At 60.5% G+C, this 55520-nt stretch carries 57 protein-coding genes and 5 pseudogenes (2 of these 62 running past the window's edge); 18 read left to right on the forward strand and 44 right to left on the reverse strand.

What is annotated here, in order from left to right:
* Both BSY18_RS20080 and BSY18_RS20085 read right to left on the reverse strand, forming a co-directional pair.
* On the reverse strand, positions 1–274 hold the 5' portion of the coding sequence (locus BSY18_RS20080; protein WP_069052158.1) for a hotdog fold thioesterase. Its footprint begins 140 nt before the window's first position; 274 of the gene's 414 nt are visible here — the first part of the coding sequence; it begins with the start codon at positions 272–274; its stop codon lies beyond the left edge, outside the window.
* Positions 271–1155, reverse strand: coding sequence for an alpha/beta fold hydrolase (locus tag BSY18_RS20085; protein WP_069052159.1), 885 nt, complete (start codon positions 1153–1155; stop codon positions 271–273). The genes BSY18_RS20080 and BSY18_RS20085 overlap by 4 nt, the downstream gene beginning before the upstream one ends.
* A 16-nt stretch (positions 1156–1171) precedes the next feature.
* On the opposite strand from BSY18_RS20085, the gene BSY18_RS20090 reads away from it, so the two are divergent.
* Positions 1172–1678, forward strand: coding sequence for a MarR family winged helix-turn-helix transcriptional regulator (locus BSY18_RS20090; protein ID WP_236823529.1), 507 nt, complete (start codon positions 1172–1174; stop codon positions 1676–1678).
* A 147-nt stretch (positions 1679–1825) separates the two neighbouring features.
* On the opposite strand, the pseudogene BSY18_RS20095 reads toward BSY18_RS20090, so the two are convergent.
* Positions 1826–2011: pseudogene (locus BSY18_RS20095) on the reverse strand (IS630 family transposase); the annotation flags it as partial.
* Between the two features lie 80 nt (positions 2012–2091).
* Between BSY18_RS20095 and BSY18_RS20100 the strand changes: the two are divergent.
* Positions 2092–3108 carry an IS110 family transposase gene (locus BSY18_RS20100; RefSeq protein WP_069052160.1) on the forward strand — a complete coding sequence of 339 codons (1017 nt, stop codon included), beginning with the start codon at positions 2092–2094 and terminating at the stop codon, positions 3106–3108.
* Positions 3109–3366: 258 nt separating this feature from the next.
* Here BSY18_RS20100 and BSY18_RS20105 read toward each other — a convergent pair.
* Positions 3367–4024, reverse strand: a pseudogene (locus BSY18_RS20105) (transposase); the annotation flags it as partial.
* A 122-nt stretch (positions 4025–4146) separates the two neighbouring features.
* Here BSY18_RS20105 and BSY18_RS20110 point away from each other — a divergent pair.
* The gene (locus BSY18_RS20110) at positions 4147–4362 is read left to right on the forward strand and encodes a MerR family DNA-binding protein (protein ID WP_236823531.1); all 216 of its coding nucleotides are present in this window, start codon (positions 4147–4149) and stop codon (positions 4360–4362) included.
* 8 nt (positions 4363–4370) lie between these two features.
* On the opposite strand, the gene BSY18_RS20115 is transcribed toward BSY18_RS20110, so the two are convergent.
* The gene (locus BSY18_RS20115; RefSeq protein ID WP_054136179.1) at positions 4371–4694 is read right to left on the reverse strand and encodes a YnfA family protein; all 324 of its coding nucleotides are present in this window, start codon (positions 4692–4694) and stop codon (positions 4371–4373) included.
* A 123-nt stretch (positions 4695–4817) separates the two neighbouring features.
* Entirely contained in the window at positions 4818–5936 is a 1119-nt protein-coding gene (locus BSY18_RS20120; protein WP_236823532.1) for an EamA/RhaT family transporter, read from the reverse strand.
* 104 nt (positions 5937–6040) lie between these two features.
* Here BSY18_RS20120 and BSY18_RS20125 point away from each other — a divergent pair.
* The 4 genes and pseudogenes from BSY18_RS20125 to BSY18_RS20145 form a co-directional block, all read left to right on the forward strand.
* Positions 6041–7279, forward strand: a pseudogene (locus BSY18_RS20125) (IS1182 family transposase); the annotation flags it as partial.
* A gap of 47 nt (positions 7280–7326) precedes the next feature.
* Positions 7327–8093 (forward strand): IS5 family transposase gene (locus BSY18_RS20820; RefSeq protein WP_150126418.1). Its coding sequence is split into 2 segments (ribosomal slippage): positions 7327–7651 and positions 7651–8093, totalling 768 coding nucleotides; the frame shifts between segments, so codons are not numbered across the junction.
* Positions 8090–8302: pseudogene (locus tag BSY18_RS20140) on the forward strand (transposase); the annotation flags it as partial. The gene BSY18_RS20820 and the pseudogene BSY18_RS20140, both read left to right, overlap by 4 nt.
* Before the next feature lie 190 nt (positions 8303–8492).
* Positions 8493–9658: pseudogene (locus BSY18_RS20145) on the forward strand (transposase).
* Positions 9659–9891: 233 nt separating this feature from the next.
* On the opposite strand, the gene BSY18_RS20150 reads toward BSY18_RS20145, so the two are convergent.
* Complete coding sequence (locus tag BSY18_RS20150; RefSeq protein WP_069052166.1) at positions 9892–11214, reverse strand: hypothetical protein; 1323 nt, start codon at positions 11212–11214, stop codon at positions 9892–9894.
* 668 nt (positions 11215–11882) lie between these two features.
* A complete protein-coding gene (locus BSY18_RS20155; protein ID WP_069052167.1) occupies positions 11883–12746 on the reverse strand; it encodes a helix-turn-helix domain-containing protein in 864 nt (287 codons plus the stop codon).
* 478 nt (positions 12747–13224) lie between these two features.
* Here BSY18_RS20155 and BSY18_RS20160 point away from each other — a divergent pair, with 478 nt between their 5' ends.
* The 4 genes from BSY18_RS20160 to BSY18_RS20175 are packed head-to-tail and all read left to right on the forward strand — an operon-like array spanning position 13225 to position 19405.
* Entirely contained in the window at positions 13225–14829 is a 1605-nt protein-coding gene (locus BSY18_RS20160) for a class I adenylate-forming enzyme family protein (protein WP_236823533.1), read from the forward strand.
* 29 nt (positions 14830–14858) lie between these two features.
* On the forward strand, positions 14859–15818 hold the full coding sequence (locus BSY18_RS20165; protein ID WP_069052168.1) for a cyclase family protein: 960 nt from the start codon (positions 14859–14861) through the stop codon (positions 15816–15818).
* Between the two features lie 44 nt (positions 15819–15862).
* Complete coding sequence (locus BSY18_RS20170; protein ID WP_069052169.1) at positions 15863–18274, forward strand: TonB-dependent receptor; 2412 nt, start codon at positions 15863–15865, stop codon at positions 18272–18274.
* Between the two features lie 39 nt (positions 18275–18313).
* A complete protein-coding gene (locus BSY18_RS20175) occupies positions 18314–19405 on the forward strand; it encodes an SDR family oxidoreductase (RefSeq protein WP_069052170.1) in 1092 nt (363 codons plus the stop codon).
* On the opposite strand, the gene BSY18_RS21315 is transcribed toward BSY18_RS20175, so the two are convergent.
* Positions 19350–19742, reverse strand: coding sequence for a hypothetical protein (locus BSY18_RS21315; protein WP_171900310.1), 393 nt, complete (start codon positions 19740–19742; stop codon positions 19350–19352). The genes BSY18_RS20175 and BSY18_RS21315 overlap by 56 nt on opposite strands.
* Between BSY18_RS21315 and BSY18_RS20180 the strand changes: the two genes are divergently transcribed.
* Complete coding sequence (locus BSY18_RS20180) at positions 19638–20813, forward strand: acyl-CoA dehydrogenase family protein (protein WP_069052171.1); 1176 nt, start codon at positions 19638–19640, stop codon at positions 20811–20813. The genes BSY18_RS21315 and BSY18_RS20180 overlap by 105 nt on opposite strands.
* A gap of 11 nt (positions 20814–20824) precedes the next feature.
* Positions 20825–21898 (forward strand): phosphotransferase, encoded by a 1074-nt coding sequence (locus BSY18_RS20185; protein WP_069052225.1) that lies wholly within the window; start codon positions 20825–20827, stop codon positions 21896–21898.
* 217 nt (positions 21899–22115) lie between these two features.
* Here BSY18_RS20185 and BSY18_RS20825 read toward each other — a convergent pair whose 3' ends face one another.
* The 5 genes from BSY18_RS20825 to BSY18_RS20205 form a co-directional block, all read right to left on the reverse strand.
* The gene (locus tag BSY18_RS20825; protein ID WP_197275854.1) at positions 22116–22394 is read right to left on the reverse strand and encodes a hypothetical protein; all 279 of its coding nucleotides are present in this window, start codon (positions 22392–22394) and stop codon (positions 22116–22118) included.
* A 42-nt stretch (positions 22395–22436) separates the two neighbouring features.
* A complete protein-coding gene (locus BSY18_RS20190) occupies positions 22437–23351 on the reverse strand; it encodes a hypothetical protein (RefSeq protein ID WP_054136353.1) in 915 nt (304 codons plus the stop codon).
* Entirely contained in the window at positions 23351–24436 is a 1086-nt protein-coding gene (locus BSY18_RS20195) for a hypothetical protein (RefSeq protein ID WP_054136352.1), read from the reverse strand. The genes BSY18_RS20190 and BSY18_RS20195 overlap by 1 nt, the downstream gene beginning before the upstream one ends.
* 97 nt (positions 24437–24533) lie before the next feature.
* Complete coding sequence (locus BSY18_RS20200) at positions 24534–25151, reverse strand: hypothetical protein (protein WP_171900313.1); 618 nt, start codon at positions 25149–25151, stop codon at positions 24534–24536.
* Between the two features lie 395 nt (positions 25152–25546).
* Positions 25547–26200, reverse strand: coding sequence for an AAA family ATPase (locus BSY18_RS20205; protein WP_236823534.1), 654 nt, complete (start codon positions 26198–26200; stop codon positions 25547–25549).
* Between the two features lie 167 nt (positions 26201–26367).
* On the opposite strand from BSY18_RS20205, the gene BSY18_RS21320 reads away from it, so the two are divergent.
* Both BSY18_RS21320 and BSY18_RS20215 read left to right on the forward strand, forming a co-directional pair.
* Positions 26368–26685, forward strand: a complete 318-nt coding sequence (locus BSY18_RS21320; protein ID WP_069052173.1) for a hypothetical protein — start codon at positions 26368–26370, stop codon at positions 26683–26685.
* A 217-nt stretch (positions 26686–26902) separates the two neighbouring features.
* A complete protein-coding gene (locus tag BSY18_RS20215) occupies positions 26903–27553 on the forward strand; it encodes a hypothetical protein (RefSeq protein ID WP_069052174.1) in 651 nt (216 codons plus the stop codon).
* Between the two features lie 321 nt (positions 27554–27874).
* Here the strand turns inward: BSY18_RS20215 and BSY18_RS20220 are convergent, their stop codons facing one another.
* The 4 genes from BSY18_RS20220 to BSY18_RS20235 all read right to left on the reverse strand — a co-directional run bounded on the left by BSY18_RS20220 (position 27875) and on the right by BSY18_RS20235 (position 34120).
* Entirely contained in the window at positions 27875–28306 is a 432-nt protein-coding gene (locus BSY18_RS20220; RefSeq protein WP_150126419.1) for a hypothetical protein, read from the reverse strand.
* Complete coding sequence (gene mobF / locus BSY18_RS20225) at positions 28303–31344, reverse strand: MobF family relaxase (RefSeq protein WP_069052176.1); 3042 nt, start codon at positions 31342–31344, stop codon at positions 28303–28305. Before mobF ends, BSY18_RS20220 begins: the two co-directional genes overlap by 4 nt.
* Before the next feature lie 93 nt (positions 31345–31437).
* Positions 31438–33834 carry a type IV secretion system DNA-binding domain-containing protein gene (locus BSY18_RS20230; RefSeq protein WP_069052177.1) on the reverse strand — a complete coding sequence of 799 codons (2397 nt, stop codon included), beginning with the start codon at positions 33832–33834 and terminating at the stop codon, positions 31438–31440.
* Positions 33827–34120 (reverse strand): ribbon-helix-helix domain-containing protein, encoded by a 294-nt coding sequence (locus BSY18_RS20235; protein ID WP_058818294.1) that lies wholly within the window; start codon positions 34118–34120, stop codon positions 33827–33829. Before BSY18_RS20235 ends, BSY18_RS20230 begins: the two co-directional genes overlap by 8 nt.
* A gap of 442 nt (positions 34121–34562) precedes the next feature.
* Between BSY18_RS20235 and BSY18_RS21160 the strand changes: the two genes are divergently transcribed.
* Complete coding sequence (locus BSY18_RS21160) at positions 34563–34895, forward strand: hypothetical protein (RefSeq protein ID WP_150126421.1); 333 nt, start codon at positions 34563–34565, stop codon at positions 34893–34895.
* 48 nt (positions 34896–34943) lie between these two features.
* On the opposite strand, the gene BSY18_RS20245 is transcribed toward BSY18_RS21160, so the two are convergent.
* The 3 genes from BSY18_RS20245 to BSY18_RS20255 form a co-directional block, all read right to left on the reverse strand.
* Entirely contained in the window at positions 34944–35195 is a 252-nt protein-coding gene (locus tag BSY18_RS20245) for a hypothetical protein (protein WP_231732291.1), read from the reverse strand.
* Between the two features lie 433 nt (positions 35196–35628).
* A complete protein-coding gene (locus BSY18_RS20250) occupies positions 35629–36192 on the reverse strand; it encodes a hypothetical protein (protein ID WP_069052179.1) in 564 nt (187 codons plus the stop codon).
* Between the two features lie 337 nt (positions 36193–36529).
* Complete coding sequence (locus BSY18_RS20255) at positions 36530–37522, reverse strand: DUF2493 domain-containing protein (RefSeq protein ID WP_069052180.1); 993 nt, start codon at positions 37520–37522, stop codon at positions 36530–36532.
* A 474-nt stretch (positions 37523–37996) separates the two neighbouring features.
* Between BSY18_RS20255 and BSY18_RS20260 the strand changes: the two genes are divergently transcribed.
* Positions 37997–38476, forward strand: a complete 480-nt coding sequence (locus tag BSY18_RS20260) for a hypothetical protein (protein WP_150126422.1) — start codon at positions 37997–37999, stop codon at positions 38474–38476.
* Between the two features lie 102 nt (positions 38477–38578).
* Here BSY18_RS20260 and BSY18_RS20265 read toward each other — a convergent pair whose 3' ends face one another.
* The 15 genes from BSY18_RS20265 to BSY18_RS20335 all read right to left on the reverse strand — a co-directional run bounded on the left by BSY18_RS20265 (position 38579) and on the right by BSY18_RS20335 (position 50276).
* Positions 38579–39298: a superoxide dismutase gene (locus BSY18_RS20265; RefSeq protein ID WP_069052182.1), complete on the reverse strand. Its 720-nt coding sequence runs from the start codon at positions 39296–39298 to the stop codon at positions 38579–38581.
* A gap of 10 nt (positions 39299–39308) precedes the next feature.
* Complete coding sequence (chrA, locus tag BSY18_RS20270) at positions 39309–40619, reverse strand: chromate efflux transporter (protein ID WP_069052183.1); 1311 nt, start codon at positions 40617–40619, stop codon at positions 39309–39311.
* A 768-nt stretch (positions 40620–41387) separates the two neighbouring features.
* Entirely contained in the window at positions 41388–41723 is a 336-nt protein-coding gene (locus tag BSY18_RS20275) for a single-stranded DNA-binding protein (protein ID WP_069052184.1), read from the reverse strand.
* A 471-nt stretch (positions 41724–42194) separates the two neighbouring features.
* Positions 42195–42599, reverse strand: a complete 405-nt coding sequence (locus BSY18_RS20280; protein ID WP_069052185.1) for a hypothetical protein — start codon at positions 42597–42599, stop codon at positions 42195–42197.
* Positions 42580–42882, reverse strand: a complete 303-nt coding sequence (locus tag BSY18_RS20285; protein ID WP_069052186.1) for a hypothetical protein — start codon at positions 42880–42882, stop codon at positions 42580–42582. The genes BSY18_RS20280 and BSY18_RS20285 overlap by 20 nt, the downstream gene beginning before the upstream one ends.
* A gap of 75 nt (positions 42883–42957) precedes the next feature.
* Positions 42958–43329, reverse strand: a complete 372-nt coding sequence (locus tag BSY18_RS20290; RefSeq protein ID WP_069052187.1) for a hypothetical protein — start codon at positions 43327–43329, stop codon at positions 42958–42960.
* Complete coding sequence (locus BSY18_RS20295; protein ID WP_069052188.1) at positions 43323–43838, reverse strand: hypothetical protein; 516 nt, start codon at positions 43836–43838, stop codon at positions 43323–43325. The genes BSY18_RS20290 and BSY18_RS20295 overlap by 7 nt, the downstream gene beginning before the upstream one ends.
* 185 nt (positions 43839–44023) lie before the next feature.
* Positions 44024–44524 carry a DUF736 domain-containing protein gene (locus tag BSY18_RS21325; RefSeq protein ID WP_069052189.1) on the reverse strand — a complete coding sequence of 167 codons (501 nt, stop codon included), beginning with the start codon at positions 44522–44524 and terminating at the stop codon, positions 44024–44026.
* A 202-nt stretch (positions 44525–44726) separates the two neighbouring features.
* Positions 44727–45077 carry a hypothetical protein gene (locus tag BSY18_RS20305; protein WP_069052190.1) on the reverse strand — a complete coding sequence of 117 codons (351 nt, stop codon included), beginning with the start codon at positions 45075–45077 and terminating at the stop codon, positions 44727–44729.
* A 72-nt stretch (positions 45078–45149) separates the two neighbouring features.
* Positions 45150–45521: a DUF3768 domain-containing protein gene (locus BSY18_RS20310; protein ID WP_069052191.1), complete on the reverse strand. Its 372-nt coding sequence runs from the start codon at positions 45519–45521 to the stop codon at positions 45150–45152.
* A 59-nt stretch (positions 45522–45580) separates the two neighbouring features.
* Positions 45581–47254 carry an ATP-binding protein gene (locus BSY18_RS20315; RefSeq protein WP_069052192.1) on the reverse strand — a complete coding sequence of 558 codons (1674 nt, stop codon included), beginning with the start codon at positions 47252–47254 and terminating at the stop codon, positions 45581–45583.
* 230 nt (positions 47255–47484) lie between these two features.
* On the reverse strand, positions 47485–47937 hold the full coding sequence (locus BSY18_RS20320; RefSeq protein ID WP_069052193.1) for a type II toxin-antitoxin system VapC family toxin: 453 nt from the start codon (positions 47935–47937) through the stop codon (positions 47485–47487).
* Positions 47937–48206: a type II toxin-antitoxin system Phd/YefM family antitoxin gene (locus BSY18_RS20325; RefSeq protein WP_069052194.1), complete on the reverse strand. Its 270-nt coding sequence runs from the start codon at positions 48204–48206 to the stop codon at positions 47937–47939. Before BSY18_RS20325 ends, BSY18_RS20320 begins: the two co-directional genes overlap by 1 nt.
* A gap of 100 nt (positions 48207–48306) precedes the next feature.
* Positions 48307–48942 carry a DUF7007 domain-containing protein gene (locus tag BSY18_RS20330; protein WP_442856584.1) on the reverse strand — a complete coding sequence of 212 codons (636 nt, stop codon included), beginning with the start codon at positions 48940–48942 and terminating at the stop codon, positions 48307–48309.
* A gap of 47 nt (positions 48943–48989) precedes the next feature.
* Positions 48990–50276, reverse strand: coding sequence for a hypothetical protein (locus tag BSY18_RS20335; RefSeq protein ID WP_069052196.1), 1287 nt, complete (start codon positions 50274–50276; stop codon positions 48990–48992).
* Between the two features lie 67 nt (positions 50277–50343).
* Between BSY18_RS20335 and BSY18_RS20340 the strand changes: the two genes are divergently transcribed.
* Positions 50344–50841, forward strand: a complete 498-nt coding sequence (locus tag BSY18_RS20340) for a hypothetical protein (RefSeq protein ID WP_069052197.1) — start codon at positions 50344–50346, stop codon at positions 50839–50841.
* A 7-nt stretch (positions 50842–50848) separates the two neighbouring features.
* Here the strand turns inward: BSY18_RS20340 and BSY18_RS20345 are convergent, their stop codons facing one another.
* The 8 genes from BSY18_RS20345 to BSY18_RS20380 all read right to left on the reverse strand — a co-directional run.
* On the reverse strand, positions 50849–51343 hold the full coding sequence (locus tag BSY18_RS20345; RefSeq protein ID WP_069052198.1) for an RES family NAD+ phosphorylase: 495 nt from the start codon (positions 51341–51343) through the stop codon (positions 50849–50851).
* A gap of 4 nt (positions 51344–51347) precedes the next feature.
* Positions 51348–51698: an antitoxin Xre/MbcA/ParS toxin-binding domain-containing protein gene (locus tag BSY18_RS20350; protein WP_054735742.1), complete on the reverse strand. Its 351-nt coding sequence runs from the start codon at positions 51696–51698 to the stop codon at positions 51348–51350.
* Between the two features lie 111 nt (positions 51699–51809).
* Entirely contained in the window at positions 51810–52010 is a 201-nt protein-coding gene (locus tag BSY18_RS20355; protein WP_069052199.1) for a hypothetical protein, read from the reverse strand.
* Between the two features lie 16 nt (positions 52011–52026).
* Entirely contained in the window at positions 52027–52650 is a 624-nt protein-coding gene (locus BSY18_RS20360; RefSeq protein ID WP_069052200.1) for a DUF6927 domain-containing protein, read from the reverse strand.
* A 12-nt stretch (positions 52651–52662) separates the two neighbouring features.
* The gene (locus tag BSY18_RS20365) at positions 52663–53304 is read right to left on the reverse strand and encodes a hypothetical protein (protein WP_069052201.1); all 642 of its coding nucleotides are present in this window, start codon (positions 53302–53304) and stop codon (positions 52663–52665) included.
* Positions 53305–53351: 47 nt separating this feature from the next.
* Positions 53352–53744 (reverse strand): hypothetical protein, encoded by a 393-nt coding sequence (locus BSY18_RS20370; RefSeq protein ID WP_150126424.1) that lies wholly within the window; start codon positions 53742–53744, stop codon positions 53352–53354.
* A complete protein-coding gene (locus BSY18_RS20375; protein WP_058456856.1) occupies positions 53713–54663 on the reverse strand; it encodes an ArdC family protein in 951 nt (316 codons plus the stop codon). The genes BSY18_RS20370 and BSY18_RS20375 overlap by 32 nt, the downstream gene beginning before the upstream one ends.
* 83 nt (positions 54664–54746) lie before the next feature.
* Positions 54747–55520: the 3' portion of a ParB/RepB/Spo0J family partition protein gene (locus tag BSY18_RS20380; protein WP_083231702.1), read on the reverse strand. It continues 1332 nt past the right edge of the window; only the last 774 of its 2106 coding nucleotides appear in the window; the start codon falls outside the window, past its right edge; its stop codon occupies positions 54747–54749.

A 55520-nucleotide genomic window follows, 5' to 3' on the forward strand; every position in this document is an offset into this window, starting at 1 on the left:
GGAAATCGACCCGCATGTCGGCGGTTGCGCGCGCCGATCCGCCAAGCGCGTTGATGGTGTAAAGCCCGGTTAGGTCGATCAGTGACGACAGGATGCCGCCATGCGCTGATCCGATCATGGGATTGGAGACGATTTCATCCCGCCACGGCATTTCGAGGATCAGGGCGTCCTCGGTCAGTGCCGTGATCTCAAGACCCAGCCATTTGTGGAAAGGCGCAATCAGCAACATTGCGCGGAGCTGCTCGATGTCCATTTGCGCTGCCTGCTCGCTCATGCTGCATCCCCTTTCCCATGCGTGCGCATCAGAAATTCAACTATCGCATCGCCAAAGGCATCGTTCTGGTCGCCGACCACCATATGTGTTGCGTCGGCGATGTCGCTATATTCGGCGTGTGGCACCAACTCAAGGAAGTGCGCGACCGCTTCGGGCGAAACGAGATCGCTCGATCCTCCGCGGATCAGATGGACCGGGAGCGCAAGCCGTGATGCCGCTTCGTCCAATTCGGTGCGCCCAAAATCGCTGCTGTCACTACGCTCGGCGTGGCGGCGCATTACTCCGTCGATAAAAGCCGGGTCCCAATGCCAGTAATAACGACCATCGGGCTTTTGCCGCAAATAATAGGCGAGGCCAGACGAGGCCTTGCGGCTTGGACGATGAGGGAGATATTCGGAGATCACCTTCGCCGCTTCCTCCGGCGAAGCAAAGCCTTCGCGGGCGTGCGCTTCCATGAAGCCTACGACCCGTGTCACACCACCCGCTTCCATTTGCGGGGCAATGTCCACCAAAGTCAGCGAGGCGAAGGTGCCGGGGGCGACTTCGCCCTCGGCCATGAGCCCGGCAAGACCGCCGAGCGACGCGCCGATTAGTACGGGCCTGCGCTCGAAGCCACCGGCGATCGCAACCAGATCGCCTGCAAAATCGACAATATCATATGCACCGTCAATGGCCCAGTCGCTGTCTCCGTGACCGCGCAAATCGAGCGCGAAAGACAGAAAGCCATGTTCTGCCAGCATCGCCGAGACGCGCTTCCATGCGCGCTTGGTCTGCCCGCCGCCATGGGCGAGTAAAACGGGCAGGCCGCTCTCTGGCCCCTCGATGAGGGCAGCAATGGAGTGGCCGGAATACCCGACGAGCAAGACCTGAGAACTGGACATGATGACATCATAATGTATGATGTCTTACGGTAAAGCGCTTTTCTTTGTTTTGAACGGGGCTGGGGTACTAATTATGATTCAAGACCCTCAACCACAACGCTACCTGACCGATGCGGACGAGCTTGTTTTCCTGGTCGAAGAAGTGCCGCGCAAACTGCGCCGCCTGTTTGACTCATCGACCGCAAGGTTCGGGTTAACCCGAACCCAATGGCGCGCGCTTGCCTACATGTTCCGCACGCCTGGCCTTACCCAGACCGAGCTAGCCAAATGCCTTGAACTCGAACGCGCCAGTGTGGGCCGTGTCATCGATCAACTGGAAGAAGCCGACTACGTCGTGCGACGCGCGGTCAAGGGCAACCGCCGTGTCTGGACGTTACACCTGCTGCCCAAGGCGATCCGTATTTTGCCCGCACTCCGGAGCGAAGCTGATACCGTTTATGCGCGATTGTTGGCCGGAATTCCAGCAGCCGATTTGATAACAGTGAAGAATTTGCTGGCGGCAATGTCGGCGAATTTGGAGTAATCGACGGACTGGTCCCTTTTTGCGGTGAAAAACTGTTTCATGTTTGCGGTAGATTTTGACATCATACCGCGGTCAGCTTCGTCTCTCCGACGCCACGATGGCGCCGGAACGAAAGACAAGCCGATCCATCCTTAGAGCGGTTTTCGATCATTCCGGGTCATACCCGCAGGAGCGGAAGTAGTTTGCGCATTCTGCGGGGTGGAAGATGTCGACGAGCCTCCCGATGAGATCCCACAGGCCGCCGACTGTTCGCTCACCGATCTGGCGGAGCATGGCCTTGAGGCGGGAGAAGGCCTTTTCGATAGGATTGAAGTCGGGGCTGTAGGGCGTGAGGTGATGTCGTGGACGACCTCCGCACCAGCGTAGCTGTGTAATGATGTGGTCGTTGTAGGTCCACGTCTAAGAGTCGTTCCATGGAGCAGAAGATTGTCACCGTCGGATTGGATCTGGCGAAGAATGTGTTTCAGGTTCACGCCATCGCTGCCGATGGCGCAGTGCTGATCCGGCGCAAGTTGCGCAGGACAGAAGTCATCCGCTTCTTCACTGAGTTACCGCCTTGCCTGGTCGGCATGGAAGCGTGTGCGTCGGCGCATCACTGGGCGCGCGAGTTGATGGCGATCGGCCATGAGGTGCGCCTCATGCCGCCGGCCTATGTTAAGCCGTATGTGAAGCGTGGGAAGACCGATGCAGCGGATGCCGAAGCGATCTGCGAAGCGGTCACCCGGCCGACGATGCGCTTCGTCGCTGTGAAGTCGGTCGAGCAGCAGGCGGTGCTGATGCTCCACAAAAGTCGCGACCTGATGGTCACACAGCGCACCATGTTGATCAACGCGCTCCGCGGCCACCTAGCTGAATACGGGATCGTGACGGGTCTGGGCGCCGGCGGCGTAGTGGCTTCCCTGAAGGCGCTGCACGAAGAGCAGGACAGGTTTCCCGCACACGCGCGTTCGGCCCTTCATGGTATTGCCGCTCAGCTGAGGGCACTAACCAGCGAGATCGATAGGCTTGAGGCGCAAATCCTCGATTGGCACCGCAACGACGAGACGAGCCGCAGGTTGGCTACGATCCCGGGGATTGGCCCGATCACAGCTTCAGCTATCGCGGCAGCGGTGCCCGACGCCTCTCTGTTCCGATCAGGTCGTCAGTTCGCCGCCTGGCTTGGACTCACACCTCGGGCGAACAGCTCGGGCGGCAAAGAGCGGCTCGGCGGAATAACCAAGCAGGGCGATGGCTATCTTCGCCGGCTTCTGGTCGTCGGTTCGACTGCTGTTATGCGAATGACGCGCAAGAATCCGGCTCGCCAACCTTGGATGGCGGGCCTGCTCGAGCGCAAGCCTGCGAAGATCGCGACAGTGGCGCTCGCCAACAAGACAGCACGGATTGCCTGGGCCGTGATGACGCGAAAGGAGGTCTACGCCGCCGCCGCATAACGAGATCTCCGTCACTCGATAATCGCGTGATGGGATGCGTTGGAGCAGCTTAGTAGTGATGACGAACCGGTCAGACCGGGGGTTGGTGAAACCCAGGGGGTCACAGCGCTTCGAGCGCGATGACGTGATTAGGGAGCCAGCCTGCGGACTTCATCAGGGCCAGCAGCCATTTGGTGCTGCGCGAACAGGCCGAACACATGGATGCACCCGACCGAGGTCATCAATGCCGAAAAGCTCTTGCGCCGCGGAGGTCGTCCACACATGGGACTTGTAGCCGAAAACGGGCGTGGCAATCTGCGGCAGCGGCGTGCCGTCGGGACGATAGCGGACTTTGCCACCGGTCTTCAATCCAGCGCGCATCAACATCCTTCTGGTGCGCCTGGTTCGGCTTGCCGCGCCATATTTTCCGGGCTGACTTGCCCGCCTTGATCGCGGCCTTCTCGTCCTCGGTGTTGCGCTGCTTGGCCGCGGGCACCAGCGTGGCATCGACGATCTGACCGCCCATAGCCAGATATCCTGCCTCACGCAGTTGCTGTTCGAATGCCTGCATCAGCGCCTCGAGCGTGCCACTCTCGGTCAGCCGGTTGCAATAGTGACGGATGGTGTCCTTATCGGGCATCGCGCCGCCAAGGTCGAAGCCGAAGAAGCGCATCCAGCTCAAGCGATCTCTGATCATGAACTCCATGCGCGCATCCGATAGATTATGCTGCGCCTGAACCGCCAGCACCTTGAACATCGCCACCGGGACAAAGGGAGGCTGGCCGCCCTTAGCGCCGTCGCTATAACCGAGCCCGCGGGTCAAAAGTGGCCGGAAACGCTCGAACTCCACCGTGCCAGCCAAAACTTCCAGCGGATCTCCGTCCTTGCTCAGCCGCTCCAGGTGCTCCGCCAGCGAAAACAGGCTGCGTGGGTGCATCGAAACTCTCCGTCCAGTGCCCGGAGTGAATCACGGGAGATGCCTCAAAGCGAGGGGTTTTTGCGGGTGTCCAGCTGGCTACGCTCACCTTCATCCGCCGAGCGCGCGATCTCGGCTTCGGCATGGCACAGGTGCGGCAGTTGCTCGCGCTGTCCGATCAGGCGGATAAGCCCTGCGAGAATATCGATCTTCTCGTCCAGCAACAGATCGGCGAGGTTGATCGCAAGATCGCCGACATCGCCCGGCTTCGCGAGGAACTGGCGCAGATGCTGCGCTCCTGCGAAGGAGAGAGCATAAACGAATGTGGTATTGTCGAGAGTCTCGGCCGCAGGGGCTGAGATCGGTCTCAGGCCGTTCTTGGCGCGTAGAGGATGATCGCCGAACCGATGAGGCAGATGACGACACCAATCTGATCCCATCGATCTGGCCGCGTGCCTTCGATCAGCCACATCCAGCCCATCGCGGACAGGATGTAGATCCCGCCATAGGCTGCATAGGTGCGTCCGGCCTGTTCGGTTTCGATAAGGGTCAGCAACCACGCGAAGATGCAAAGCGAGGCAACGCCTGGAACAAGCCAAAGCGGCGACCGGTCCAGCCGCAGCCAGGCCCAGAAGGCAAAACAGCCGCCAATCTTGGCAACAGCAGGGGCGAGATATATTAGATAGGTCATTGTCGCTGAGGCTTTGCACGGTCAAAGGCGGACGGCAACCCGGTGGATATGCTCCTCCTTCAACAGCGCATCGTCGCGCTCGCCTCGCATCTTACGATGCCGTCGAAGTCGGCATCCACCCCATCATTTCATTGTGGCTCCGAGCAAAAGCATCAGGAAGCCCATTGCCACCAATATTAGGCCCGCCAGCTCATGCCCAAGCATCTTCTTCCCGGCCAGCTTTCCGGAAAGAAGTGCGGCCATTGGCATTTCAATAAGTGCGAGCGTGCGGACATTTGCAGCTGGCGTTAGTGACAAAGCGCAAAACAAGCATGCTGACGCAAGAGCACCGAGAAATCCCGCTCCAATACTTCTACGCCATTCCACAAGAGAACCGCTAAACGCAGTTCTTTCGCGCCAGGCGAGCCAGATCCCGAGTAAAAAGGTCTGAATAAACAACGTGATCGTCAGCATAAGGATTGATCTTACGATGAACCCGCCTTGCGAGACATTATCAATCGCCGCACGGAAGGCTACGGCCGATAAACCGAAAAGTCCCCCAGAAACTACGCCTGCTGCAATCATTGCTCGCTCATGCAACAGTTTATCGAAGTCGCGCGGGGGGATCGAGGTGACCAGAACACCCATCGCAACCACGAGAACCGCAGCCCAGCCTAAGGCAGACAGCTGATCCCCGAAAAAAAGAGAGCCCATGATGGCGACAACCACTGGTTCGGTCTTAATATAAGCATATGCGACCCCGAAAGCGCGGCGATGCATTACCACTAGCATGAGAGCAGTCGCCGAAATCTGGCTGACCGCTCCAACGAAAGCCCATGAGATCGAAGCTGCGGTAATCTCCGGTATACTTTCATCGAAAATATATAGAGACATGATTAAAAACAGCACTGCGAAGGGAAGCCCGAATATAAACCGAACTTGCGTGGCCCCTAACGTGCCAATCTTACTCGTTAAAGATGCCTGTGAGCCGTTGCGCAGGACTTGTGCCAATGAGGCAAGCAAGGTGATCGGTATCCAAAGCATCGAAATGCGGCTACACCTGCGAATCTGCGTTGACAAGATATACTGCGGCAAGATCCCTATCGCGCCGCTTGCAGTCATAACAGGAAAATCACAGGTCACGCGAACGCCGACCTTCGGCTTTGGTCCATTCCCTGGCAGCGCCTGCCATTCGGCAAACGGCCCCATTCCAGCAGACATACTGTGCCGGTCCGGCGCCCCTGGAGTGTCGGCTTCTGACAAGACCGGCCGTTAGAGATGTCATTTTGGAACGGCAGCATTGTCCCGAGGCTGTGTAAAAACGTCGGAATATGCTATGGTTCTCTCGTATTTCGGGAGGTTTGGGCATGAGCCGTTTCGTCCAAGGGGAAGACCGTCGGCAGGACTATCTGCTGCCAGCATCGCTCGATGATTACGTGTCGGAAGACAACCCGGTCCGGGCAGTCGAGGCCTTCATTGATGCACTGGATCTGATGGCGCTGGATTTCGCGGGAATGACTCCGGCTGAGACAGGCCGTCCCGCCTATCATCCAGCGACGATGCTCAAGATCTACGTCTACGGCTATCTGAACCGGGTCCAGTCGAGCCGACGGCTCGAGCGTGAAGCCCAGCGGAACATTGAGTTGATGTGGCTGACGGGGCGATTGGCGCCCGACTTCAAGACGATCGCCAACTTCCGCCGGGCGAACGGCGCTGCGATCCGGTCTGTGTGCAGCCAGTTCATCGTTTTGTGCCGGCAGTTGGGTCTGTTCACGCGCGCGGTCGTGGCGATAGACGGCAGCAAGATGAAGGCGGTCAATAACCGCGACAAGAACTACACCGCCGCGAAGGTCGCCTCGCGGATGAAGCAGGTGCAGGACAATATCGACCGATATCTCGACGCGCTTGATCGTGCCGATCGTGAAGAAAGCGACATTGCCGAGCCGAAGGCGAAGCGACTGACGGAGAAGATCGCCCGGTTGCGTGCACAGCTGCGGGACCTGGCGGCGCGTGAAGAGGAAGTTCGGAATGCACCGGACCAGCAGGTGTCGCTGACCGATCCGGACGCCCGTGCCATGGCGAGCGCGGGTCGCGGCACGAGCATCGTCGGCTACAATCTGCAGGCGGCCGTTGATGCCGAGCATCACTTCATTGTCGCCCACGAGCTTTTGAACACCGGGTATGATCGCGGACAGCTCTCACCCATGGCGGCGAAAGCCAAGGATGCGATGGGCGTGGATGCTTTGGATGCCATTGCTGACAAAGGGTACTTCAAGGGCGAAGATATCCGGACCTGCGATGGCATGGGCGTCACGGCCTTTGTGCCCAGACCGCTGACCTCAGGAGCAAAGGCGCAAGGCCGCTTTGGCAAACCGGACTTCGTCTACCTGGAACAAGAGAACGTCTATCGATGCCCCGCTGGCGAAAATCTGATCTATCGCTACACGTCGGTCGAGGACGGGTTGAGGATGCATAGTTACTGGAGCTCGAACTGCCAGACATGCGCGCTCCATGACCAATGCACGACCGGCAAGGAACGACGGGTCAGACGATGGGAGCATGAGACAGTGGTCGAGGCAATGGAGCGCCGTCTAGGCCGTGAACCCATAAACAGGGTTCTCAAAGCCGCGTAGTTCTGATTCAGGCTATCGGCATGAGCCGTTATGATCTGACTGACTTCGAGTGGCGCGTAATCGCGCCGTTGCTTCCGAACAAGCCGAGGGGCGTGCCGCGTGTCGATGATCGCCGTGTGCTGAACGGCATCTTCTGGGTGTTACGCTCGGGCGCTCCGTGGCGGGACCTACCCGAGCGCTATGGCCCGCGCCCCACGTGTTACAACCGCTTCGTGCGCTGGCGGCGAGCAGGGGTATGGGACCGGCTGATGGACGCGATCACTGCGGCTTATGACGGTGACATCCAGATGATCGACAGCACTTCTATCCGGGCGCACCAGCAGGCTGCGACGGCAAAAAGGGGGGTCGAGATCATTGTCTCGGTCGCTCCCGGGGTGGCCTCACGACCAAGATCCACGCGCTCGTCGACCGGCAAGGCCTCCCGCTCCGGCTCAGCCTGAGTGCTGGCCAGGCGCATGATGCACCCGCTGCGCTGACGCTGCTCGACCGACTCGATCCACGCACCATCGTGCTCGCCGACAAGGCGTATGACGGCAACGCCATCCGCGACCTGATCGAAGCACAAGGCGCGGTGCCGAACATCCCGGCCAAGTCCAACCGCAAGTGGAAGCCCTGCTTCAGCAAAAGCCTTTATCGCGAACGTAACCAAGTCGAACGATTCTTCAGCAAACTCAAACACTTTCGCCGGATCGCCACCCGCTACGACAAGCTGGCCGACAACTTCCTCGCCATGGTCAAACTCGCCTCATGCCGCGTATGGTTGCGCGCTTATGAGTCTACGGCCTAGATCATAGGCCAGAGGCGATGCGAATCCGCCGACAGACGGTCGAGCATCCGTTCGGCACGCTGAAATCCTGGATGGGCTCAACCCACTTCCAAATGAAGACGCTGAAACACGTCAGAACGGAAGCGAGCCTCCACATTCTGGCATATAACTTCAAAAGGCTGGTCGCTATCCTCGGCGTCCCGGGGATGATCGCCGCCATCCAGACCTGAGGGTCGACGACCCCCTTCCACGCCAATCCGAAATCAGCGCCGCTCGTCTGCCAACGCGTTTTTACACGGCCTGTCCCATGATGCGGCATTTGACTTCGGCGGTACACGACCCGATTCTGTTGAAAAACTCGCGCTTGCAATGGCGCTAGCGTATCGATTCTATGTCTTCGCGAGCAAGCGGAGACGGCCGATGATGGGCGAACGGACGGTGGCGCAGGAAGCGCTGTTTTACAGCTTCAACCTGGAGCGACATGTGCCGCCGGATCATCTGCTCCGCTCGATAGACCGGTTCGTTGACCTGTCGAGCATTCTCGAGCATTTGCGGCCTTTCTACAGCTCGACCGGACGGCCCTCGGTTGATCCCGAGCTGATGATCCGGATGCTGATCATTGGCTATTGCATGGGCATCCGGTCCGAGCGGCGGCTGTGCGAGGAGGTGCATGTCAACCTCGCCTATCGCTGGTTTTGCCGCCTTGGGCTGGAAGGCGATGTGCCCGATCATTCCACTTTCTCCAAGAACCGGCATGGTCGCTTCCGCGACAGCGACGTCCTGCGCCAGCTGTTCGAGGCGACGGTGGCGCGCTGCATTGCCGAGGGGCTGGTTGGCGGCGAAGGGTTCGCAGTCGATGGCAGCCTCGTGCGCGCCGATGTGAGCCGCCAGCATGCAGTCGATAGCGCGGACGCCTTGCCTGACGCAGCCACCAGCCATGCCGTTCGCGAGTATAGCGCCGCATGATCGATCGGACGCAAGAGCGCTTCGGTCTGTGGCCCAAGCGGCTCGCGGGCGATGCAGGATACGGCGATGCAAAGAACCTGTCCTGGCTGGTCGAGGAGCGCGGCATCGAGCCGCACATCCCTGTGGTCGATCATTCTGGCCGTCGCGACGATACCTTCGAGCGTTCTGCCTTCACCTTCGACCACGAAGACGACAGCTATATCTGCCCTGCCGGTAAGCGGCTGCGCCAGAGGCAGAAGATCTATCGCGAGGAGCGGCCGTTCGTCGATGAGAACGGCTTGCTGCGCTACCGCGCCAGCAAGCTCGACTGTGATGCCTGCGCTCTCAAGCCACGCTGTTGCCCGGCCCAACCGGCGCGCATGATCCTGCGCTCAGTCCACGAGGGCGCCCGCGATCTGGCGCGCGACATCGCCACGACCAACGCTTATCTGGTCTCCCGTCGGCAGCGAAAGAAGGTGGAAATGCTGTTCGCGCACCTCAAACGCATCCTGAGGATGGACCGCCTGCGCCTGCGAGGTCCAAACGGCGCAAGAGATGAGTTCCTCCTCGCTGCCACCGCCCAAAACCTCCGCAAGATGGCCAAGATGATCCCGATGTCGGCCACTCCGGTCCCCGCATAACCGGGAGCGAGGCCTCCAAACCGAGCCTCAGCTGGCCCTAGGCTCGATCTCGGCGGCCGGTTTTTCAACACAATCGACCCAGACCCCGTCGTTCGCGACAGGCTGATTGAACGTCTGGTTCCGCCAGAAGCCGCCATGAGGATTTCGGATTGTGCGTGAGCCTCACCACGGAAAATTGTGAGGAGCTACCAATCTCGAAGCCAGAAATGGAACGTCCACCGCAGCGTCCGTCATCAGAGCCGGGTGCAAGTCGGCAGAGTGTTTCGCAGCACGGCAGCAGAATTGTCGAGTGAGGCCTCGCCTTCCAAGCGGCCGTTGAGACGGAGCATCACTGTCCCACTTTGCTGCATCAAAAGCGGAACGAGCTCTGTGCCAGATAATCCGCCAATCCACTGCGTCCCGCCCGAATTGGCGCGCTGGACGGGAATGTTGACCAGGCGGCCGGAAAAATTCCAGGTCATTGTCATTGTGGCTGCAGGAGCGGGCTTGTTGAGCAGCATCGCCATGAACGGCTTGCCGCCTTCGCAATAGAGGCTGAGCGCCTCGATGTTGGGCGAGGCGGCAGCGCTGACATAGGCAATGGGAGCGCGCCCCGGCACAGGCACGACTTCCCACGGGGTGCCAGGCAAGGGGACCGTGGTTTCGGGTGGACTATCGGCCAACATCTTCTTGATCTCCGGTGCCACGGGCAACCGTGTCCCGCTGGCCGGAGGATAGACGGTCAGCTTGCCTCGCTCCCAAAGCCCCACCTGCACTTCCCGGCGGGTGGGATCCATCATGAGATAGGCTTGCTCGACGCCCCCCTGATGCGGGGCGTTGCCGGTGAGATAGAAATAGCGTCCCGCGCGCTGAAGTGGCGAGACAGCCGACAGGTTTGTCCGAAATGCAGCCATTTTTGGCCCGAGCAGTGTCTTCAGGGCGGCCGCCACGGCGCCTTTGTCGAAGATGTCTATGTTATCCTTCGAATACTCTCCCGGGTATTTCCCAACGAGTCCGGCGAGGTTGTTCCATTCTGCCGGAATGCCTTGAACCGCGACTGACGCGTCTGGCCGCGGTAGTGGGGGCGTGCCGGCGAGGGCGCTGCCCTTGCACAGGGTGAAAAGGCCGCCGTTGGTGAAAGCGGCATGGAACGGATCGGGGCGTCCGCCCGGCGGAAGATCGGCATCGAAGCGGATGACGCCAGGCTTCTCGTCATCGTTCACAAACATGATCACCCGCCCATAGTCGTTGTTGCTGACCGGGAAGGGGAACAAGACAACCGTCATGCCGTCGTAGCTCGCGCCCAGAAAGGTGAGCGCATACTCTACCCTCTGCGGCCTCACCTCGCGGCCGTTGGCGCGAAACAGCATGCCATTCTGGTCGATGACGACCCGTGGTTCCTTCGAGCAGTCTCCGCCTGGCGCATAGCTGCCGAAGATGTGATCGACTCCTTGGCCCTTGAAATCGGACAAAGGGAGCGCATGGCCGTTCGCCGAAGCGAATACCGAAAGGCCGGCGCCTGCCAATGCCAAAGCAAATCGGCGAGCTTGTGTCACCTGAAGGTATTGCCTTCGCATAACCACTCCCTCTGAGCCGGTAGATACGCGCTCAATCGCTGGTCGACTTCGAAGCAAATCGATTTGCGGCAGCACAAGTTAACCTGCATCTGCCTCAAAGGCAAAAGCTCTAAGCCTGTATGTCGTAAGCCGCGCGTGTCCCGCTCTAGGTATGACCTGTAGGCAAAGAACATCAGCGAGGATAGAGATCGTTTTTGGTTCCGCTTCAGCCGCCTGCATGCGGGCACAAGGGAACGCATGCGAAATAGCTGCCATCCACCCCAAGCAGTCCATGTCGGCTCCCGACCCATGGTCAGTCATTCCGGTGTGGCCGCAAGAGTGTCGGCTTGCGCCGAAAGCGGTCAAACGCGGTAGGTAAACCGGGCAATCGACGAGGCACCATGTTCAGCTTGAGCTGTACAATCAATGGCGACTGGGACCTGACTTTAGAGCGAGCGGGTGGTCGTGAGGCAAAATTTGAAACCCGCTTCTCCCAGCGATGAAGTTTGTGCGGTCCCTGATGACGGTCCATTTGTACAGCCAACATGATTTGGCGTTTGCGTGTACAGCGCCCGGCAAAACCCATGGCGTTTCAAATGGCATCGTCGCGTGAAAGGCGCTCGCGTTAACACGTAAGCGCAAAGGCATTGTTGATGCGAGTTGCGACCTTGCTGGCTATCTCGCGCCCATCAATGGCGCCGAAAGGCTACGGGGGAGATACCAAGGCGTTTTCTAAACTGTGCGCCAAAATGGCTAGCGCTGCTGAACCCCGTTGCTTGGGCTATTTCGGTGATGCTCATACTGCTCTGACGCAGCATTGCGGTCGCGCGCGCTATTCGCTTTTCGATGATGAACTGATGTGGAGAAACGCCGTAGCTTGAACGGAAGGCTCGCGTGAAATGGCCGGTCGACAATCCGATCAGATTCGCCAGATGATCCACTGCAATATCACTGCTCAGATGATCCTGGATGTATCCCTCAACCTTGCGTTGCGCGAACCCGACCAATCCCCCGCAATGGCTGAAATCAGGTGTTCGATCTTGCGTGAAATACCGGTCGATTAAACATTGCTGCATGGTTTCCAACAGGGGCGCGACATAGCGGTTTTCCCCGTCGGTATCGCGCAACGCCATCGCTGCGGCTTGGCCAAGCTGGGTCAGCACCGGATCCCGAAACGGGCGGTCGAGAATCGCAGACCCGGAACCGTCCGGGATGCGGCTGGAATCCAGATAAACATGTAGCATTTCAAACGAACCATCGAGCAGCCAATCGGAGTATTCGGCAGAGCGCAAGAGCACGATCGAACCCGGCGCGGCCCCGCGCCATACCGAGCGACCGTTTGCGATCTGTTCAAGATGTGCATCCCCTCGCAGCGACAAGGCAAGAATGTGACATTCGTGGCCTTCAAACCGCCGGGTTTTCGGCGAATGCTGCCATAGTGCCGCCGATAGCGTGCCGCCAACGATGTCCTTGCTGCAGTGCATTGGCGATCCATCGACAAAGCGCGCCACTGCGTCGATTGTTGCCATGATGGCGTCATCTGGCGTTTTCATGTGCCTGACCCTTTCTCCATCCTCTACCACGGGCAAATTTTCTCTGCCTCATAGGCCTTCAGGCTATCTTAGAATCAGGGCGCGAGCAAATGGGCCACGCGAGGGCCTGATAGAATCCTGACAATCATATCAAATTCCGCGCGTGGCCTCGCCGCCTGGTCCAATCGCCAGGCACAGGCGCGCACGGTTGGGTCCTCAAAGGCCGACCAGATGGCACTCAAATCTGAAGGGCGTTTGCCAGTCTATCGGGTGCGGCGCAGCCTGCCATATCATGTGCAGGGCGATTGATTCGGGTCGTCGATGGCGATGAAACGCCCGCCGGATCCAGCAATCCAAACACTTGTATCATAATCCGAACATGGCGGACCGCCGGAACGCTCAGCGGCATTGATCTCCTTTGATTGGCCATGTCAGCATCCATGCCAACAAGTCGATGACCGTCCGATTGCGGATGAGATCAAAGATTCAGGACGGATGGATGATGGCTAAGCCTTGCACGTGGCACGATGAGATAGATGCGCCCAAAATCCGGCGCGAGGCCGTTGCCGCAACCAGGGTCGTGTCCTGCTTCGCGGATCGGCCCAAAAGCCTGTTCGATGTTTTCACCAGAGGCTTTGCCGCAAACCCGGCTGGCACGGCCATCGTTTTCGAAGGCCAGCGCATCACCTATGCCGCGCTTGAAGAGAAGGTTCGGCGCACTGCGGATGGGCTGACATCGCTGGGCGTCGTTTCGGGTGCACGTGTGGCAATCTTGCTGGCCAACTGCCCCGAATATGTCGTGCTGACCTTCGCGCTCGCGCGGTTGAATGCCATCATGGTGCCCATGAACATCAGGGAGGCCACCCCTGAGTTGGCCTACATCATCAACGACAGCCAGGCCGAACTGGTCATTGCACATGCGCACCTGCAGGCGGTGCTGCCCGATGGCGCTGCGATTCCGGCGGTGCGTTCGGTTGTCCGGTTGGAGGCAGATGGATCGTCGATCCTTGACGATCTTTCCCAAAGCGCTGCGCCTGGCGAAGCCGCATCAGCCGATGAACATGACGTCGCGGTCATCCTGTACACTTCGGGGACCACCGGCAGGCCCAAGGGCGCGATGCTGTCGCATTTCAACGTAATCCACTCATTCCTCCACTACCAGACCGCGATGGAGGTCACGGCAGAGGATCGATCGATCATTGCGGTTCCGATGAGCCATGTCACCGGATTGATTGCGCTGGTCACCGTCATGATCGGATCGGGAGCAACGCTGATCATCATGGACAGCTTCAGCGCCCGTGATTTCATCGGCCTGGCTGCGAGGGAGCGGATGACCCATACGCTCATTGTTCCAGCGATGTTCAACTTGTGCCTGCTGCAGCCTGATTTTGCGACGGCTGATCTCTCGCACTGGCGGATCTCCGGCTATGGCGGCGCGATCATGCCCCAGGTGACCATCGGCCGCCTGGCCGAGCAGCTGCCACAGCTCAAGCTGATGAACTGCTATGGCGCCACCGAAACAACGTCTCCGGCGGTCATGATGCCGACCCGTTTTGCGACACAAAGGGCACATCAGGTCGGCCTGCCGGTGCTGTGCGCCGACATCATGGTGATGGATGCCAAAGGTTGTGAAGTCATCAGCGGAGCGCCTGGAGAAATCTGGATTTCCGGCCCGATGGTCGTCAGCGGCTACTGGAATAATCCTGAGGCGACATCACGAGAATTTGTCGGCGGATACTGGCGATCTGGCGACATCGGTAGCATCGATGATCAGGGTTTTGTGCAGGTGATCGACCGGCTGAAGGACGTGATCAACCGCGGCGGATACAAGATCTATGCATCCGAGGTTGAAAACATATTGCTCGACTATGCCGGGGTAAGCGAAGCCGCTGTTATCGGCATTGCCTGCCCCGTGCTGGGGGAGCGCGCGCACGCGTACATCGTGACCGATGCGCCCATAGCCTCGGACGCGCTCAAGGCACACTGCGGCCAACACTTGGCCGACTACAAAGTACCCGAAAGATTTCATCACGTTGAAGCGCTGCCGCGCAACGCCAACGGGAAGGTCCTCAAGCGGACCCTGCGCGAGCTCGCCGCCGAATAACCTCATTGCCTTTGCCTGAAAGGATCATCATGTCCGATACTGTTCCCGATCTGTCAGAACTGCTCGCCAACTCCCCGAAAAACTGGGGAAAATGGGGGCCTGATGATGAGGTGGGCTCGCTCAACTACCTGACATCGGTTGAGGTGATGCGTGGCATGGCTGCGGTCAGGCAGGGCAAGGTTTTCACGCTTCAGGTGCAGATGGGCAATCCGCAGGGCGACCCGCTGTGGCCTGGACGCCGTCCGGCGCAGCGCGTCAACGTACTTGATCACGGGCATTTCATGTGTGGCAAGGGGCCGAAATTCCCAGGAAACATGGAATATTGCGATGACATGATGGTCATGTACCTGCAGGGATCGACCCAGTACGACGCGCTTGGTCATGTCTGGTATGACGACCAGATCTACAACGGCTATGATGCTATGACGACCATTGGCGGCACGGCCAAGGCCGGGGTTCTGCCGATAGCCGAGCGCGGCATTGTCGGCCGTGCCGTACTCATCGACATGGCGCGTTTCCGGGGCAAGGACTGCCTCGATAAAGGCGAAACATTCGATCACAATGATCTGTGCGCAGCCGCCGAGGCGCAAGGCGTCACCATTGAAAAGCGCGACATCCTGATAATTCGCACCGGCTGGATCGGGTCATTCTACAAACGTGGTGCAGACGATTTCTACAAGGACTTCATCGAGCCGGGCCTCACTTACTCGCCCGAACTGGTGCGCTGGTTCTATGAGATGGAAATCCCCAATCTGGTCACAGACACGATTGCCAATGAAGTGACGATCGATCCGGTATCGGGCGTCGCTCTGCCTTTGCACAGCGCATTGATGCGCAACCTTGGCGTGGCGTTCACCGAAATCATTCTTCCCGACGCACTGGCAGACGACTGCGCTGCCGATGGCCAATGGTCGTTCCTGTACGTCGCAGCGCCGCTCAAGGTCGTCGATGGATCGGGCGCTCCGGTCAACCCGGTGGTCATCAAGTAACTTTCAAGAAAACCAACAAGAACATCAGAAACGGGGAGGTCATCATGAACATTTCAAACAAGGCGCAATTTGCCTGCGCAGCGAGCCTTGCAGCGCTGATCAGCTTCCAGTCCACGAGTGCCGGAGCACAAGAGGCCAGTGAAACCGAACAAGCTGGCGATGTGGCTCAAGGCAACCGACTGGACGAAATTGTGGTTACAGCGCAGAAGCGGTCTGAAAACATCAATGACGTTGCCATTTCGGTGCAGGCTGCCAGCGGCGAGCAACTGATAAACCTCGGCATCACCGAAACGTCTCAACTGCAAAAGATCGTTCCGGGTTTTTCTGCCACGAAGTCCCCCTACGGAACCCCGGTGTTCACCATTCGCGGCGTGGGTTTTCAGGATACCGCCTTAGGCGCCAGCCCGACGGTCAGCACCTATGTCGATGAAGTTCCACTTCCGTTTTCGATCGAAACTGTGGGCGCGACGCTCGATTTGCAGCGGGTCGAAGTTTTGAAGGGGCCGCAGGGCACACTGTTTGGTAACAACGCAACAGGCGGCGCGATCAATTACATCGCCAACAAGCCAGGTGATGCATTTGAGGCAGGCTTTGATGCGAGCTTCGGCCGGTTTGATACGATCGATGTCCAAGGATTCGTGAGCGTTCCGCTCAGCGATACCCTTGGGATCAGGATCGCAGGCAGGGTGGTAGACAGCGGACCATGGCAAAAGAGTACGACGCGCAATGACGAACTTGGGCGACAGGACCTGCTCAACGGTCGTGTGACGCTGGCATGGGAACCGACCTCCAGCTTTCGCGCCCATCTGACCGGTTCGGGATTCATGGACAAATCCGAAACGCAGGCCCCGCAGCTGTTCAGGATTGTCCCGGCGAATGCGCAAACACCGCTCGCCCCTGGCTTTGTAAACTTTCCGCTGGCACCGTTCAACAATCGCGCCGCCGATTGGAGCACATGCATCAACAATTCGCCCACCGAAGCCCCTGCGGGTTGCGTACCGTTGAAGAAAGACAACTCATATTACAACGTCGCACTGCGGCTTGAATATGACGTATCTCCCGACATTACACTGACGTCGCTGACATCCTATCAGGATTTCGACCGCTTCGAGCCGGTCGACAGCGATGGGACGAGCTTCCGCAACTATGAATCCGTTCAGCAGGGGCATCTCAAGACATTCTATCAGGAACTGCGCATTTCCGGCACGTTCGGCGGCCAGGGCAACTGGATCGTCGGCGGCAACTACCAAGCGGATGACACGCTCGACTTCTTCCTGCAGAGCTATTCGGATTCTACCAGCGCCAGCATTTTCGGCCTGCGGCTTGGCCCGACGCGGCCAATCAATGACCAGCAGGTCAAGACCTATGCCGGCTTCTTCAATGTCGAATACCCTATCGGCGCGCTCACCCTGCAAGGCGGGGCGCGCTACACAAAGCAGACGCGCGATTTCTTCGGATGCGGGTCCGATGGCGGCGATGGCAGCTGGTCGACGATCTCGCAGGCGATCCAGAACCTGTTGCTCACCGGCGATCCCTTTGTCGGCAGCTCGTTTCCCGATCCGTCACGCGGGCCGGGCATCAACGCCGGTCCTGGTGGCTGCGGCACGACAGGTCCTGGACCGACCTTCGCGCCGGGGCTGACATTTGACAACCTTGATGAAGACAACATCTCCTGGCGTGCGGGTATCAAGTGGGATGCCGCCAGCGATACGTTGGTCTATGCCAACGTCAGCCGGGGCTACAAGGCGGGCAGCTTCCCCACCGCCGCCACCGCACGATCGGTCCAGCTGATCCCTGCGGTCCAGGAATCGTTGCTGGCCTATGAAGCGGGCGTCAAGGCCGGCTTGTTCGACCGCGCGGTGCAGCTGAACGGCGCGATTTTCTATTACGATTACAAGAACAAGCAGATCCGAGGGTCCATCCTGGATTCGGTGTTCGGACCGCTCTCGGCGCTGGTCAATGTGCCCAAGTCACATATTTTTGGGTTTGAAATGTCGGTGGCCGCAAGACCGGTCGAAGGGCTGCAAATCACCGCGACGGGCAGCTACGCCAAGACGCAAATCGACGGCAACTTCAGCAACTTCAACTATCTGGGCATTCTGCAGAATTTTACAGACGAGCCGTTCCCGCTTGCACCGAAGTGGCAGGGCAGCGTGGATGCCCAGTATGATTTCCCCGTCGGCGGCAGCGCCACCGGGTTTGTCGGCGCAAATGTCACCTATCAAAGCCAGACCAACGCAGGCTTCGGCCAGCTGCCTGAACTCGATATCGATGGTTATGCCCTGCTGGATCTGCGCGCAGGCGTAGCAGTCGATAACTGGCGCTTCCAGGTCTGGGGCCGCAACGTGACCGACAAATACTACTGGATCCAGGTGTCCCGCCAGTTCGGCGATGCGCTGGTGCGCTACAGCGGCATGCCCGCAACTTACGGCGCGACAATCAGCTATCGTTTCTGATCGCGGCCCAGCCATCTGATTTTACCGGAGTTTCAGCACATGAAGAAAACTGTCCTTATCCTTGGCGCCAGCGGCGTCGTCGGCTTCAGCGCACTCGAGGAATTCCTCGAAGACCCCGATTGCACGGTCATTTCCGTCTCTCGCCGCAAACCCAGCGTACGCAGCCAGCGGTCGTTTCAGCATCATTCGGTTGACCTGAGAGACGCTGAGGCGACGAACGCCGTGTTTTCGACGATGAGCGAGGTTACGCATGTCGTGTATGCGGCACTGTACGAGAAGCCTGGGTTGATCGAGGGGTGGAGTGACAGCGAGCAGATGTCCACCAACCTGGCGATGATTCGCAATCTGATGGAACCGCTGTGCGCGGTTGCCAGCATAAAGCACATCAGCCTGCTGCAGGGCACAAAGGCCTATGGCATCCACCTGCATCCCATGCCCATTCCCGCGCGGGAAAGCGCACCGCGCGATGACCATGCCAATTTCTACTGGCTGCAGGAAGATTACATTCGTGAAAAGGCTGCATCTGCCGGCTTTGATTTCACCATCTTGCGCCCACAGCTCATCATCGGGGCGCCTTATGGCGTGGCCATGAACCTTGCGCCGATCATTGGCGCCTACGCCGCCATCTGCCGTGAACTCGGCGAACCATGCGGGTTCCCTGGCGGCGCATCCTATGTTTGGGAGGCGGTCGATGCCCGCCTGGTCGCCAAAGTGCTCAGCTGGGCGACCGAAGCGGACAACGCCAAGGGTCAGCATTTCAACGTCACCAACGGCGATGTGTTCGAATGGCGCAACCTGTGGCCTGCCATGATGGAGGTGCTGGGCGTGGACGTAGGTCCAGATAGCCCGCGATCGATGGCAGAGTATCTTCCCCACCACTCCTCGACCTGGGATGCCATCGTCGCCAAGCACGGTCTGGTCAACAATAGCATCGACCAGATCGCTGGAGAATCGCATTATTACGCTGATTTTTGTTTTGCATACGGGGCAGAAACGCCACCCTTGCCTGCCTTTGTAAGCGCAATAAAGCTGCGTCAGGCCGGTTTCCATCATGTGTGCGACACCCAAGAGATGTTCAAATACTGGCTGGGTTATTTCTTGGACCAAAAAGTGCTGCCTCCTGCAGGCTGAGGGCCACTGGATAACCAAATGTCACCGACAATCTCTGGGCGAAACGAAATCCGGTGTCGACATCCGATACAGGAACACGCTCCCCTAATCTGGAGGATAGAAGACCTGCCATGACAGTGGTTGAGGCTTTGGAAGCTGTGGATGGTGGATGCGCGCTTCTACCGCGCGTTGAAACTGATTTTGTGAACGCCAGTGCCTTCGGCACCGGCCGCATCATCCGGATTGCGTCGTAGTGAGTGGCATCGGAATCGAAGCAGCGCTTGCGATTGCGGACCGGGTCGAGCGTTTTGTTCGCAACGAGATCGTACCTTATGAGCGCGACGAGCGCCGCGATCATCACGATTGCCCAACCGACGAGTTGGTCGCCGAGATGCGTGAAAAGGCGCGGGCGGCCGGCGTGCTTACCCCCCATATTTTGGCCGACGGGCAGCACCTGTCGCAGCGTGAGACAGCGATCGTGCTCGCCAAGACCGGGTTGTCCCCCCTAGGGCCGCTCGCCTGCAACACGGCAGCTCCTGATGAGGGCAACATTTACCTTTTGGGCAAGGTCGGGAGCCCCGCACTCAACCAGAAATTCCTGAAGCCGCTCCTGGATGGAAAGGCGCGATCAGCATTCTTCATGACCGAACCGGCATCCGAAGGCGGTGCGGGCTCCGATCCCTCAATGATGCAAACGAAGTGCCATATGGATGGCAACCATTGGGTGATCAATGGCAGAAAGGCGTTCATCACCGGCGCACAGGGCGCACAGGTCGGCATCATCATGGCCAAGGCCGATGAAGGTGCGTGCATGTTTTTGGTGGATCTTCCAGACCCGGCGATCCGCATCGAGAGCATTCCCAACACCATCGACAGTTCGATGCCCGGCGGCCACGCCACGGTTGCAATCGAGAACCTGCGCGTTCCGGCTGACCAGATGCTCGGCCAAGCAGGCGAAGGCTTTCAATATGCGCAAATCCGGCTGGCACCGGCGCGGCTGTCGCACTGCATGCGCTGGCTTGGCGCCTGTATTCGCGCAAACGAGATAGCTTCCGATTACGCCAACCGCAGGCAGGCCTTCGGCAAGCCGCTGACCGACCACGAGGGCGTCGGCTTCATGCTAGCCGAAAACATGATCGATCTGAAACAGGCTGAACTGATGATCGACTGGTGCGCCGACGTGCTGGACACCGGCGCGCTGGGCACAGCAGAGAGCTCGATGGCCAAGGTCGCAGTCAGCGAGGCATTGATGCGCATTGCCGACCGCTGCGTTCAGGTGATGGGCGGCGCCGGCGTGACGAGCGACACCATTGTCGAGCAGGTGTTCCGCGAGATCCGCGCCTTCCGCATCTATGATGGCCCGACTGAAGTACACAAATGGAGTCTCGCCAAAAAGATCAAGCGCGACTGGAAGGCGGCCCAGGCATGAACGATGCTCTCATGAGCGATGCGCTGGGGCAGGATGCCAACGCCGGGACGAGCGCAGTACGCGACGCCTACCGTTTTGACGATGCGGCGCTGGCACGCTGGATGACAGACCATGTCGAAGGCTTTGCAGCGCCGATGACGGTCGCGCAGTTCAAGGGCGGACAATCCAACCCGACCTACAAGCTGATCACCCCTGCGCGCAGCTATGTACTTCGGCGCAAGCCGCCGGGGCAGGTGGTGCAGGGCGCGCACGCCGTGGACCGCGAGGCGCGGGTGCTCACCGCACTCGGCGGCGTCGGCTTCCCGGTCGCCAGGGTATACGGCCTTTGCACGGATGAAGCGGTGATCGGGAGCTGGTTTTATGTCATGGAAATGGTCGAAGGCCGCATCTTCTGGGATGCGTCCTTTCCCGGCGTTTCGCGCGAAGAGCGGCCGGCCTATTTCGATGCGATGAACGCGGTGATCGCGAAACTGCACGGCCTCGACTATCGCGCCATTGGGCTGGATGATTATGGCAAGCCGGGCAATTATCTTGCCCGCCAGATCAGCCGGTGGACACGCCAGTATGTTGAAGATACCGATGCTGGGCGCAACGATGATATGGATGCGTTGGTCAAATGGCTGCCCGCGAACATCCCCGATGGCGATGAAACCAGTATCGTCCACGGCGATTTTCGCTGCGACAACATGATCTTTCACCCCAGCGAACCACGGGTGATCGCTGTGCTCGACTGGGAATTGTCAACGCTGGGCCACCCGCTGGCGGATTTTGCCTATCACGCGATGATGTACCAGATGCCGCCGGATATCGTAGCGGGCCTCGCCGGGGCCGATCTGGCCGCGCTCAACATTCCTTCCGAAGTCGAATTTGTCGCAGCCTATTGCCGCAGGGCCGGGCGCGACTCCATCCCCGGCTGGGGCTTTTATGTCGCGTTCAATTATTTTCGGCTTGCCGCGATCTTTCATGGCATCAAGGGGCGCACGATACGTGGAACAGCTGCCTCCGCGCATGCGCAGGACCGCGCTGCAAGCTTCCCAGCTCTGGCCGCGCTTGCACGCCAGTCGATGGAGAAAGCCTACCTGTGACACGAACTCGTCGGTGTTGCGCTGAAAGGTTGGCTAAGGTTAGCTCTTATATCTGCCATGCTACCGGACTATTGCATTCTCCTTTGGAGACATCTTCCCGCCTTCAAGAACGACCGGTTTCACCGAAGCCGGTCGTTCACATTGAAGGTAGTGAACGGCGGCTACGTCCAAACATCAGACAGATTTAACAAAGTGCGATAATGTATCTTATGTTAAATCAATAACTTATCGGAACCGCTCTTGCATGGAGCAATTGGGGTTCCACCGGGCAATCAAGGCTGGCATTTTCACACCGAGTGTGGAGCAGTGACAAGTCTGAGATAAACCCATAGCCTTGATGGATCGTGAGGAAGCCGATCTCGTCGCGAACGCCCATCGACTCCTCATCCATCTGCGCCTTGGCGCGCGCAAGAGCATCGCAGGACAAATAGGTCCAACCGAGTGCCGGTTCAACAGTGGGCACTGCACGCAATCGTGACTTGGTCGCGGATGCCATGAGATCAGGCCATCCGTGAGCGTATGCGTTGATCGGCTCGTCTCACTCGCCTGACGCCAGTGCGTCGAGGAATTCTCCCATCAGATCCGCGACTCGCCGTTGACGCAGGATCCGCAAATCCCTGACCTCCTGGTTGCCGCCAACATCTGCATCGTTATCCTCGAACCGCGCGACAGCGACGGGACCATCCCGACGGTATGATTGATCGGGATCTTCATGAACGAACCGGATTTTCAGCTTCGCGAGCGCCTCCTGCACCGCATCGGCATGCGGCCCCGCCAAGGCGTCCTTGAACGCGCCGATGGCCGCGGCCAGTTCGCCCGAATGATGCTCAAGGCAGTAGACGAGATCGTGTGCGTCCTTGCGCGCGTTGCGGTGATCGAAGGCGAACGCCTTGAGGCAGGTGAAGCTGACGATGTTGGCGTAGCGCACGGTCTCGGTGGCCAGCCCGCCGCCGCCCAATAACTCGGCAGTGAGCTCGGTCTTGTCGTGCAGGTCAAACACCATCGACGCGTGCGGGATATTGAGCGCTGAGACGTTGCCCTCGGTCGGGAGCACCTTGACTTTGCCGCCACCGAGTTCGGGATGCTCGGCGAGGAATTCGAGGATCATGGTTGCGCCCGTCTCCAGACGCGCCTCCCAGCGCCAGGAGACCTTCACGCCTTTGTCGTTCGTCCCGCGATCGAACCCCATCGCATGGAGGTTCTCTTCCAGCGTGCTGTAGGCTTCCGTGTCGGTCAGGATCGCCACGTCAATGACGACATCAACGTCGCCGGTGCCGGCATGCTGGGGCACTTTGGGCGGCCGTGCGGCAACGAGGTAGCGCGGCGTCAGGCCACCCACAAGGAACACGCTGTCCTTCCAGGGTCCGAAGCCCCGGAGGAGCGTGACAAGGACACGCTCGGCTGCTTCGGTGACGCCGCCATCATAGGCGGCAAAGATGTTGGGCTTCGTCACTATCCTGCCAGTCGTTCGGCGCGAAGGTGGTCGGCCATTTCCCTGGCGCGACCTGACCCTTGCAGGAGATCGAGATAGACTTGAATCGGCGGCGCATATGTAACGCCGTCGATCCGCTCGCCAACAGCAATGTCACTCTTGCCGGTCTTCTCGATCACACCTAGGTTCCATCCCTCAGACACGGGCCGGGCATCGAGGCGCGAGAGAACCTCGCTGTAAAGGCGTCCGCCTTGGATCCGGCATCGGAGCTGGGAGATCACGGAAAGATAGGGCGCATAGGCCTGCGCGGCTGCCTCGGCCGTCACCGCATATTTGGCGCCAACGTCGTGGCATGCCTCATCGAGCCGACGCGCAATCTCGCCAGCATCGCCGCCCGGGACGTAGAAGCGCTCGATCCGAGGCTGCTTCTGATCGGCGATCAAGCGCGCCCACTCGTCGAGAATGGGGCCTCGCTCGCGCAGGCGGCGCATCTTGGCAGGCCCCGCCCCTTCCACCTCGAGCCAATCCCGCCGCTCCATCTCGGTCAGGGTCTCAGACGTCGTTGCCGGCGACACGCCGGTCTCCTCCGCCAGATCCTTGCCGCTGACCCAGTTGGGCGCGGTCTCGATGACCGCCTGGACGACGCGTGCGCGCTGGCCTTGAAAGATCGAGGCGAGGGCGCGGTCCGCTTTCTTGGGCGGGGGACGATCGATCAGCACATAGGCACCCGACGACGGGACGAAGAGCGAGCCACCGGGGTCGAAATAGCCAACCCCCTCCTGCTGGAGAATATCGCGCGCGCCCTTCGAGATTGCGGCTGCGATTAGCATCGGGACCTTCTCGCCTGATCCGTCCATACGGTCGAGATAGTCGCGGAGCTGCCAGATCTGCTGACGCACGTCGCGAGGGAATAGCTCGCGCTTGGCTTCAATCACGAGTTCGAACCGGTGGCGGTTGAGGCGCACATCGAGCAAGCCATCCGGGGAATAACGCCCACCGGATCGTTGTTCACAGAGACGCTCCTGCACCGATGCGCCGGGCAGAGCCGACACGGCACGGCTCAGCTTATCTAGCAGATCTCCTTCTTCAATCTCGAAATTTTTCATATTCGGCCACCAGTGAATAAGGTCTCTCTATCGAATATTCGACAGAAAAGCAATATTCACTGTTCAGCAAATTTGGTCGTAGAGCCGTCCGAGCCTGTTAGCCCTTTCCAAGGGCCCGGTGAACCGAAGGGATAATCGTATAGACGGCCTCACGCTGAGCACCCCGATTGCGATGGTCGACGCAATAGCCCTGGTAATGGCGCCGCAGCAGTCCCGCGCGAACGAGGTCCGATACCGCGCGGCTCACATTGGTACGCCCGGAATGTAGCAGCCGCTCGCGAACCTCGCCGGCCACGATCTGCTCTGCAGCCGTCTGGTCGGACGGCAAGGTTCCCTTGCGCTCGAGGTCGCGTCGAACCTGATCAATGACTGCGCGCCGTCGGCCATCGCGATGCGCCATCGGCAGCAAAGCATCGCTCAGCCAATCCCGGACCGGAACCGCGCGGCCATTATCTTCGACATAAGGACCGGCACTCGCAGAATGACCAGCAGCCCGCGCGATCAGGTTCAGCACCATGAAGGTGTAACGCGGCCGTGAAGACATCCGCGACAGCCGTTCCAAGACGGCGGGCAGGTCGAGAGGTTCGTCATTGGCCGACACGCCCGCAGGCGTCCTATCCACCCACTCAGTACCGGCGCGAGGCGTGACGATGTCCGCTGCGAGATCGGATCCCTCAGCTATCGCGTCCTTCGTGAAGAGATCCGGCTGGAACATGGTAGAATCCAAGCACATAGAGAACGAAAAGTGAATCCCTTTTTCGCGACAACCGCGCTTTAGTCGTCAGTGACACTTTACCCGCCGCTTCTGGGTAAAGTGTCACTGATGGCACAGGCTCAATTCGGCAGATTGACAGTATCCCTCCGGTCGACGCCGCCTTGCGGTGATCGGCTGATACTTCGAGATGGCACCGGTGCAATGAAGTTCGAGCGGCGATTGTGCGCGCTGCCACAATTGGCCTCCGCGCTGATGGACCTCAGCTAATGAGTCTCCGTCTGGCTCCAGAAGGCGACCAAATGAGGCATCTAGTGGAGGTCATCGCGCGCAACGAGCGGCGTAAGAAGTTTTCATGTTCGTCCCGACATGCAAGTGCGATTGCCCATGAATTTGCATTAAGCAGCCGCCCACGATTGATACCGTCCGTTGCGCATAGGCGCGGACCTCATCTTCAACGAATGGGGTGTTCGGATCGTGGTGGAAGGGACAGTGTAGCCGTTGATGTGGTCCAAGTCGCTATGCTGGGGCGTCAGCGGATACCCGCTGTCGGCTCGGATCGTGGCAAGCATGTCACCCAGCCACTTCCCCTTAAGAATCTGATTGGGGAAGCGGTAACGAATATACCGCTCCAATAGCGGGCGCATCACCATCCGCATGTCGCCTGCGTCCCCGCTTCCCCCGTCGGTAAAGCCCTGCAGACGCATATGATGCTGAAGGTAGCCTTCCTTGACCTCCGGCTCAATGTCCCACAGTTCGATGGATGATCCCGCCTCGCTTGCCGAAATCTGGAAAGGCGTACAGGCCGCGCCGTGGCTCAGAGACCTCACAGCCTCGAGAAAGAACTTGTCGTGGCTGAGCACGATGACCTGGGCGGCCCTGTCCATCTCCCCGACCCGTACGATCTCCTTAGCCGTCATAGTCCGGCGGAAGTCATCTAGGCTCGTGAAGGGATCATCAAACACGACGATCTTGTCGGAGATTTCAGGGTCGCGCTTGAGCTGCGATAGGAAGAAGGCCAGCGCGAACGTGTTCTTGTCCGCTGCGATCATGCTGGCAAACTCACCCGGCGAAACCAGCCCACCGGACCTGAGCAAGGCAGAAAACTCCAGACCCAATCGGTCCAAGTTTGGGTAGCAGCACACGACAAATAATCTTAGTTGCCTTGTCCTCAAGCGAACCGCTTTGTAAGCATCATGAGCAATGGACGGGGGCTCGAATGGGAAAACGGAATCTCGCAATCGTTGGCACCCACCAAGACTATTTTGCCGATATGTATGACGAGCGAATGGGCGAAAACCCATCAGTCGTTCTCGGATGCGCATCCGAGGAAGACGCCGCCACGAGTTATTTCAAGACCGTTTTTGAAGACTCAAACGCGCTCGTCCGCGAGGCGGTCATTGGCGTATGGCTATCAACTGAAGCGCCTGAGAGGGCGATCATTTTCGATGCTTGTGCGACTTTGACCCCTTGCACGACCGCAGACGCGGGACCTCGCGAATTCGATATTGTGCTGGATGTGCGCCAACGGCCATAGTGTGCGGGACGCGCGCAGGCGGCGTGTGCTACAGCCATGACCAGGCAAAACGCAGAGCAGTGGTTGACAGTCGTATGATATGCGATCAGCCTTGTGGTTGGTCTGACCCCCTTGCCTGTCGCCAAGCTAAATAGGTTTCGATAAATTCTACAGACTGCCCGCGAAACCAGTGGTCAGATCGATTAAATGGCGACCGACACGACCCATTGGAGTTCGTATGGCTATCCTATTGCCAACATCAGAGAATATTCGTCTGCTCAAAGCCACTCTCATGGGTGATTTTGAAATGCGCTCCGCACATGCTTCGGAAGCGATTGCCGCCCTCGTTGGATTTCGATCCAATGCGGCTTACCTGTCCACTTCCAATCATCTGCCCGACGTGACGGTTTACGAGGTGGATTTCGATTTATTCGAGGACCGCTCAGTCCATCTGGGTTACGACAGAACGTCATCTGAGTTTCTACGGTTCATGTTCCAAGGGATCTCTTGGCCAGACCGTGCTTGGAAAATGGTCGAGAAGCGAGATTCAGCCGCTCGCGATGCTTGGTTCTATGAGTGCCAACGCCGCAAGATACCGTCCCTGCACGTGGCAAAAGCAAGAAAATACTGCTCGGTGCATTGGGACCATATCAGCTTGGATTCTGATTATGACCAGATGATCAGGCAGTCTGCCGACGGGGAAATGGCAAGGGTTCTGTTCCGAACCTATCAACTGATCGCTTCTGGCCGTGAGCCAAAAAGCTTTTTCGATGGCGGGGCCTTGGTGGGGGATGTGACAGGCTTGTCTGAATCAAGCGCCCGGCAGATTGCAAATGCGTACGCTCTGCTACTGTTTCCTGGCAACGTGCAATCCGCCTTGGCTGCATAAAAAGATATCGAAAGCCGCCAAATCTGGGGCTTTCGATACTCCAAACGTCCAAAATTCGAAGCTCCGTTCGCGTCGTGCAACAAGCCAGTGGTCCAAATCAGGCACGCCGCGGCGGACTTCATCATCGCCAGAACCCGTCCCGTCTCTGGCCGTGCTGGTTGTCGTAATTCTCGCGCTGATCGTAGCCGCTCTTGCGGATACCCACTTCGACGCGCTGGCCCCCGACCTTGCGGGATGTGGAGATCGCGCAGATCGACCTTGTTGCGCTGCGCCCAGTCCTTCGCCTCGCGCTCACTCCCGAAGGTCCCTGCGTCTTCGTAGTCAAATGCCATGCCTTTTCTCCTTCCTGATGATGATGTTGACGGCGCCATTCGGGGGCTTTGCCCGACCCCTGTGCAGCGGGAGAAAGGCATCGGCGCACTGTTCGCGGGGAAGAGCCACGCGCTTCGCCATCAGCCTCACAAAGGCGGCCGCGATCGTGCCCACCAAAACTGCGACAAGGATCATCAGACCTATCGCCACCAACTCGGCGGCCATTTTCTGGTTATCGAGGGCGGCTCGCAGATCAGCGCATCCCTGAACCCCGTGCGTATTGAAATCGCAGACCACAAAGCTGTCCCCGCCAGCGGCACGCGCGATCTCCGAGAGTCCTGCCTCGTTCACCAGATTGGTCAGGGTCAGCTGATGCGTGAGGTGAATCTCGAAAGTGTCTGAAGGCGGCGTGCCCGCTTTGGCATGGCCCATCGGTGTCACGATCTTCCTCCTATCGGCTGCGTTCGATGTTGCGTTCGGGCACATCGAGCTGGCGCGTTGCCCGAAGGCTCGCCGGATCGATCCGCGGGGCGGATGCTTGCCTGTCCTCGGGCGCCCTCAAATGATCGGGAATTGTGGGCCGGAATTCGCCAGCCTCGCGGCCGCTGCGCTTGGCCTCGACCTGCTTTTCGCCAAGGGTTTCGAGCGCGCTGGTCTTGTCGCCCGGATTGCGGTCGATCTGCGCCAGGAGCCGATCGCGGTCGTTGGTGACGATGGTGAATGTCATCGCGCACCCGGGTCATCATGACGAGCGCCAGACGCTGGTTCGACAAGTGACGGGCTGATGAGTGCATCTCACCGATCGCCATGTCGCGGGTGTCGCCCTGCGCCTGATGCATGTTGATCGCATAGGCCAGCCCCATGCGCTCGAGCATGCGGTCATTCTGCTTGAGCTCTACGGTCTCGCCAGCCTTGTTCTCGAGCGTGACGATCCCATCCCTGATTCCGAGGATCCTTGCCTCCTCGGACTTCATCAGCCCCCTGGCATCATCCTTTTCGGTCCAGCGGATCTTGTCGCCCTCGTAGATTGTCTCCTTGTGCTTTTCGGAAAGCCTCAAGGCATCGCGTTTGTCCGAAGGGTCGATTGCCGCCGGATCGAATTTGATCAGCTTGCCGCTTTCATCGCGCAGCATGACCCGGCTCTTTGCGTCGATGCCTTCGACATCGTACCGGCCCCGAACAAGCCCTCCAGGGGCGGTCTGGCGCGTTACTTCGAGCAGCTGGCCCTTGCTGTAGGTCGAGGCGTAGCGCAGCTCCTCGCGCGTCGCATGGGCCGGGAGGAGCGTGGTCAGCCTCAGCCCTTCCCCCTTGATCGCGCCTTCTGCCTTGAGGCCCCGCTGGACCATCCGGTTAAGTTCACCGCGCGCTGCACGACCAGATGAGTAGATCGCGGTGCGCTCGCGGTCTTCTGGCGACAGCTCCAGCCATTTCTGCGCGGTGACCTTGAGGTGGTCTGCGCCAGCTTCGACCACACGCTCGCCAAGCGAGGCAAAGCTTTCTTTGAACATGCCGGCGCGCGCGAGGCCAGCGGCTTCCTTCATATGCTCGGTGCGCTGCCGAAGGCTGGTATCGATCCGGGCTATGGCGGGGTTATCGGACTGGATCAGCGCAAAGCTTTTGCCCGCCTCGATCGGCTGCAGCTGTGCCCGGTCTCCGATCATGACCAGCTTTTCAACCCCAAGCCGGTTGGCGATCGTGAGCAGGTCATTCATCGGCTTGTTCGCCACGAGCGAAGCCTCGTCCAACACCAGCACTTTGCCGCGCAAGGCTTCGCGTGAAGCTTCGAACTTCGGACCCGAGCCCTCAAGCGCGGGCCGCAAATGCTCATTCACGAAGGATGAGACGGTTCTTGCTGCGATACCCTGCCTGACAACCTCACCGTCCGGTCCCCGAATCGTTGTATCGCTGCGAAGATCGCCCACCATCTTGTTGGCAAAGGCGAGGCCGATCACCTCCCTTCCCTCCTGATGCGCCACGCTTGCGATCGCCGAAATGATCGTTGTTTTGCCTGCGCCCGCGACGCCCTGGATCACGATTGTGCGGTCCTTGCTGGCCAGCGCCAGTGTTCCCGCGGCAATCTGCTCGGCATTGAGCTCGTGAGTTCTGGCCACTTGCCGCAGACGTTCTGGAGCCGCGGCGGCTTCAATGATGGCCTGGCCTGCGCCCTTTCCGGCGGCGACATTTTCAAGGGTTGCCCGCTCGATGGCCACATGCTCAGGGGTTGTGAACTTCTCGGGTCGGCCATCGAGCCTGTCGCTCTTGCCCTCCAGCACCCGACCGTCGGCCACCAACACGCCGATCCGTGCTTCCACACCGTCAGCGGTCACGCCCTTTACGCCGAGGTCGAGCGCGGTCTTGACCAGCTCGCCCCGGGTCCAGGAGGTTTCACGTTCGCCGACGATCCTGATCGCAGAAGCGGTTGCCATCTCATTGCGCAGCTGCGTGGGCGTCAGGGTGATCCGTTGCAGGCCACTGGTTGTCAGTGTGTCCGCTGGCCGGGTGTAGAGCTTCACGCTGTCGCGGAGCGCGCTCAGAGTCTCCTGCACTCGCTGCGGCGACCCCAAAGGGCTTTCACGCCCCCCGGAACCGCGTCCCCGCGCCTGTTCGACCAGCGCCTTGGCATCGAACCCTAGCCCGGCAGCGCGCTTGGCCCATTCTTGCCGGAGCGCCAGCTTGTCATCCGGATTCAGCTTGGGATCGCGGGTCCGCTTGGTGATTTCACGCAAGGCTTCTGTGTCATTTGCGCTCTTCCCGAGCTTTTCGGCCGTTGCCAGAATGGTCAGGCGACGCTGGCTGAAGGCCTCTATCACATCGCGCGCCACGCCCTTGATCTCGAACTGGCCGTGCTTGCCCGTGATCAGAGTTTCGTAGCCGAGCTTCTCGAGGTTGGTCCGCAGCGCGGCGTTGTAGATGGAGCCAAGGACTGTGTTGTTCTTCCAGATCTCTCCATTCCACAGCGCCTTCCAGTTGCCATCCTTGTCTTGGGTCATCGCGGCGATGACAGCATGGGTATGGTTTTGCGGGTCCAGCGCCCGGCTCGTGTCGTGCTGGAACAGGGCATAGAGGAGCTTGCCTGTGACCACGCCTTCGCCGTTGGCATTGCGCGAACGATCGCGTGCCTGCGCATAATGCTTCTCGAGATAGGCCATGGTCGCCTTGACGGCGGCCACTTGTGCATCGAGGATCCGCTTGTCGCCGCCCAGCTGCGCAAGCAGGCTGGCCGATTTCGGCATCGAGAATGTGAGGTCTATGCCCGAGCGGCGGTTTGCATTGCCATTCACGACCGTGTCATCGGGCAGTTTGCCATCGAGGACTTTTTCGAAGTCGTCCTTGGCGACAGGGCCTGCAAGCCCGAGCGCTTCAGCGCCCTTCCCGCCCCATTCGCTGAGCTCGGCAGGGCCATCGCCGACATAGTAGTCGTCCTTGGCAAAATAGTTTGCGGCGCCGCCTGCTGATGCGACTGATGCGACCGACAGCATCTCAGGCTACCCTTGCCTGTTCGCGCCGGAGCATCGGCCCGGCACACGGCGCGCAAAATAGGGGGCACACATGGCAGGTCTGTCCTGCCGCGCTCATCGCCCAAGCTCCTGATCATCGTCGATGGAAGGGTCCTGCCGGCTCTGCTTTTCATTGCCGATGCCGCGCATGTTCTCTTTGGAAAGCTCGCTCTCCTGCGCGTCTGCCCTGCTGTTCTGCGCTCGCCCCTTTTGTCCTTCGATCTTCGTCTGCGCGCCGCGCTCTTCGCTGTCGCGCATGGCCAGATTCTGCCGCTCGCGCTGGTCCTTCTTGCCCGGGCGGATATAGCCATAGAGCTCCCCTTGCGTTGGCCTGCGCTCGAACTCCGCCCTCTCCTCTTCGTCCTCGATCTTGCGCGCCACCTCATCTTCGGTCAGCTCGCGCTCAGGGTTGAACGGTCCCTCGATCGCCTCCCGCAACTGCTGCGCTGCCCGCTCCGCATCACTCAGCGCCACCTCTTCGCGATCCTTGCGCTCCAGAGGCACGATGTCAGGTTCCGCGCCTTCCCTATCCCCACCCCCCATTTCCGCGATATCCCCGGACGGTGGTGTGTATTCGGCGGCGCGCATGTCGGTGACACGCTCGAAGCCCTTGGCGCGGGGTTCGTAATCCTTCCACGTCAGCCTGATGCGGGCAGCGGGGAAACCGTCGGGGAATTTCACGAACCCGTGCATGCTGGGCAGGTCGCTGATGTCGACCGGCATGACGAGTTCTTCGACGTTGGTACGAGGCGTGATCGTCGATGCGTCCCGGTTATCGTTATAACCGTAGGAATAGGCTTCATCCATGATCCGAACCTGGCGGTTGCCAATGAACTCCGAGCAGCGCCGCGACGTCTCGGGATCGGCCGTCTTGAGGATCAGTTTGGTGCCAGCCAGCGAGGCCAGATTGGTAGCCCCGTTCTCGCCATAGGTTTCTTCAAGCTTGTCGAAGGAATGCATGCCAAGCACGAAGGCTCCGCCAAACGCACGCGCGGTCTGAAGGCCATGATCGATAGCCGGGAGACGATGCAGCGCATGGACTTCGTCGATGAGAAACCACGTGCGCAGATCGCGGCTTCGTCCCATGTGGAACAGCGCATTGACGGCCAGGTCCATCCACAGCGTCAAAAGCGGGCGATTGAGGACTAGGTCCGGGTGCGTGGAGGTGATGAAAAGGATCGACCCTTCCTTGACCTCGGTGGTCATCCAGTTCTTGATTGAGAAGCCGGTTTCGCCCGGATGAGGTTCGGGCAGGAAGCGGAAAACATTCGCATTGGCGATGAAGGTGGTCCGGATCGACTCTGCCATTTTGGCAGCGGCGGGCGACATCATCGGCCCTGCAATCGTGCCCTCAAGTTGAGCATGGATCGTCTTCAGATCCGACTGCATCAGGAAGTAGGAAAGCGCCCCATTTGAGCGCACGCCCATCTTGATCATCTTGACGCACATTTCGACGAACAAGGTGCGCGCCGACTTCTGCCAAAAGTCATCTTCCGCGCTGTGCCCACTCGGAACCAGCGCTGTCGCGGCGCTCATGAATTCGGCGTAATTGTCGCAGTCGTTGAAGATCGACCATGGCACGCAGCGGCGATCCATCGGGTTGAGGATGATGTCCGTTTCGGCATCATAGAAGCTTTCGACGAAGGTGCCGGTCAGATCGAAAATGACGCAGCGATGCCCGCGTTCACGCGCCTGCGTGACGATCTTTTTGAGCTCGGTCGTCTTGCCAGCACCGGTGGTACCGATGAACATCGCATGGCTTTGCTCAAGACGCCAAGGAACCGGCACACCTGCCAGGCGGTAAGGCGCATGCAGACCTGCCCGGACACGGTCCTTCAAGGGCTCTGCGAGGATCTTGTCGGGGTCTACCGCTGGCCTGCGCTTGCGGCACTCGCTGACATGCGCTTTCCAGTTATGGCTGGTGATGGCTTGGGCCAGTTCGCTGTGCGTCACAAGCACGGCGCCGCGCTCATGGCGCTCGGTGAGAATGTCGGTCCCGCGCCGTTTCGAAAAGTCGACGAACCAAACGGTCAAGGGCACGCAAATAAAGGCAGCACCAAGACCCGCAGAAATGCTGACCTGCACAGCCTTGGCCCACGCCCTTTCCACTGCAGGATGATAGGGCACCATGGACATCGTGCCTTGCACCATCTGACCCGATGGAAGCGTCAGGTTCACAGGCTTGTTGGGATTGAGCTGAACCCATCCCCAAGCTTCGGCGTAGAGCTTCATCAGCACGAGCTGCACCTCGTGGTTCTTGAAGGTCAAACTGACGAGGATGCACAGCAGAAGAACGGCGGTTCCGACCCAGACGTAGAGAGGCATTCTGATGCCCGCCCAGGTCATCAGGATTTCATGGTGGAACAGCTGCGATCCGCGCGTAAAATTGCCTGCGTTCCGCTTCACTTTTCCGCGAGCGGAAGCGTGGGTGAGAGTGGCAGCTTTTTTGCTGAACCTGATGTCTTCAGCCATGATGCTCTCGCACGTTGGAGAGCGCCTGAGCGATCAGGTGTTCGGCATCAGCCGGATATTGCTCCTGGACGATGAGCGAGAGCGCAAGCTGGGTATGCTCAAGGATCGTGACAGCCCGCTCGGCATTGAGCGATAATCCCGCCTTCAGGAGCGGAATACCGACTTCAAGAGCAATGCGGATGGCTTCTGACCGCGAGACACCGCGGCTTGCCGCAAGTTGATCGACGACGTCGATCATCCTTGGGCTGAGCGTTACACCGACGCTCTGGAACTGTTTCTTTTCCACTACCACACCTTTTCAGGCGTGGTTCGTCTATCGCAGGTATCAGTATATAGCGCTGCATCGCACTTGCCAAGAGCGTCGGCGATGCAGCCCGGTGCAGCGCTATGGCATTGGTTTTTCGATGCTTTATTGAAGCCGTGAACATCCTGCAGCCGACTGCACCGCCCGAATTGTGAGCAAGACTTCGGCTAACCAATTGTGAAATATGCAGAACTTCGCTGCATCAGCCTACCGCGCAGCGGTGTACGGTGTGCAAAAATCAGGAACTTGTGCCCTGTGCCAGGTCCAGCGCCGTAGGGGGATCACTGGCCCAGGTGGTTCTCCAGTGGGATTGCGCGAGCGAGCCTGACTCGCGAACTCACCGCATGCGTTATTTCCGCCTACAGCGGGAGCTGTGGGACGACAATGGCTCTTGGTTTGGCCATGGCGTTGGCTCAAGCAGGCCGTGCTCTGCGACGAAGCGGAGCGAGAGCAGCAAGCAAAAAAATGCCTCGAACAGACCCTGCGATTGGTGCATCTTCGCATGGTCTTTCAAGGCTTGGAGGAATGCGCAATGGTGTCGAAACTTGAACGCGAACGGTCCGCGCTGGCAGCAGCGGAAAAGGAGCTGGAAGAGCGCAGGCAGAAGCTTGCAGAGCTTGAGCGTGAGGAAGCAGAGCGAGAGCTTAATCGCCTGATCAAGAAGGTCGGTCAGGATACGGCGATTGTCCTTCTGGAACTGGCCGTCAAGGTGAAGCCAAAGGTGGCGATTTCTGCCCTCGAGAAGCTTGGCGGGTGAGGTCTGGTTTTTGTCGAGTTGGGCGGCGATGACCACCGCCCTGTCTCGTCAGAATTCATCGGCCATCTTGCCGGTCGCGGTGTAGACGATCTGGTCGATCAGATGCATCGGCAGCTCGCCATAGTCTCCTTCCTCGATGAGGATGTATCCGTCCCGGGTCTCGACGACATGGACGTCGAAGAAGGTGTGGTATGAGCGCCGCTCAGCTTCCAGAGTTTTTTCATCAAGGGCGATGATGTTGGGGTTGATCTGACGAAGCACTGAAACGTCGTCTTCGTAGCTTTCCGTTGTGTAGCACATGACCTTGCCTCCTGGCGCTTGGCGGCTCGTCCGCCATGCCATGAAACAGCGCCCCGTCAGTGTGCTGGTCACCGGAGCGAAGCGGAGGCTTGACCGCTAATTTTTCGATGGTGCGGAAGCCGGCGCAGCACGGCTTCTCGGTCGGGAAATTAGTGGTTGACCAGTATGCTGGCGGGGTGCTCATGGCGATGGTGGTGGACGTGCCTGCGGCAGGAGGTATGCGTTCCCAGCGACTTCGCGAAAGCTATGCCCTGGAGCGTGGCTGTTCGGAATCAGCGTGATCCAGGCGGCATGAAAAAAGGGCACCGCGGCAACGTGCCGGGCACCCTTTTCCACCTCGATCCTGCAGGAGGCTGGTTGCAGATCGAGCGTTAAACATGGCGTCGAGTTGAGCCGATTCCCGGCTGCTCATGAACTGGTGGCTGGTTCGTCATTAGCTCCATTCGAGCAGCGGATGTTGCTCTCCACAATCGGTGGCGGCGATGAACGCGAGGCTTTCGAAGAGCGGAGTGATTCCTGCCTTGACGAAAGCCGCGTAAGTCCGGTGATCTTCGAGCGCTGTGGCGAGCTTCTGCAGGGACAAATGGCCAGACTCATTTGCATGGCGGCCAAGAGAAGTGAGCACCTTGGACGCAAGGTCGCTGCTCATCGTGATGTCACCTACCAGAGCGATGTGTTCACTCACGCGCATCGTGATCGGCGCATCCCATTGCTGGTGCTCGATCCGCAGCATTCGTCCAAGAAACTGCGCTTCCTCGACGATCGCGATCATCTCCGCACGATGGTCGAAGCATGATGCGAACGCGGCGATGGCAAGCGCGTTGGCATTGATCTCGAAGTTCAGGGGCGCGGCCAGGAATTCGCCTGGATCTGCATCGATTGTACTGTTCGCGGTGTGCAGTCTGCGCATCAGCGCGGCGAGCTCTTGCGGGCGTATCTGAGCCGGTACCGAATGGAGCTTTGTCTCGATATCCTTGACGCGGAATGTGACGAGCATCTTTGCCTCCTGTCGCTGCTCGTCTCCTCCATCCCCCTCTCCTTTCTCACTTCCTGAGCTTGTGGCTGAATGCCCACAAGGGGTCTGGTCCAGCCTGAGGATTGCCGGTCGGCACATTGTCCGGATGCAGCCGCCGGCTCGACAGCGATGCCCGCAAGATGCGAAGCATCAAGCACGGGCAAGGCGCGCCGGGCCAAGGTAAAAGTGCCGCTGATACATTCAGGGATCGCGATGCTCGCGGCAGCGGGCGAAGGGGGTTCGATGCCCCCAGAGCCCGCCCCTTGCGCAAAAGAAGAACGGAAGGCCCCGGCATAAGCCGGAGCCTTCCGAAGAGCGCTCACCCGAAGGTGCGCGAGCGCGTTTGCGCCTGATCGCTGATGCGGCGAATGTGCAGTGGCACGCCTGCCTGACGGAGGCGCTGTGCAAGGTTCGACTGGATGCCGGATCCTTCTCCGATGATTGCTTCAACCGGGTTCAGTTTGACGATGCTCTCGTTGCGCAGGAACGGAGCGCGGTTGCCGTGGCGTTGGTCGGGAACGAACAGGATCGTGTTGACCCCGCTCTGCTGCGCCCATGCACCCGCCATGGCGTCGACGCCCTTGCGCATGCCGGTCGTGCCAAGGACCATGTTCGGGATCCGGGACTTGATGTCGTCGAGGATTGCCCAGATCATCGCGAAATCGTGCCAATCCTTCTGACCACCTGACACGATCACCAGCGGGCCATCGGGCTGGAATTGCGCTCTGCGATCCTTGGCGCGTGCTGCGAGGAAATCGCGTGCCTGCACCTGGCTTGCGGTAACCCCGTTCTTGCTGACTTGCGATCCCCGTGCGGCCGTGAATGGGCGACCGGTTTCGACCCGGTAAACGTCCGCTGCATGGTCGCGCATCGCCTCGAGCGCTTCGCGGCACCCTTGCAGTGTCTGGCAGAGCTGTTGTGTTTCCTCGAGCTCGACAGCGTAGATTTCCGAAGGATCGAAATGGCGTGCCATTTCGCCCAGCTTCTTTGCAGCATCGTCCTCGCGACCTTCAGCCAGGCGTGCGGTCATGTGGAAGGAGTTGACCATGCCCCAGGCGAGTTGCTGCGCGAATTCTTCCATGCGCGTGTCCTTGAGGACATCGAAGATCGTTCCGATTGCCATCTCCACGGCGCGGCGCGCCATGTCGGGATCCGGCATCTCTGCGGCGATTGGAGCCTCGATGATGTTGAGCTTGGCGAGATCGCTATGCTCGAGAAACGCCCCATCGTAGGATTCCGTGATCCCTTCACGTGCATCGGCAAGATTGATCCGTGCCTGAGCCAGATCTGCGAATGAATTGAAAATAGTCATATAAGCCTCCGATTTTCGAAATCGTCCCCACATTGGGAACAGCCAAAAACCCATCGGGCCGGACGAACCGTGTCAGGGACGGCGAGCTCGCCTCGCCGCCGCCCTGGCGGGCGTGGGGGAACCGATTTTCTGCGTGGAGGCTGGCGCGCAGCGACACTGCCTCCCCGCTGAAAATTGGGGGGACCGCGATCCTTGACTAAGGGGCGGCCGCCGATAGGTTTCGGCAGGTGTTCCTGTGTGTGTGGAAGAGACGTTCCCGCCCACGAGCAGGTGAGACGAAGGCAGGGCCGGTCAGGCGCTTCAGCGCCACGCCGGGCCGCCCCTTCGGCCCTGCGAAGGGGTTACAGCGGGAACACTCCCAATCTTGTGAGGCAGTTCGGCGCGGCTCGTCGGCAGAGGGAGGGCAGCCAGGGACGATGCGGCAACTCAACCTGTTGCTGTCGCCCAGCTAAGCGCTATGTTTTGACGATGGCAGTGTGGCAATTCGTCATCGATCTCATTCCTGCGTCTGCGGCGCGCGTCGCAGGGGTTGCCGCAGTGCGGATGAGCCGCGCGCAACTCGATGAGACCGTTCTTGGTTTTTCGTCGGCTGATGCGGAAGTGCTGTTCTTGAAACTTGGCAGGCTCCTTCCAGAGAAACCGTCTTGGTCTGCCAGCCTTCGGATCTGGGGCGACGAGAAAGCGGACGACATTCAGGTCGGCATCAACGGACAGGCCATTGAGGATATCCGGTTCCGCCTCCATGTAGCGGACCTGTCTTTGCCATTGGTCGGCGGGATCTGCGACTTCGCACGCCATTTCGATAGCGTCCTTGCGACGCCAGAGGGCGCAATCATTCAGCCGAGCCGTGAGGCTGTCATGAGAACAATCATGCAATCACAGGCAGCGCAGTACGTGCGAGACCCCCAGCGCTTTCTCGATGAAGCGATCCGTCTGGATCGGGAGGGCCGATAAGATTAGGTCAGTGCTTGAACCGGACTGCAGCTTCGATCACTTTTCCGCCGAAACTGGAAAGTCGCAAACCGACCCCAAATCAGTCGTCGCGGCGCAGCGAACCTACGCCTGCGCCGCCCGGTAGCGCGCATCCACCACCTCCCAGTCGAGATTGGCTATGAAGGCATCGACATACTTCGCGGCCGCCGCGCCGTAATCCATGTGAAAGCTGTGCTCATACATATCGAGCGCGATCAGCGGTGCGCCTGTGGCTGCACCATGCATGTGATCGAAGGCCCAGTAGTTGTGCAGCGACTTGGTGTGGCGGTTGTAGCTGAGGATGCACCAGCCCGATCCGCCTGCCAGTGACATTGCGGTGCGGCGGAATTCGGCCTGCCATGCATCGAAGCTGCCAAACCAGCCATCGAGCGCCTCGTAGATCGAGCCGCCGGGATTGCCATTTCCGCCCAGCGCATCGAAATAATACTCGTGCAGCACCACTGATCCGGTGCGGTGCAGTTCCTCTCGCTTTAGCCCCGCATAGGCGACCGGCGGGAAGTCGGGGTCAGCCATCGCTGCGGCGAGCCGGGCTTCAATGGTGTTGAGACCGCGCACCGAGCCTTGGTAATTGTTCTCCCAGTGTGAGGTGATCAGCCGCTCGGACAGGCCGGTGAGCTTGGCGGGGTTGAACCGCAGGGGCTTGGGGGTGTGCTTGCCTGCGAAAGCGGCGGCCGTGCTGCCAGCACCTTGGGCAGCGGCACCGCTTGCGTTTCCTGCCAACGCAACGCCGGTCGCCGTCAAGGCTGCGGTGCCGATGACTTGCCTGCGTGTGATGATGCTCATGCTATCCTCCCTAGAATGCCAGAACCAGAACCAGACCGCCGATGGCCGAAGCTGCCAGAACGCGCAGCACCGACCATTTGAGGCCGAACGCCATGATGCAGGCCAGCGCTACCAGCAAACCCGCACGCCAGTCGAAACTCGACGGATCAGGCCAATACAGCCGCAGCGGGCCGAAATTGCGCTGGCCAACTTCGGCAAACAGGACGTGGAGCGCGAACCATGCGGTAAGGTTTGCGATCACGCCCACCACCGCCGCTGTCACCGCAGCCAGACCGCCTTTCAGGCGCACCGCGTTGCCCAGCCGGTCGATCCACGGCGCGAAGGCGAAGATCCACATGAAACACGGCGCGAAGGTCACCCAGGTGGTGAGGCCCGCCCCCAGCAATCCAGCAACGAAGGGCGAGAACGGCTCCGGCGCCCGGAACGCTGCAAGATAGCCGACGAATTGCGTCACCAGAATCAGCGGCCCCGGTGTGGTTTCCGCAAGGCCCAGCCCATCGGCCATTTCGCCCGGACGCAACCAGCCGAACCCTTGCACCGCCTCTTGCGCCATATAGGCCAGCACCGCATAGGCCCCGCCAAAGGTGACGATGGCCAGCTGCGAGAAGAATGCGCCGATCTCCCAAAGCACGTGATCCGGCCCCAGAGTGACCGCGATCAGCAGCATCGGTGCGGCCCAGACTGTCCCCCACAGGGCGATTGACAGGAACGTGGTGCGCCACGGTCGTTCTGGCAGGGTTCCGCCAGCTTTACCGGGTTTCAGCGCCAGCAGGTCGGGCCGCTTGGCTGCGACAGCCATGCCGATCACTCCGGAACCAAGCACGATCAGCGGAAACGGCAGATCGAACAGGAACAGCCCGATAAACGCCGCTGCCGCCAGCGCGCGCTTCAGCCCGGTGTCCAGCGCACGGCCCGCGATCCGCAGCAGCGCCTGCACCACAATCGCCAGCACCGCCGCTTTCACGCCAAGGAAAAGCGCCTCGACCCAGTCGAGATTGGCCGCGACCGCATACAGCATCGACAGCGCCAGAATGATCAGCGCACCGGGAATGACGAACAGCAACCCCGCTGCCAGACCGCCGCGCCAGCCATGCAGACGCCAACCGATCCACGTGGCAAGCTGCTGCGCTTCGGGTCCGGGAAGCAGGTGGCAGAAATTTAGCGCGTGGAGGAAATCCTCCTCCGCGATCCACTTGCGTTCATCCACCAGCTCGCGGTGCATCAGCGCAATCTGCCCGGCAGGACCGCCGAAGCTGAGCAGGCCGATGCGGGTGAATGCCCGAAGCAGATCCGTGAAGGTGATAGAAGGGGTAAGAGCCAAGGACGCCAAATCAACCTCGCAAAACAAACCTCGCCCGCAAGGGCAAGGTTACGAGGCAACGCTTGGGCTTGTCTCGGCCTGAGCGGGAGGTCGCTTTGCCCCGCCGGGATTGTTGTAGAATGCGGGGCAAACCACAGCAAGGTCAAAACGGAAATTTAGCTTCCCACCCAACCCCGGTCATCCGGCGCGATCAACCTGTTTCCCTAAACCGGACATAAGCACATACTCTGCGGTACCGAGAGCAGCCCAACGCCTAGGCAAAGGCCGCGCCAGCGATCGTCACCCGAACGGGCCGAGACCCGGCAGGGACTCGGTGACGCCGGTCGCAGACGCAGTACACGGGCAAGGCTTGTGTGCTGCCGGCAGCCCGGAGGAATAGAGCGCGATGCCGGCCATAGGCCGGCAGACGCCAACCTTGCCTTCGGCATCCCTTGACGATAAAGTTCTTTATATGTTCTCGGTGACGTATGGGAACCAAACGCCTCGATTCTGTCGCCGATCTCGTTCGTCATGGCCTCAATGCGCAGATCGAGTGCGGGCGCTGCAGGCGTGTAGTCATCATGCCGGCGGCCCGGCTGCGCGATCAGTGCTTCACCAAGTCGATACCCCTTAAGCTGGACATGGTTGCCCGGCACTTGCGCTGCAGCTGTGGTCATCGTGGTGCCAGGATTAATCCCACCGGCAACTAACCGGCCTGCGCTCCGCACTCGGGTGCGCACCATCAATAACGCGGCGAAGGGCGGCACCGAAGCGCCGCCCTCCTGATGATCACAGAAACTCGACATTTTCGGCGATGATCTCGCAGCCGTAGCGGTCATTGCCTTCGGCGTCCTGCCAGCGGGAGTAGTGGATGCGGCCCGTCACGGCGAGCTGGTCGCCCTTGGCCTTGTGCTGGCGCAGCGGGAGCCCCATGCCGTTGAAGACAGTGACCTTGTGGAATTCGGCATCCTTGACCGGGTAGCCGGTTTCGGGGTCCTTCTGGACCTTCCCATCGCGGATGACGGGACGTTCGGTCACGAGGATGAGTTCGGTGATGCGGGTGTCGCTGCGATCGCGGGCAACGGGATCCTTGGCGAGACGGCCGACGAGGTTGACGATGTTCATTGCAAGAGCCTCCTTGGTGCCGACGGCTCGTCCGCCGGTGCCCTTATCGAGCCTCGGCGGGAGAGCTGGGACACCGCGCGCCTTCGCGCGCGGGTAACCTCAGAAATCGAGGTGGTGCGGGCAGCCCGGCTTGCCGGGCAACACGGCTCGCATTTCTGCAGGTTGGCCCTAAGCTCGACCAGAGAGGCAGGGGCACTGGACGGCGGACGTGCTGTTGGTACTGGGGCGGATTGCGTGCCTGGACATCAACCTCGCCGCGTCTCGGCTTGCTGACGCTGGCGTTGATCGCAGGATTGATCGCCTGTCTTCGCCGATTACGGGGAGCGAATAGTCCCATTGCGGCAGTCGTGCGGAAGACCTGACCTTGGCCATTTGGGTGTGCCAATCCGCAGGGTTGCCGCCATTGGCCTCGCGTTGATGCACAATCGGACAAGGCCCCCAGAGGGCCTGTCTGCCTGAACGGTGCGCCAATCAGTCCCGATCGACTGGAGCTGCTCGCCAGGCTGCAATGGCATCGATGATCTTTGCCGTGAACCGCGGTGGGAAGCGTCCGGCAATGTACCCGGGCTGCTTCATCAGGGGTCTGATGTCGAACCCGGGCCAGGTGAACCGGTTGAACTCCGAAATGACGATGGCGCTACCGGGAGCCAGTCCGGCTGTGCGCGCAATCTCATCGGGGATCACGATGGCGTTCTTGCGCCCCTCACCCTTGGTCGTGATCGCGGCGACAAGATAGCGTGACCCCTCCACACCCACGACGACGACAAAGCGTTCCTTGACGCCTTCGTCGCGGCCCCGTCTCTGCTCTTCCTCGAAGAGATAGACGTATCGGAGGATATGGCCTGCGGTGGGGCGGTCAGTCTTCCCAGCGGTCATTTTCGAGTTCACTGGCCGAAGGCCGTGCATTGGCGAAAGCCTTGCGATCGGCTTCGGTCATGTCGGACGAAGCGACAGCTTCGATATTCATGTGGCCGGCGATCACACCGCGTGCCGCCTCTTCGAGATGGCGGAAATAGTCGCTATCTGCGATCACATGCCGCTCGCGGCCATGGCTGGTCAGGACGACCGGCTGTTTGGTTGCGAGATCGAGGAACTCGCCGGTGTTGTTGTGAAACCGGGTCAGGGGAACCCGGGGGTGCTCGTTCGCCGCCGCTGGCATGGTGGTATCTCCTCTTAGCACCAAAATAGCAATTATTGCCAAAATAGCAAGTTTTCTGTTGCGGCGACTGCCGCACTAGCCGTCCACCTCTGTCGCCGGCAGCTCCGGCAACAACGGGACGAGGCCCGCATCAATCGCAAAGCCCAGAGTCCTTGCGAGGCGGCAGGCTCGGGCGATTGACCCGTCTGGAACATCGAGCGCCTTTTCAATGTGCCCAAGGGTTTCACCAGCGCCGGGCTCACAGACCGCGTGAAGCTTGCCCGGCTCTGCGGTGATGGCAAAGGGCCAGGTCATCGCGACACCGACGACCCGTTCGTCGAGGACAAGCAGCGTATCACCAGCAGCGATAATCTCGTCGGTCTGCACGGCGTCGTAGGCATTGCCCGTCGAGGCGAAGGCATGGATCCGCCAGGCGCTGAAGGCGAAGCGCTCGCTGTCGCTCAGCATGGCACGGCCCCTTCGGGAAAGACGCGCTGCGCCGCTTCCGGAAAGGCTGCGGTGAGGTTGCGATGGATCGGTCCGGAGGATTCCGGAAAGAATGTGCCGGTGCTGCTCGGCCGTGTGATCCGCAGCGCGCTTGCGACGGCATCCACGACGAAACCCGCAAGCTGATCGCTCGCCGTCAGCTTGCCGAATTCAGGCGGTGCAAACCCGGCCTGATGCCAGAAAGCGATGCCGGTCTCGAGGGTCTCGAGATAGCTGGCATGGCTGCCATCGTCCTGGTCATTATCTATGCTCGCCTCGACTGTCCGGTAGGTCCCGAAATCATGAGCGTTAGCCTTGATCCGCAGGGTGATTCCGGCGGGCGGAGGCCCAGCTACCGCGATCAGCGCAGCCCTGTAGAGCGTGGCTTCCGCGGTATTCACGAGGTCGAAGTTCGGGGTGTGGCCGATCTGCGCGCAGTCTTCGTTTGTGGGCGCGCCTTCAAGATCGAGAGTCCAGATTGTTTTTGCCATTCAAGCCTCCTTTGCTCGAACGGCACCTCCCCCTTCCCTCTTGCTGGCCGAGTTCCTTCAGCAGTTCTGCCGAGCCCGACAGCAGCGGGCAAAAGAAAAGGCCCGCCCGCGACAAATGCGCAGACGGGCCTTCCCGATGTGACCGGCGCGGGTCGCGGCACCGGTCACGGGGGGGCTTGTCCCGGTCAGGCGTCGACGCTCACGCGCGTCTTGCCCTTGGGTGCTGGAGCGGTGCTTTCGCCCAGACCGTCGCCGGTGGCAGCGCCGCTGTCAACGCCGCGGTCGCTGGCCGGTTCGTCGCCGGTGGCGGTGAGCGGCGGCAGGGCGCCTTCGCTCTCGCTGCCGAAGCCGTCGAGCGACGCCTTGGGCTTCGAACGGCGCCAGGCTACATTGAAGCTCCCATCGTTCTGCTGGAACATGGCGACCGGGATCGGCGCCGAGAGGCTGGGATCGTCGATCTGGCCCGACAGGAAGCATTCGCCGGTCTCGTTCGACGAGTATTCCCACAGCGCACCGATCTTGACCCAGCTGCGGCGGTCCGCCGAGAGCGCCATGAGGTCGAACTTGGGTGCCCGCTCGTTGGTGGATTCGAAGGCCCGCAGAGCGACGGTCGCACTGAAGGTCAGGGTGGTGATGCGGCCGATGTGAACGCCTTCTGCGTTGGCCTTGAGGGTGCCGATGTTCATGTCACATTCTCCTGATGCTGTCCGAACCCCTTGTCCGGAACACCTTCTCCCATCCCCCCTCTCCTCCGGGCCCGTGGCCCGGCCCGTGCGCCAGCCACCGCAGGCGCGCGTAATTCTATCCAGCCCAGAGGGCTGAGGAGTCTCGATGCGAGGTTTGGAGCTGAACCTGCCCTGCTTCGAGCCATGCGCGGTCTGTACCGACCTAAGCTTCGGGCTCGGACCTGTCCTTGATCTGGCTGAGGCGCGCCATGAACGCCTTGGCTTCGAGCTGATTGGGTCCATCGCGCGTGGCGAGGCATGCCATCCTGTCGATCTCGAGCTGTGCGGCAAGACTTGCTTCGATATGGCAATAGGGTTCGAGCACGCGGATTGCGTCAACTGCGCGGGGCAGCTCGCCGAAGGCGGTTCCGACCCATACGATTTCGATCTCCTCTCCGTCTTCGTCAGGGGCGCTCAGAACCTGTGCGAAATAGGTCTGAAGCGGGCGATCCCAGCCAACATAGGCACTTGCCGCCGCAATCCCGTTACGAAGCGGGACTTTGTGTCTGCTCATGCGCCGTTTACCTCCGCATCGGGCTTGGGCCGCTGCCCGGTCACGCAGCGAAATGCCTGCCCTTCACAATGATCAGTAGTCCGCTGGCCGCATCAGCGTGATGACGCGCCGTGTCATCGCTGGATTGGCCGGATCCTCTGACCCGAACGACAGTTCGGTGTCGTAATAATCGACTTTCATCAGCACCTTGATGCCATCGACATCCAGGCTTGCAAAGTCTCGCTCGGGCGAATCCGGGGCGAAGGTGCAATGGCGCAGAGCGGCCATCAACCGAGCCTGTGCCATCATGCTGTCTGCCACCGTGTCGCCGCCGAATTCTGCAAGCAGCCCGGAGGTCATGACGATGCGGGCCATGCGGTCACGGCCCTGGCGTGCCGCATCATTGAGCAGCGCGATCCGCTCGGTGCGCTGCTGCGCGCAAGAGAGGTCGGATGTGTCATGCATTGGGGGTCTCCTCCCGATCAAAGGGGCGATCAACGGGCAACCGGACGGCCTCGCGAGCCTCAGCCGGCAGGCTGACAAGCGGACAGCTGAACATTGATCGCGGTCCCGGGGGCGACGGTAATGGCAACCTGCCGATCCTTGGGAATGACCCAGAGGATGCCGGCGAGCGTGTCGCGGATGCGCGCAGCAATGGCCTCGTCTTCGCCGAGCAGCACCCGGGCCGCGAGCTCGCGCGCATCGCGCAAGAAGTGCTCGTGCTGGGTGTCCCAGGAGTCGGCCTCGCTGTCGTCGCTCGCGCAGAAACAGACGTTCTCGATCAGATCGACCAGCGTTTCGGGGGTCAGCGCCGGACCCGGCACAAAAGCGATGCGGATTTGGTCGACACCGCTGTACCAGCCATCCTCGCCGACGACGAAGGCAACATCTGCCGGGATCCGTTCCTCGCGCTGCATTTCGCTGGCGCGGTGGAAGACACAGAACCTCAGCTCGATCGTCTCCGCACCAACATTGTCATCGAGCGGCGGGAAGCTGCCGTTCTCGGCGATGACGTGGTCGCGCTCCCCGGCTGCAACATAGAAGCGCACGTTGCCGAGCTGATGCAGCGCGTCATACCAGGCATAGCCAGCGTATGCGGGATGGTTCTCGACGAGGTGTGGGCGCAAAGGGTGCTCGCGCAGCGCGCGCTCCAGTCCCTGTGCAATATCGGGCTCGAGATCCGCGACAAGGATCGTGTCCGCACCTGCTACGACTTCCTCATACTCGACATTGACGTTGTCGCTCTCCGCGATGGCCGCATGCCAGCGGGGCAGGCAGGGGTCGGCCTCCGGCAGGGCAACCCCCAGATCGCGCGCTTCCTTCCAGTTCTCGAAGGAGAGCCGGTGCTGGCCTTTCTGTGCCAGCGCGGCATAGATCGTGCGCTTGCACGCTGCCTGCAGCGCCGCAAATGCAGCGTTCTCGACGAATTCCTTGCGCGCCGGGAGCACAAGGGCAAGTCCCGGGGTGGCCCCGATATCGAGCCGGGCATGGTAGGTCTTGCCGCCAAGGCTCTCCGAGACGCTGGCAAGCTTGCGGGTGAGTACCATGCCATGGAAGTTGGTCGTCGGGTCCTGGTGGTATTCGCGCCCTTCGAACACGCCGATCTGGCTGCCGTTCCACTCGGCGATGTAGATTGCCTTGGCGAGGAAGTCCTCGCGCGGCATTTCCGTGCCATTGAAGAACACCGGCAGTGGGTAGAACTTCGCGACTTCGCGCAGAATCCGCTCGGTCGTCTGCTCGCTCACCCCGGGCATCAGGAAGGTGATGGTCGTACCGACCGGGCGAGCAAGGGGCCGCACGGCAATGTCCTGCGCGCCGGTCCAGCCATCCGCGGGGACATGCACCGACCATCCGGTGTCGGCATTGGCATGACGCGAGCTGATCCGGGTGTCCTTGCCCGCGAGGCTGAAGACACCCATGCCTGCCAGGTCTTCGGCCTCATGGATGTGCTGGCTCCAGCCCGAATCCCCCAGCGCAATCATGGTTTGGGGATCGGCAACCCCGGTTCCATCATCGACCAGTGTCAATCGCGCTCCGTCCTGGTCCGCGCAGCAGGCGATATCGATCCGGGAAGCGCCAGCGCGGCGACTGTTCTGGAGGAGCTCGCCGAGGATATCGCCGATGGTGCCGTTAAACAGGCGCGTGACTTTGGTGATCGTCTTCGGGCTTACGCTGGGTCGTATGAATGTCGGGTTCATGGCAAAGGGTCCTTTATCGCACTGGTTCGCCCTTCCCCTCCCCCTTCCCTTCAGATCGGCGGCTTGATGCCTGGCCAGAGCCGGGCGGCCTTCGGGCCGCGCCATCAGCGCACATGGCCGAGACACCCGTGCGCCTTGGACGTTAGGTTGATCGGTTGGAGAGCCGCGCCGAGCTTTGCTATATCTTGCCAAGCGGGACAGTCGCTTCGCTCAAACCTGAAGCCAAAAACTCAGCAAGCGATAACCTTCACATGACCTTGGGCCGCGTAATCGATGATCTTGCTGTCGCGCGTGATGACAGGAATTTGATGGTGCCGTGCTGTAGCGATTACGAACCTGTCGGCAGGGTCACCGTGCAAGGGATCAGGCAGATGCGAGGACGCAATCGCAATTTCGGGAAGGAGCGGCGCTTCCTTGATGCCGGGACCGGCCATGAACCGCGCAAACCAGCTTTGCGGGTCGGGAAGGAACGTCAGCGCTGGAACGTTGCCGCTGCGCACGCGGCTCAACAATCCCACCTCCCAAGCCGATGCGGGTGACACGAACACGCCTTCTGCCAGCGCGGCATGTGAAATGGCCGCTAGCGCCTCTTGGGCAAGCGGATCACCATTGGCGAGCCAGATAACCGCACACGTATCAAGCAGGACAGAACTGGGCAAAGCGGAGGGCTTCTTCTTCGTCATCACCCGTGCAACACGCCTTCGCTTGCACCCAACGGCTCAGCAAGCACCGGTGAGAGGAGGTCAAACCCTTCGGGAATGCTAACCGAGCCAGACATAAAACCGTGCAGCGCCTTAACGGCGTCGGCCATGCTGGGTGGAGGCGTTAAAACGGCGACGGCGTGGCCTCGCTTGGTGATGGTCACCTGATCAAGATCACGGCGTGCCAGTCGGTCGAGGATTGCGAGGCAGTTGGCCTTGAAGTCTGCCGCCCCGTAGGTTTCAGCTCGCATCTTATATTCCTATAGTCAGGTGTTGTGACTGGTCATATACAATGACTATATCGGAAAGTCTACAACTTCTGCCCAGAGAAGCCCGGTTCGATGGTATCGATCAGCCCACGCGCTTCGGCCGCAGATCCTCGGGCATGGGGATGATCTCGTGCGCCGTATCGCGCAGCGCCGTAACCTCGCCGCGCGCAGCGTAGAGCTCCTTGGCAATAAGCGCGCAGACTTCGGCCTTGCCATAGCTCGGCCGGCCAAGGTGATCGACGCGCTCGACTTGCCGGGCAATCACGCCGACTTTGCCTTCTGGTACCCATTCGGCCCAATCGCCCCAGGCGCTGGTCGTGCAGAATTCGCCGATCACGGCCATATAGGCCTTGCGCGTCCGCAGGATCGCGGACGCATTCTCCTCGACGGCCTCGCCAGTAAAGGCGCTGAAGCGGTGCGGATGCCAACACCGGGCGGTATCGCGGGCAAGCTGCAGGAAGCCCGCGGAGCAGGAGCGCTGGCGTTCAAGCTCGCTGGCAAAGGCAAGGATCGGGAGCGCCCAGTCGCAGTCTTCCTCGTAGGAGCCGCCCTCGATCAGTAGAGCTGGCGGCATGGCCCCCTGCCTTTGATCGGACAGAATGATGCCGCCGTGGCTTGGGGTCATGACCGACCAAATGCCGGGCCCAAGTTGATCGGCCTGTTGGACAGCACCCCAGATCGATGTCGATGGGCGCGGCGACGGAGCAAAACATGTCATGAGCGAACTCTCCTTCTTCAGGTTCGCTCAAATCCTCCCCCTCCACTTCACTCGAGAATGCGGCGTGCCTCGCTGATAATTGCCTCAGGCGTCACGCTGCTGACCGGCAGGGATACGACCAGCCCGGCCTGACCGAGACGCTCGCGCTCGATGCTGCGCAGCTCAAGATAGTCGGCATCATCCGACTGCAGGATCTGGAGCGCGAACTTGCATTCCACCCCGCTATGCTCATCGAGCAGCGCCACCAGGAAATCCGGCCTCGCCGACCCCGCAGCCAGCGTGATGTCAAAGAGGACCTTCTTGACCGCCATCCTGACACCGAGACGGCGCAGTTCATACTGGGCCTGTTGGAGCGCGCGCAGCACGTCGCGATCGTGTTCACGCTCGGCGGGCACGAACTGGTTCCCGCTGAAGACAGTCTGGGCATAGGCGCGCAGCGCCAGGTATCCTTCGCGCCGACTATGCTCGCCGACGACGGCCAGCACGAGAAATGGTGGCTCGACCTCGGCCCGGATGATCCCGGTGTGCTGGATGCGATTGCGGATTTCGACGGTTCCGAGCCCCGTCACCACCTCGCTCGATGTGACCTCGCTCGCTTCGATAAGCAGAAAGGCCTGCGGTGCAAACTCGGGCGGCCAGGTCTCGGCCGCAGCCCGCAACCGGGCATGGACCCGCCGTTTCTCGTAATCGATTGCGTTGGTGTAGAGATGATCCGACAGCCGAATGCCCGGCGCGATCTCGAGGCCCTGGGCGGCGCGCTTGAGGTGGCGCATTTCTTCGCTGATCGAGCCTGCGCGCCTGCCTGTGGCCGGTAATTCGCGCAGCATGTTCGATCCTGCTCGCTCGAGCAGCAGCCAGAGCAGCTTGCCGAGGCGCGGGATAGCGACGCCGCGTGAGCGGTCGTCAGGCTCTATGTCCTCTGGCCTCTGTGCAAGCTTCTCCGGTGCCTTCTGGTGAGCACTGAACAGGCCTTTCGGAATGCCGATGGCATAGAGCGAGTCCTTCACGGTCTCGCGGATGCGCGGTGGCGCCTGCGGCAGATGAAACGGGCAAACTGAATCGTGGCCTGGCCGCGAAGTAAGACGCCGGAGGTAATAGGTTTCCTGAAAACTGAGATAGGCCGCGCTCATCAGCGGCGGCGACCGCTCTGCCCCAAGGCAATCGCAGGCGATCCATTTGTGGTTCTCTCGCGCAGTCGAGACCAGTGAGACTGAAGCGCGGTGGTCGGCCTCGCTGCCTCGTCCTGTATACCACCGCACCAGCGCAGCCTTCAGCTCGTCGCTGATGGCGACCCTGCCGGTCTTTCCTGTGGTGTCCTTACCTACCAGCCACATGCATGATGACGCCTTGACCCTGTCGTTTGTTCACGATATGTTCATAATCTGCAGGAGCCCATGAATAATGAACAAGGTCTTTGATATCGGCAAGTTCGACCTCGATGTCACGCTGCGCGATGCGGCGCTTGATCCAAATTGCCGTCCAACCAAGCGCATGCTCGCCAATGCCTCGATCGGAGTGGAGCCGTTCGATGCCTACTACTCGGCGCACGAGCTCTATGAGACCTTGCAGGGCGTCTTTCAGGGCCTGCCCAATGCCAAGGCTCGGCTGACGCAGATCCTGTCCTGCCATTGCGATGACTATCAGCGCTGCCTCTACTATGCGCTGGCAGGGCGCGGGGTTGTCCAGATGCTCGACGATCTCGAATGGCTCTTCGAACTCCTTGGGCCGCGGTGCCAGATGTCGGGGCACATTCTGCGCTCGGGCCAGAACCCTGCGCCGATGGTCAACCCTTACGTCTCGTCAGAGCCTGATGGCCCTGTTCCTGCCCGCAATGCCGACTTTACCGAAGGTCCATCGTGGTATCTCGATCCCGGTCTTGGAGGGATGATCGAGGAATAAGCGGCCATCAGTTATTGCGAAGGCCAAGTCGGTCGTCGTCATCAACAAGTGTGATGCGCCCGTCCCAGTCCCACAGGACCAGATTGAGCGCGTCCGCTGGGGCACCCCGGGCGTAGCTCGGGACGACGATGCCGGCATAGCCTTGCGCGATCGCGGCCTCCGCCAGGTCTTGCGTCGGGACCGGCTTGCCTGAGAGCATCCGATCACGCCACGCCGGGTCGGCGAGCTCAGCCGGTGCGATACCGAAAGGCCGCAATGCAGCCGCATCGCGGCCATCGAGCAGCGGTCCGATGTCGGCCTGATAGGCGACCAGCGTGGTGGGCTGGAGGGTGCCAACCTGATTGGCCTCGCGCAGCGCGGTCTCAGGGGCGAGGGAAGTATAGAGCGCGATGCGCCCGATGCGATTGAACCGTCCGCCAAACCGGGCCGCCCCCTCCCCTGAGAGGGGTTCGCGGGACCAGACCGGATTGTGGGCGCGGTAGAGCAGCCCGGTAAAATGCATTGGACTAGGCGTGGACGCCGGCGTCGACCGCGTCGATATAGGTCAGCACGTCATCGGCCCGGTTGCTCTGCACCAGCTGCATGGCGGTCTGGCCCGAGAAGCCGGGCAGGGGTTCCGAGCGGTACCAGGCATAGGCCAGCAACGCCGAGCCAAAGCGCGGCTCGACCTTGTTGAGCACCTCGACCATCTGGCGAAGGCGGCGCTGGGTACGTGTCGACGCGATCCGGTCTTTGCGCTGGATCGCGTCCTTGCCGAGGCCCAGCGAGCGTGCGAGTTCGTCGCTGGTGGTCCGCAGCGCGTCGACGATCTTGCGCGGAGCAAACGCTCCGTTGTCAGCGTAGTTTTGAATCGCCATTGCATTTTCCCATGAATTCTGACGCTATATAGCGTCAATCTTTGCGGTAATCAAGGTTTGCTGTGCCAGACCCAGCAGGTGTTCCGGTTCTGCCGCAGACGTTTCCCGCTCTTACAAAACCACGACCTGTAATTCGATCGCACCGGGAAGGCCCTCTTCTGCAGGCATAACGCAGAAGGGCTGGAGCTTGCTGTCCGTCCTTACCACGGCATGGCTCTGCCCGGAATTTGCGGTCATCCGAATGGCGAGGCGCTCGGCATTGGCGCGTCCGCACAGGATCGCCCTTCTGGGATCGAGGCTCTGAGGCAGCATGGTCACCTCCCGAGCGTTACGGCGTTGCCGGGAAGAATGTGCGCGGCGCACGCTTGGGCGGCACGACTTCGAACCGGCGCTCCATCAATCTGCTGATGCGGAACCGGCCTCGGCCATCGGGCGTGCTAAGTTCAATCTTCGCGCCGCGCTTTGTCACCCTGAATTCGGCGTGTTCGCTCCCATCGGTGAACTTCATGGGTTCAGGCAGCCGGATCATGTCACCATCGGCGATCTTGCGTTCCTTCAGGCGCAGCTGGCGGTAGCAGCGGTTGCGCCAGTCGAGGGCATAAGGGTGACGGGTTGGCCCCAGTTCCTCGAGGATACTTCTGGGACACCCAGCCTCCACCGGCCCGGAGTTTTCATCCATGTCCTTGTAGCCGAACAGGAGGCCGTCTGCGGCCTTGGGGTTCCAGCGGACCAGACAGATTACCGCGGAGATGGCGTGGGTCTGGTTGTTCGGTCCATAGCGCTGGACAGCCGCGTAATAGGCCCCGGTTGTGGACACGCTTCTGATGACCCGGCATCCTTCGAAGCTGCCGGTTTCTTCGTTCTCGCGCTCCCATGTGAGCTGATTGTCGAGATAGGCCTTGGGAGTGTCGAAGCCCCCCATTCCGGCACGGTGCATGTAAAGCCAGCCCATGCGTGTTCTCCTTCAGATGAGCCCCGGCTGCGCCGGAGGTGCGATCTTCAATTCGCGCGCGATCCGCGCCGTGAGTGCGGGAATGTCTGCAAGGGCGGTGATCGGCGCTTTGCGCATCACCGCGCCAGGCGGTTTCCAGAACGGGTTGCGCCAAGCGAGACCCGGCTCGCCGAACCTTTCCGGGCTAATTCGGACATAGATACCTTCGGCTTCCAGCACATGCTCACCCGCGAGCTGTTCCTGTGAGGTGTAATAGCTGATGCGGTAATCGGCATGCTCGAGCCCGATCCCTGCTGCGATCTGCCGAAGGGCGCGCGTGCCCTCGCGCCGGTAGTGGCGCAGCTCTTCGGGACGATAGTCGATCCCGCGTTTGACCAGCGCAATGATCGCAGGCCTGTGTTTGAGCTCGGCAAGGCGTTCTATGCACTGGGACCGCAGAGCCTGGTCGTCTGCCTCACATTCGGTCGGCCTTCCGTCAGCAATGCGTTGAAGGTGGCGCGTCAGCAGCAGCACAGCCGGACAGGTTGCAGCCTGCCGGCCTGCAAGGCGAACATCATCCACGGCCTCGTTCAATGCTCGCAGCGCATTTTCGAAGGTTGTCAGTCCATCAGGCTGGAGTGCGCGGCGGTAACGGTAATCGATGTCGCAGGACATGAGGCTTCCTTTCCATTGCAAGATGCAATGGCCCCATCCCCCTTCCCTCAATGCAGGCTGCCGCGGTGCTCGCTCGGGTTCTGCAGCGGCAACGGCTCGTAGATCATCGGTCGCAGGAGCGTGTTTGGCGCAATCTGTTCGAGGATTCGCGCAACTGCCGAGACCGCAACGCCCGCCTCGGTTGTCTGAATGACAAGCGATCGGCCTTGATCCGGAGTTGTGCCAAGTGACCAACCGGCGTCCCCCTTGCCGAGAAGACCGTCCAGCACCTGGCGTAGATCCCTTTGGGGAAACAGGCCTGCGATATACTCAGCCAGCACACCGCCAATGGGCGCCCTCCCCCGGCCTGCAACATCGCCGGCATAACGGTGAAGCTGGGTGAGGCGAACGACCTCCTCGGGGGCTGGCTCAAGCACAAGCCGAAACTGGCGCCGTTTCATCGGCTTCCTCCCCTTCATCCTCTGCAGGTTCGCTCTGGTAGCCCGAATAGGCCGCAAGATGGTTGAACGCCTGATCGGCCTTCGCGGCCGCGGTGATGATCGCCGTCTTGTCGGCCTTGAGTATTTCCAGCCAGTGCGAGACGTAGCTGGCGTGGCTTTCATGGAGGTCTGCCGGAAGGCCCAGTTCGTAGCAGATCCGGGCACTCACCTGCTCGGCGACGAGCTCCTCGAAAGAGTATGCCTTGTCGCCGAAACGCTTGCCAAATTCGCGGGCGAGCCGCGAGGCATGGCCCGACCAATGGCCGAGTTCGTGCGCTTTCGTAGCCACGAATCCGTCTTCGGTGTTGAAGACATTGGGGTGCGGAAGCTGAATGTAATCTGCGCCCGGCGAGTAGAACGCGCGGTCTCCGCCGAGGCGTATGTCCGCCGGGACGGGTGCGAAGAAGCGCTCGATGGCAGCGGTCTTCTGCGAGGGCGTCGGCGGCGCTTCAGGCACCGGACTCGGATAGAAATGCGGCGGCAGGCCATCGATCTGCGAGGCGTTGAACACGCTGTAAGCGCGCATGAAGCGGATTGTTTTCGACGACTCCTCACCGGTCGCCTGATCGACCGCGGTCTTCTTCGTGCTGTTGAAGTAGATGCTCGGCTCGGCGGTCTCGCCCTTGCGGACCTGTCCGCCAAGCTCAATGGCCTGGCGCCAGGTCATCCAGTAGCGTGAGCCATAACCATAGTGGTCGGCGACCGCCCAAAGATAGAGGCGGTTGATCCCTGTATAGGGGACGCCTGCAGCGCGCAGCGGCGCGCCACCCATACCGGTCTTTTTCCAGGGTCGGCGCCAGGGCAGCGTTCCGGCCTCAATTGTATTGATGATCAGATTGGTGATTTCCTGCGCGACATCACGCTTGGGTCGTTGGCGCATTGGCCTGCTCCTCAACAAAAAAGAGGCCCGGCTCACTCAGGCGAGTGGCCGGGCCAGGTCATCAGGAGGGGTGAGTCGCCGCTTCAGGCGGCTACCGCCGCTTCTTCACAGGCGACTTCATGTTGATGGTCTTTGAGGAGCTCGTCGGCCTCGCTTTCGGCTTCACCGTCATCGCCATCGCAGACGTCGGCGACAGGGTCGCTTTCGTCGGTGTCCGGGATGACCGGATCAGCGGGATTGGCAGCAATCGTGAACTTCATGCCTTCGGGGAGCCACGCCAGCGCCGCTTCCTTGACGTCCTGTTCAACGATCGCCTTGCCGGCGAAGATCGTCTCGCAGGTCTTGGCAAGGTCAGCCTTCTTCGATGCGGCATAACGCGCCGCAAGATCGCTGCCGCCGACTTCGGTCAGCGCGGCAAGACACGAGGTCTTGCTGACCCGGTCGAAGAAATTCTCGGCCGTCGGCCGCCACATCGCAGCGACGTCGATGTCGAGCATACTGCCGATGACAGCATGGATCGGATGGTATTCCGAACCATAGCCCTTCTTGGCTTCGAGCGAGATGGCCACCGCATAGGCGAGCCACGCCGCCTTGGTTTCGTCGGCAAGCTCGCGGAAGGCAATGAAGCGCTGGGCTGCACAGCCATGTTCCTGCCATGCCGTGTCGAGCGCGTTTTCGGCCTCGGCGAGAATCCCTTCGGCTGTGGACTGCGAAAGTTCTCCGGTCGCAGGATCGCTGGGTCTACCGCCCTTGATCGAGGTTCCCCGGCTTTCATAGCTGCGACTGTCAGCCAAAGCGAAGATGGCAAAGTCGAGCGCGAGCCCCGCATCGGTGAGCAGCGATGCCGACAGGATATT

The organism is Blastomonas sp. RAC04 (assembly GCF_001713435.1).
GTDB classification, from domain to species: domain Bacteria; phylum Pseudomonadota; class Alphaproteobacteria; order Sphingomonadales; family Sphingomonadaceae; genus Blastomonas; species Blastomonas fulva.

What these genes read in the sequence shown, in the direction of transcription:
- BSY18_RS20085 (WP_069052159.1), bottom strand. Translation starts at nt 1,155, where the DNA reads ATGTCCAGTTCTCAGGTCTTGCTCGTCGGGTATTCCGGCCACTCCATT.
- BSY18_RS20090 (WP_236823529.1), top strand. Translation starts at nt 1,172, where the DNA reads ATGATGTCTTACGGTAAAGCGCTTTTCTTTGTTTTGAACGGGGCTGGG.
- BSY18_RS20100 (WP_069052160.1), top strand. Translation starts at nt 2,092, where the DNA reads ATGGAGCAGAAGATTGTCACCGTCGGATTGGATCTGGCGAAGAATGTG.
- BSY18_RS20110 (WP_236823531.1), top strand. Translation starts at nt 4,147, where the DNA reads ATGGCACAGGTGCGGCAGTTGCTCGCGCTGTCCGATCAGGCGGATAAG.
- BSY18_RS20115 (WP_054136179.1), bottom strand. Translation starts at nt 4,694, where the DNA reads ATGACCTATCTAATATATCTCGCCCCTGCTGTTGCCAAGATTGGCGGC.
- BSY18_RS20150 (WP_069052166.1), bottom strand. Translation starts at nt 11,214, where the DNA reads ATGCGAAGGCAATACCTTCAGGTGACACAAGCTCGCCGATTTGCTTTG.
- BSY18_RS20155 (WP_069052167.1), bottom strand. Translation starts at nt 12,746, where the DNA reads ATGAAAACGCCAGATGACGCCATCATGGCAACAATCGACGCAGTGGCG.
- BSY18_RS20160 (WP_236823533.1), top strand. Translation starts at nt 13,225, where the DNA reads ATGATGGCTAAGCCTTGCACGTGGCACGATGAGATAGATGCGCCCAAA.
- BSY18_RS20165 (WP_069052168.1), top strand. Translation starts at nt 14,859, where the DNA reads ATGTCCGATACTGTTCCCGATCTGTCAGAACTGCTCGCCAACTCCCCG.
- BSY18_RS20170 (WP_069052169.1), top strand. Translation starts at nt 15,863, where the DNA reads ATGAACATTTCAAACAAGGCGCAATTTGCCTGCGCAGCGAGCCTTGCA.
- BSY18_RS20175 (WP_069052170.1), top strand. Translation starts at nt 18,314, where the DNA reads ATGAAGAAAACTGTCCTTATCCTTGGCGCCAGCGGCGTCGTCGGCTTC.
- BSY18_RS21315 (WP_171900310.1), bottom strand. Translation starts at nt 19,742, where the DNA reads ATGATCGCGGCGCTCGTCGCGCTCATAAGGTACGATCTCGTTGCGAAC.
- BSY18_RS20185 (WP_069052225.1), top strand. Translation starts at nt 20,825, where the DNA reads ATGAGCGATGCGCTGGGGCAGGATGCCAACGCCGGGACGAGCGCAGTA.
- BSY18_RS20825 (WP_197275854.1), bottom strand. Translation starts at nt 22,394, where the DNA reads ATGGCATCCGCGACCAAGTCACGATTGCGTGCAGTGCCCACTGTTGAA.
- BSY18_RS20195 (WP_054136352.1), bottom strand. Translation starts at nt 24,436, where the DNA reads ATGAAAAATTTCGAGATTGAAGAAGGAGATCTGCTAGATAAGCTGAGC.
- BSY18_RS20200 (WP_171900313.1), bottom strand. Translation starts at nt 25,151, where the DNA reads ATGTTCCAGCCGGATCTCTTCACGAAGGACGCGATAGCTGAGGGATCC.
- BSY18_RS20205 (WP_236823534.1), bottom strand. Translation starts at nt 26,200, where the DNA reads ATGATCGCAGCGGACAAGAACACGTTCGCGCTGGCCTTCTTCCTATCG.
- BSY18_RS21320 (WP_069052173.1), top strand. Translation starts at nt 26,368, where the DNA reads ATGGGAAAACGGAATCTCGCAATCGTTGGCACCCACCAAGACTATTTT.
- BSY18_RS20215 (WP_069052174.1), top strand. Translation starts at nt 26,903, where the DNA reads ATGGCTATCCTATTGCCAACATCAGAGAATATTCGTCTGCTCAAAGCC.
- mobF (WP_069052176.1), bottom strand. Translation starts at nt 31,344, where the DNA reads ATGCTGTCGGTCGCATCAGTCGCATCAGCAGGCGGCGCCGCAAACTAT.
- BSY18_RS20230 (WP_069052177.1), bottom strand. Translation starts at nt 33,834, where the DNA reads ATGGCTGAAGACATCAGGTTCAGCAAAAAAGCTGCCACTCTCACCCAC.
- BSY18_RS20245 (WP_231732291.1), bottom strand. Translation starts at nt 35,195, where the DNA reads ATGTGCTACACAACGGAAAGCTACGAAGACGACGTTTCAGTGCTTCGT.
- BSY18_RS20250 (WP_069052179.1), bottom strand. Translation starts at nt 36,192, where the DNA reads ATGCTCGTCACATTCCGCGTCAAGGATATCGAGACAAAGCTCCATTCG.
- BSY18_RS20255 (WP_069052180.1), bottom strand. Translation starts at nt 37,522, where the DNA reads ATGACTATTTTCAATTCATTCGCAGATCTGGCTCAGGCACGGATCAAT.
- BSY18_RS20265 (WP_069052182.1), bottom strand. Translation starts at nt 39,298, where the DNA reads ATGAGCATCATCACACGCAGGCAAGTCATCGGCACCGCAGCCTTGACG.
- BSY18_RS20275 (WP_069052184.1), bottom strand. Translation starts at nt 41,723, where the DNA reads ATGAACATCGTCAACCTCGTCGGCCGTCTCGCCAAGGATCCCGTTGCC.
- BSY18_RS20280 (WP_069052185.1), bottom strand. Translation starts at nt 42,599, where the DNA reads ATGACCGCTGGGAAGACTGACCGCCCCACCGCAGGCCATATCCTCCGA.
- BSY18_RS20285 (WP_069052186.1), bottom strand. Translation starts at nt 42,882, where the DNA reads ATGCCAGCGGCGGCGAACGAGCACCCCCGGGTTCCCCTGACCCGGTTT.
- BSY18_RS20290 (WP_069052187.1), bottom strand. Translation starts at nt 43,329, where the DNA reads ATGCTGAGCGACAGCGAGCGCTTCGCCTTCAGCGCCTGGCGGATCCAT.
- BSY18_RS20295 (WP_069052188.1), bottom strand. Translation starts at nt 43,838, where the DNA reads ATGGCAAAAACAATCTGGACTCTCGATCTTGAAGGCGCGCCCACAAAC.
- BSY18_RS21325 (WP_069052189.1), bottom strand. Translation starts at nt 44,524, where the DNA reads ATGAACATCGGCACCCTCAAGGCCAACGCAGAAGGCGTTCACATCGGC.
- BSY18_RS20305 (WP_069052190.1), bottom strand. Translation starts at nt 45,077, where the DNA reads ATGAGCAGACACAAAGTCCCGCTTCGTAACGGGATTGCGGCGGCAAGT.
- BSY18_RS20310 (WP_069052191.1), bottom strand. Translation starts at nt 45,521, where the DNA reads ATGCATGACACATCCGACCTCTCTTGCGCGCAGCAGCGCACCGAGCGG.
- BSY18_RS20315 (WP_069052192.1), bottom strand. Translation starts at nt 47,254, where the DNA reads ATGAACCCGACATTCATACGACCCAGCGTAAGCCCGAAGACGATCACC.
- BSY18_RS20320 (WP_069052193.1), bottom strand. Translation starts at nt 47,937, where the DNA reads ATGACGAAGAAGAAGCCCTCCGCTTTGCCCAGTTCTGTCCTGCTTGAT.
- BSY18_RS20325 (WP_069052194.1), bottom strand. Translation starts at nt 48,206, where the DNA reads ATGCGAGCTGAAACCTACGGGGCGGCAGACTTCAAGGCCAACTGCCTC.
- BSY18_RS20330 (WP_442856584.1), bottom strand. Translation starts at nt 48,942, where the DNA reads ATGACATGTTTTGCTCCGTCGCCGCGCCCATCGACATCGATCTGGGGT.
- BSY18_RS20335 (WP_069052196.1), bottom strand. Translation starts at nt 50,276, where the DNA reads ATGTGGCTGGTAGGTAAGGACACCACAGGAAAGACCGGCAGGGTCGCC.
- BSY18_RS20340 (WP_069052197.1), top strand. Translation starts at nt 50,344, where the DNA reads ATGAACAAGGTCTTTGATATCGGCAAGTTCGACCTCGATGTCACGCTG.
- BSY18_RS20345 (WP_069052198.1), bottom strand. Translation starts at nt 51,343, where the DNA reads ATGCATTTTACCGGGCTGCTCTACCGCGCCCACAATCCGGTCTGGTCC.
- BSY18_RS20350 (WP_054735742.1), bottom strand. Translation starts at nt 51,698, where the DNA reads ATGGCGATTCAAAACTACGCTGACAACGGAGCGTTTGCTCCGCGCAAG.
- BSY18_RS20355 (WP_069052199.1), bottom strand. Translation starts at nt 52,010, where the DNA reads ATGCTGCCTCAGAGCCTCGATCCCAGAAGGGCGATCCTGTGCGGACGC.
- BSY18_RS20360 (WP_069052200.1), bottom strand. Translation starts at nt 52,650, where the DNA reads ATGGGCTGGCTTTACATGCACCGTGCCGGAATGGGGGGCTTCGACACT.
- BSY18_RS20365 (WP_069052201.1), bottom strand. Translation starts at nt 53,304, where the DNA reads ATGTCCTGCGACATCGATTACCGTTACCGCCGCGCACTCCAGCCTGAT.
- BSY18_RS20370 (WP_150126424.1), bottom strand. Translation starts at nt 53,744, where the DNA reads ATGAAACGGCGCCAGTTTCGGCTTGTGCTTGAGCCAGCCCCCGAGGAG.
- BSY18_RS20375 (WP_058456856.1), bottom strand. Translation starts at nt 54,663, where the DNA reads ATGCGCCAACGACCCAAGCGTGATGTCGCGCAGGAAATCACCAATCTG.